The organism is Microcoleus sp. D3_18_C4, from assembly GCF_036702355.1.
Taxonomy (GTDB): Bacteria; Cyanobacteriota; Cyanobacteriia; order Cyanobacteriales; family Microcoleaceae; genus Microcoleus.
Genome location: NZ_JAUBTF010000017.1, coordinates 57,672 through 111,088, shown reverse-complemented (window position 1 = coordinate 111,088; position 53,417 = coordinate 57,672). Strand labels below are relative to the sequence as shown.

The following is a 53,417-nucleotide window of genomic DNA, read 5'->3' as shown; positions in this document are numbered from 1 at the left end:
CGTCCCCCCCGTCTTTTTTGGACGGGGGGGACGCCCATCCCACAAACTTGTGGAAGTTATTTAATTCTCATTCCTTACTTCCTTCCCCGTAGAAGATTATCTACTTCTGATTCTTCCTTCGCGTCCTTCGCGTCTTCGCGGTTCAATCATACTAATTTTTCCGACCCGCCAACAGTAATTAAACAACAAACAGATCGCCCAACGGTAAGGCGCATAGCTCGAAAGGCGTGATCGCTCCTATTGTCATTGGAACTGTTATGGGGCGATCGTCCCGTGCTTACAAAGACTCGCACCAAGCACGTTCTGCCGTCCAGTGTCTGTCTGAAGATTCATAAATCCTCAACCCATCCAACCCGGCATTCTGCATCATCTCCTCAACTTCATCCAGCGTAAATGCTGCTTGCAACGAATCGCTGAATAACTGTTTCTGATGCGCGTTGCAATCTCCCGCATACAGATTGACTAAATTATCCCTGATTTCCGCTTTTTCCGGTCGCAGCAAATCCCGCAAAAAAATTGCTCCCTGCGGCTTCAACACCCGTTTGACTTCCTGGAAAAACGGCAGCGGATCGGGCAAATGGTGGATAATGCTGTTAGAAATCACCATGTCAAAATAATTGTCAGGGTAAGGCATTTCCTTAGCATCGATTAATTCGAGACTAATTTGCGATCGCACGCCTGCCTTTTCCACATTTTGTGCCCCGACTTTTAGCATATTTGCCGACAAATCAATGCAAGTCAATTTCCATGCTGGCCGGAGTTGAGAAATTGCGATCGGAATTCTCGCCGTACCCGTCCCCGCATCCAAAACGTTTCCAAAAACCGGCCCCAACGCCGCAGCACTCTGAGCAAAAGCAGCATTAACCTCAGCAAAGTCCATCGAATCGTATTCGATCGCCTCTTCCAAGGAATCCATCACTTCCGGTTCCAAAACTCGCTGCATAAAATTTATCTCGTTATCTGGCATTTCTATATATGGGTTCAGTTTCGCCTGCAAAAGCTCGACTAACTCCGGTTCCATATATTTGTAATTGTCCGGGATTTGCAGACAAATAACTTTCTTGCCTTCGAGACTTTCGGGAAATTTGCTGCGAAGTCGATCGCCATGCTTCTTCTCCATCACAAATATCAAATCTGCCCAACTGACAAGACCCTCAGTTACTCTGATTCTTGCACCTTTTTCGGTTCCAGCCGATCGCACACTGTAGCCGCTAACATTCTCCCATATCTTCTCTGCAGTCAAACTTCTCCACTTATTCTGGCTGCACACAAACAATATCTTGATTTTATCCATTCAGACACAAATACAAAATTCTATGTTTATCGTGGCACGGGCGTCCCGCCTGTGCTTCCAAAGCGGTTAAAAATTTCCTTCTAATCTCCCCCCGCTGGCACCTTGCATACCACAAATCCTGTATTTTGTCAAACTTGACAAAATCTGCGTTACAATTATTAAACCATAAAATGCGGATTTTGCATAAACAATTGTACTTGTTACATTTGCAGAGTTCGCTAATTTTACGATTTTAAAAGCTTTCAGCGCTAAAATTTTAAATTAGTCATAATGCCCCTGGATTATGAAAATCGTACCACAAGCCTCAAAGCCAGTAAATAGGTAAAATAATTGAGAATGAAGTCAATAATTTTGCTCATCTTTAGATTTTCTTAAGATTTCAGCAGTCAAAATAGATCGAACATTTAAAACTAAATCGACTTTTAGATTGTTTTTGCTTATTAAATTAGCTGGAATTGCCCCGAAGATGGATCGACCCTCAAAAATAGATAGAGATGCTCGATCGCCCAATGGCATCCCACCAAACTCGATCGAACTCTGCTAGAATTAGTAAAACGAAGTCGTTATGAGTTTAAGTAAATAGCTATGACCAACGAAACCGTAGAAAACCTAGTAATTATCGGCTCCGGACCCGCAGGCTACACAGCAGCCATCTACGCCGGGAGGGCAAACCTGAAACCCGTAGTGTTTGAAGGCTACCAAGCCGGAGGTGTCCCCGGCGGTCAACTGATGACCACCACAGAAGTAGAAAACTTCCCCGGCTTTCCCGAAGGCATCACCGGGCCGGAACTCATGGATCGGATGAAAGCTCAAGCAGCGCGCTGGGGTGCGGAGTTATACACAGAAGATGTAATTTCGGTGGATTTGAGCCAGCGTCCGTTTACAGTGCGATCGGAAGACAGAGAAATCAAAACCCACACGATAGTAATAGCTACAGGCGCGACGGCGAAAAGGCTGGGGCTGCCTAGCGAACACGTATTTTGGAGTCACGGCATTTCTGCCTGTGCGATTTGCGACGGCGCTACCCCAATTTTTAAAGGAGTAGATTTAGCTGTAATCGGCGCGGGCGATACAGCAGCGGAAGAATCTATTTATTTGACAAAATACGGCTCTCACGTACATATGCTGGTGCGGCGCGATCAAATGCGCGCCAGCAAAGCCATGCAAGACAGAGTGCTGAGCAATCCCAAAATTACCGTGCACTGGAACACTGAAGCACTGGATATCTTGGGCGAAGCGGGCGGCAAAATGGACGGGGTGAGACTTAGAAATATCGTGACAGGTGCCGAGAGCGATTTGCTGGTGAAAGGATTGTTTTATGCGATCGGTCACACTCCCAACACTCAACTGTTCCAAGGTCAGTTAGAACTCGACGAAGTAGGTTATATCGTTACCAAACACGGTTCGGTAGAAACCAGCGTCGAGGGAGTTTACGCCGTCGGCGACGTACAAGACCACGAGTTTCGCCAAGCCATCACCGCCGCCGGCAGTGGTTGCATGGGGGCGATGCTGGCAGAAAGGTGGCTGTCGTCCAATGGTTTAGCTCAGGAATTCCGCCAAACCGAGGAATCCGAGCAACCCGTCGCAGCACCGGAGGCTCAAAAAGTACGCAAAACCAGCGCGAACTTTGATATCCAAGACACGCGCCACGAAGGAGGTTATGCTTTGCGGAAGTTGTTCCACGATAGCGATCGACTGATTGTGGTCAAATATGCCTCTCCGAGTTGTGGGCCTTGCCACAGCCTCAAGCCGATTTTGAACAAAGTAGTAGATGAGTTCGAGGGCAAAATCCACTACGTGGAAATTGACATCGAAGAAGATCCAGAAATTGCTGAAAATGCTGGCGTGATTGGTACGCCGACGATTCAGTATTTCAAAGACAAAGATTTGGTGGCTGAGCTCAAAGGAGTTAAGCCGAAAAGCCAGTACCGCGAGTTAATTGCCAGTAATTTGTAGAAAGGCAAATTAGCAAAGACTTTTTAACCGCTGATATCTGCGTTCATCTCCGGTTAAAAAGTCTTCCTATGGTTTTCGGTAAATATTGATATGCTGATGAAAACAAATCTGACGCACGAATTATCAATTATGGCTCAAAGCCGCCTCCGACTGCCGCGATTTCTCAACAGTGCCTCACCGTCAAGCCTGTCAATGAAAATGATGTGGGCAGGTTTGACAATAACTGCCGTGTTTATATTGGTAGCCACCTTGTCTCCAGCTATGCAAGCTTGGGGATGGCTGCAAAATCCTACGGAGGCTTTGATTAACCCCATCCACGAACCGCCGTCGGCGAATTATTGGTTTGGTACTAGCCGCAGCGGCTACGATGTGTTTTCCCGCACGCTGTTTGCTTCTCGGGCGGCTTGGCAAGTGGTGATTTTAGCCACATCTTTGAGTTTGTTTATCGGTGTGCCGCTGGGTTTGGTTAGCGGTTATTTGGGCGGTAAGCTCGATCGAGTGTTGTTATTTTTAATGGATACAATTTATACTTTGCCGGGGCTGCTACTTTCTTTGACGCTAGCGTTTGTAGTGGGAAAAGGAGTTTTGAATGCTGCGATCGCCCTGAGCATTTCCTACATCCCTCAATACTACCGCGTCGTCAGGAATCACACCGTCAGCGTCAAAACCGAATTATTTGTCGAAGCTGCGCGAGCAATGGGTGCTGACACTTGGACAGTGCTTTCGCGCTACCTGTTTCTAAATGTGATTCAGAGCGTACCTGTGCTGTTTGCGCTCAACGCTGCCGATGCGATTTTAACATTAGGAGGTTTGGGATTTCTCGGATTAGGACTTCCCGAAGCAACTCCCGAATGGGGACACGACTTGCGTTTAGCTTTAGATGCGCTACCTACTGGCATTTGGTGGACGGCTTTGTTTCCCGGTTTGGCGATGACTTTAATGGTGGTGGGACTGTCTTTGGTGGGGGAAGGATTAAACGAGTTTGTTAACCCCCGCCTGCGGAATCAGCAGTAATCTGTCTTGGGGTTAAATTAAGTTCGCAGTCAGGACTTTAGTGGTTATTCAGCAATATAACAAAAACTGAAGTCCTGACTACAAACACACGCTATAAAGAGATGGTAAGATCAGCCCGATTAATTAATTACTAAATCTTTCTCTCAATAAGGTTAATTCTTTCTAGTAAACCTTCGTTGGGTTGTCAATATAGACAGGGAGCGGAAATTTTTCTTGATAGCTTCATCCCCTAACGGTCAAGCCACATAATTTAAACCAGAGTAGAGGATAAAGCGAGACTCTGTGCTTTCGGAGGACACGCTGTAAATAATAACAAAATTTTGAGCATCGCACCAACGTCCTACCGTTCCATTGCTTTAAGTATCCTGAAGTTTAGGCCTTCTCTAACCATAGCAAGCACATCGCTAACTGGATAAATTTTTCTTCCCTGGCGGAGTTATCATCGGCAGGCAGTTGCAGCAACGTCGGCTGTGGCTTTTTTTCCGTCTGCTTGAAATTATCAAGACAATTCGGGAATCCTACCTACAATTGATGGAAGGAGTTTATTGAATCTTCACACTGTCACAATGTATTTAAAGGAATCGTGAAGTTATACTTCCGGGAGATGTCGAATTGTATTGTTTGTGAGACCCTGCGATCGCGCAAGTGCGAACCGAAAGCCAAAAATTTTAGAGAAGTCCGCAGCCCAGAGTTGCGCAGCGGGTTAACTCTCAGTAGAATTTATCCTGGTGGTTTTTGCCATGGACGCGACAAACTCGTGTCGAACTGCTTAAATAAGAATGTGACGTTAAGAACTTAATGTGATTTAACGTGAAAATTAAACCCAATTTCTGAGATTTGAGCTAACTTAACAATGAAAGCCCCTGTTGCATTACTCAACCCGCAACGCTTCATTGGGGGTCAGAGTCGGTCTCTAATCCAGAGTTACCGACTTAAAACTAAAGCTACGAGCTTTATTCAATCGCAGATTGCGTATGATTCAATTCAGGGAAACAGGGTAATGATGGGTGTATCTACACGGATTGTATTGGTTCCAATTTGGGCAACTCAAAAATTGTCTGCTAACTGTCTGGCCAACTACGCCGCAGCCGTTCACCCAGATATACGCAGAAAACAGGGCCGTTTGATCGTGCCAAAGTTTTTGCGGGCCGTTCTCAGGATTTAGCAGAGCCGGACATGAGTTAGTATTGTCAAGCTAAGCTGACAGAGTTTTCCTAGTTCTTGACCAACAATGGAAAACAACTTCCATTTTTTGTGAGAAAGGCTACAATCGGGAAGGTCTTTGCAAGATCCGATTCTCCCCGTTTGGTGCTTCAACCCTCTGCTGTTGCATTTGAGGCAGCAGACCGGCATCCAAGGTGGCGAAAACTTGCCGTGCAACTGTCATGTCTGACAACCAGAGTGAAAGCAAGGCGAATCAAAAGTTCGACACCTCCAATACAAAAGTTAGAGGGTTCCGTGCGGGAAAACTTGTACGGGTAAAAGCTCGAAGTACCGAGTAAAAAAGCCAGTATTTTTGGAAGTGTGATCGATCGCACTTCATGGTTTGCTTCTGGGGGCAAGGTATTGCAGATGATGTGGTAACTCGCTCCGAAAGAAAAAGCCGCTAGCTCAATTTAAGGTCGCGATGTTAAAATCTGCGATCAATTGAATGCGCTGACTGCTTCAAACCAGAACTCGAACCGTGACTCATAAAACAGGTGCAGTTTCGGTAACAAATTCAGCTAGCAGACCAAAAATCCCACTATTTCTTCCTGCGGGAATGTCAATCCTGGCTAACTTGTCTAAACTACAAACAGACACTATTCCACTGTTATTTATTCTTTAATTCAGGAGCATGAGGAAGACGGCATGATCCCAGCTAACACCGTACTCGCAACCACAATTACACCGGAAATGGAAACAATCGAGTTGCTTCGGGGCGCCGAAAGCGTTCTACCTGAGAGCGAGTTAGAACTCTTTATCGACGAAGAAGACGATCGAGAAGAATTCTTAGACTCTCAATCTGAGGAAGATCCTAAATCTGGCAAAGGCGCCAAAGCCCGCCGTCGGGCACAGGCAAAGAAAAAGCATTATACTGAAGACTCTATTCGTCTTTACCTGCAAGAAATCGGTCGGATTCGACTGCTGCGAGCTGACGAAGAGATTGAACTAGCACGCAAGATTGCAGATTTGCTGGAATTAGAGCGAGTTCGAGAACAACTGCTCGAAGAGTATAACCGCGAACCCAAAGACAGCGAATGGGCGAATGCTGTAGATATGGCACTTCCTGCATTCCGTCACCGACTCCACGTCGGTCGTCGGGCCAAGGAAAAAATGGTGCAATCAAACCTGCGTTTGGTGGTGTCGATCGCCAAAAAATACATGAATCGCGGTTTGTCTTTCCAAGATTTGATTCAGGAAGGCTCTTTGGGTCTGATCCGGGCCGCTGAAAAATTCGATCACGAAAAAGGCTACAAGTTTTCTACCTACGCAACTTGGTGGATACGTCAAGCCATCACCAGGGCAATCGCCGACCAATCCCGCACTATCCGCCTGCCTGTTCACCTTTACGAAACCATTTCGCGCATCAAGAAAACTACCAAACTCCTGTCTCAGGAAATGGGTCGCAAGCCTACGGAAGAAGAAATTGCTACCCGCATGGAGATGACGATCGAGAAGTTGCGGTTCATTGCTAAGTCCGCACAGTTGCCCATCTCTCTAGAAACTCCGATCGGCAAAGAGGAAGACTCACGTCTGGGAGATTTTATTGAATCTGACGGGGAAACACCAGAAGATCAAGTCTCGAAAAACTTGCTTAGGGAAGACTTGGAAAGCGTTTTGGATACTCTCAGCCCCCGAGAACGAGATGTACTGCGGCTGCGTTACGGCTTAGATGACGGACGGATGAAGACCTTGGAGGAAATTGGTCAAATCTTTAACGTCACTCGTGAGCGGATTCGCCAAATCGAGGCTAAAGCCCTGCGGAAGTTGCGCCATCCCAACCGGAACAGCATCTTAAAAGAATATATCCGCTAGAGTAATTTGCTAGCATCACCCAAAAGAGTGATTCGCAGTCTTTTGGGTGGGAGACCCCCCGCCCCGGTTTCAGCTATAGCTGTTAAATTTTGTGCGGCTAACAGCAGGGAGCAATTGGCTATTTGTGGCCCAAATCGTGCTGTCAAAATTTTGGGAGTCCGTTACGGAACTCCCAAGCTTTGCAGTGTCACAAAAGTCTTAACTAGAAAATTACATCACGCCCCAAAAGTGAAGCAGACCTTGACCGGAAACCAATTCGATGATGACAGCGGCAGAGAAACCAATCATCGCCAAACGACCGTTCCAATTTTCGGCTCCTTCGCTGAAGCCCCAGTTCCAAGCGTTGCGTTTTTGTTCTTGCATAGTGCGAACTCCTTTCGTTAACTTGTGTAAGGCTTATGTAAATAAATATAACATTCCTTGATAAAAATGCAAGCTTGTGATTAGTGACATCGGTCACAACGGTCGATCGACCTTGATGATTTTGCCTAACGAGGAAAAATAGCCAACTCGGTATCAGGGTCGAACAAGTGAATTTTGTCATGGGCGATGGCCAACCAAAGCTCCTCGCCAACTCGGATCGATCGCTCAGGAGGAACCCGCACTTGCATCCGCACGGCCGGGGCATCCGTCAAACAAACCCCCAAATAAGTTTCGTGTCCCAAAGCCTCTACAATTTCCACTTGTACTGAAATATTTTTCGTAGCCGGAGGGTTAATGCTCAGATGTTCCGGCCGAATGCCCAAAATTAGGCCTCGCCCGTCATATTGTTGTAGACTTTTAGCCCAAATATCGGGTAAAGTAAAGCGAAATTGCGGGTGAGAAATCAACAGCGGAGCACTAAATTCCACCGACAAGAAATTCATCGGCGGAGAACCGATAAACTCAGCAACAAACAGATTAGCCGGCTTGTTGTAAAGCTCTAGAGGTCGAGCTACTTGCTGAATCTGGCCGACCTTCATAATAGCAATCCGATCGCCCATAGTCATCGCCTCAGTTTGGTCGTGAGTCACATAAATAGTTGTAGTGCCCAACTGTCGCTGCAACTGCACAATTTGCGATCGAGTTTCCGCCCTCAATTTCGCATCCAGATTCGATAGCGGTTCGTCCATCAAAAACACTTCAGGATTCCTAGCCATCGCCCTACCCAAAGCTACGCGCTGCTTTTGCCCTCCCGAAAGTTGTTTTGGCAAGCGATTTAAAAGAGATTCTATTTGCAATAATTCAGCTACCTCTCGCACTCGTTTTCCTACAGCCTTTTCCCGTTCCGACCAATAGCGCAAACCCGGAGGCAACTTGCGAGTCGCTCCTCCTAAAAAGTCCTCAAACAAAAGATAAATAAGAGGATTTTTTAAAGAATTAGAAGCTAAATAATTAATAACCTCTTCTAGCTTATTCCTAATTTTTTCTATCTTCTGGCTGCTTCCTTCTTCTCCTTGTATCTTCCCCCTTATCCCTTCTTCCTTCTTCCCTCTTCCTTCTTCCTTCTTCCTTCTTCCTTCTTCCTTCTTCCTTCTTTCGTCTTTCTCCCTTTCCGAGCGACGCAATCCAAAGGCGATATTATCGTAAACTGTTAGGTGAGGATAGAGAGCATAATTTTGAAATACCATAGCGATATCTCGGTCTTTAGGAGGCAAATCGTTAAGGAGCCGAGCGCCAACCCAAATATTGCCGGCAGTCAAAACTTCCAAACCGGCGATCGATCGCAGCAAAGTGCTTTTTCCGCAGCCAGAAGGCCCCACCAACACCATGAATTCCCCGTCTTCGACCGTCAGGTTAATGCGCCGCAAAACGCTGTTAGACGCAGGGCGATCGGCTAGAGGTGAGACACTTTCTGCGACGGTGTTTGCTTCTTTTTCCTGTTCTCCTTGGCGGAGGGGAAAACTTTTGTAGATATTTTCTAATACAACTTGCGCCATTAAACAATTTTAGATTTGAGATTTTAGATTTTAGATTGGGCATGGGGCTTGCTCAATGCCCGATGCCCAAGGCCCAATGCCCAATGACTATTGACTGCTGATAACTTTGATGATTCTTTCACCCGGATTGAGGTCAAAAACTCGATCGCCCGCAGCATCTTTCCCCCAAAAAGCTATACCATCAATAGTCGATCGCAACAGGCGGCCAGAATTAGTAAAAAGTTTGACATCCGTACCCGGAACAGCCTGCAGCAACCCAACTAAAGCATCTTTAGGCTCTGAGAAACGAAAAGCTTGAGTGCCAATTTCCCCCCGGTTAGTAAGTCTGACAGAACCTGCGGGCATTCGTTTTGCCCAACCCAACTCAGAAAATAGCACCAGACTGTCGTTCGCGTCCAGAGTGATGCAACCCACCAACTCTTCCTGCTTCCGCAACCTGGTTACTTGAGATCCCTGGGCTGCGCGGCCCATTGGTGGCAATTGTTCATCATCAATCTCAAACCGGAGGACTCGGCCTCCTGAAGTTGCGATCGCCACTTGCTCGCCGACTTTACCCAGACTCGCACAGCGCAGCCGATCGTCCTCCTTGAGTTTAACAACAGTAACGCCACGATTAGTCAAATCAGCAAATTCCTGCATCGGCAAGCGCTTAATTTTCCCTTGCTGAGTCAGAGTTACTAAATCTGCCGCTTCCGAATTTTCCGGCAAAATAAAGTGTGCAACTGTGATTTCCGACAAAGCGCGACCGGCACTATCTTTAGTAGCACTCGGCGACAACAAACTAACGATCGGCGTTCCCCGGTCTTTGGCGCTACTACTAGGAATATCGGCCACTTTCAGTGGGTAAGCTTTGCCGTTAGGAGTTAAAACGACCAAAGTGCGATCGGTTTTCGTCAGATTTGCCGTCAAAATAAAATCTTCATTTTTTTCTAAAGCTGAAACCGATTTTTCGCGACTTTTCGAGCGTGGCTTTTCCCCAGTCGGCAAGCGTCGCACGTACTGCTTGTGCGAAAATTCAACAATAGTTTCCTCTGCCTCTATAACCGGCAATAAGCTAGGCTGAATCGTTGCCGGCGACAACTGCTTCACCGCAGAATTTTTCTTACCAGCAAATTGTGATTCGGCGTTTGCTGCGCGTCCGGTTCCATTGGCGAATTTAGTGCGGCGGGGGTCAGCGTACTTGCGTTTGAGCGAGCGAAATTCCTTCTTTAAAGCCTTCAAAAGTTCGCGCCTGTCGCTCAACAACCGCTGCAATTCTTGAATATTAGCCATCAACTCATCAAACTCAGACTGCAAATTTTGCCTTTCCAAACCAGTCAGCCTCCGCATAGGCATCGCCAAAATCGCATCAGCTTGACTTTCGCTCAAATTGAGGCGAACTTGCAAAGTTTGCTTAGCAGTAGAGCCGTCAGGAGAATTTCTGAGAATGTCGATCGCAGTATCGAGATTTGTCAAAGCCAACATTAAGCCTTGGACAATATGACAGCGGCGTTCTGCAGCTTGCAACTCGTAATTGTAGCGGCGGGTAAGAGTCACTTCCCGGAAATCCAGAAATTCCTGCAACAATTGTCTCAGCGTCAACTGTCGCGGTTGACCGTTGACAATTGCCAGCAAAATGGCCCCAAAATTTGTTTGCAGGTCAGTTTGTTGGTAAAGGCGAGCCAGAACCGCTTCTGGGGTAAATTCCCGCTTGAGTTCAATCACTACTCGAATCCCTTCGCGATCGCTCTCGTCACGCAAATCAGAAATACCGTCGAGGCGACCAGCATTTACCAACTCCGCCACCTTTTCAATCCAAGCCGCCTTATTTACCTGAAACGGAAACTCCGTCACCACGATCGCCGTTTTAGTACGCACCTTGCGATTACCTGGCACCTCTTCCACACCGGCCACACCCCTGACCGCAATGCTGCCTCGACCCTTAGTGTAGGCGTCAACAATGCCCTCTGTAGCGACAATTTCCCCTCCGGTTGGAAAATCCGGGCCCGGAATCAGTTCTATCAACTTCTCGTCGGATAGTTCCGGGTTTTCAATCAAAGCAATTAAACCGTCTACCACCTCTCCCAAATTGTGCGGCGGGATATTAGTTGCCATCCCCACAGCAATGCCCGTACAGCCATTGAGTAAAAGAAACGGCAACTGAGCAGGCAGCGCCGTCGGTTCCTGCTGCGAACTGTCAAAGTTAGCAGTAAAATCAACAGTTGCATCGCCGACTTGGGTTAGCATAGCTTCGTGGGCGATCGGTGCCAGCCTCGTTTCCGTATAGCGCATAGCAGCCGCCGGATCATTGTCCACCGAACCGAAATTGCCGTGACCCGCCAGTAAAGGATAGCGGCTCGAAAACTCCTGAACCATGCGTACCAGAGCGTCGTAAACCGATTGGTCGCCGTGGGGGTGATATTTTCCCAAAACATCTCCAACTACCCGGGCGCACTTACGGTAAGGTCGGTCTGGCGTCAGACCGAGTTCGTGCATCGCGTACAAAATTCGACGGTGAACTGGTTTTAAACCGTCGCGGACATCAGGCAAAGCTCGCCCGACGATCACACTCATGGCATATTCGAGGTACGATTGCTGCATCTCGGCGTGCAGAGGCGTAGAAATTACTTGCCCGGAAAGTAGGTTGAGTTGTTTAGCCATGAGTCCTTGTGTCCGTTAATTCCTGAGTGAAAACAGCCTCTGTCAATAATGCCGAGGTTCCCTGTCTCGATTTAAAAGTCTTTGCCGCAGGCGAACCGAAAGTTCGATCCAACCGCCCAGTTGAAGAATAAAAATAAACTTAACTTGTGAAAGCAGAATCAGAGTCCCGAAGACGGGCAACACTTGCCTCTTACTCTCCACTCTTACCCTAACCTCTATGTTGCCTTCATTTGTGCCTACCTGTCTATTTACCTTCTGCCGTGAGAAGGTTGATTCGCAGGAAAACACTGAAGGCCAGAAACTCAGAACCTAGTGAGGCTTTAGCTCTTCCTAGGAAAGCGTCACAAGGGACTTGAGTCCCCGTCAATCCATGATAGAATTTAATTGCAATTAGGAATAACCATCTACCCGAAGAAATATTCTATTCAGGAGAAACCCCAGATTGATCTCGTCTCAGTACAGCCGTAGCGTTGATCAAGCAGCAATGGTAGACGATCGAGCTTAGCGTATTGTGGCAAGCGTGATGGACTCCGAAAGTATTAAACAAGAAAAGTAAGCCCAATTGGAATACTTCTGGTAGTGGTACTTGTTCTGATCGTGTAGAGGCGACTGGACTATGAGTGAACTCCCAGTTTTGGGCTTATTCAACAATAGAGCGTTGCCATGACTCGCTGAGAGTGTCAAAAATGCCGATATTGATGAATTATCACTCAAAAGCTCTCCTGGCGATCTCTCCTAGTCTGACATCCCATTGATGAACGGAAGCGTCGATATTTTAAGCTGTTTTGAGGGGTTAAAACAGAGAATTAGGAATCTCCAACAATCCCCACCAATCCCCGCTAGATTCGCTACTCCGAATGCTGTGGCGACGGGAGTACGTGAATAAACATGGCTTGATTCTAATGAGGAAGAAGGAAAATAATTATCACACATTCCCGACTCTAATCCCAGTTCAAAAAATAATGCAACTGTAGGTCCGTGCTCCAAACTGATATCCAGTCAATCAGTTCCCATCTAAAATCTAAAATCTAAAATCTAAAATCTAAAATGGTAGAAGCCGGAGGCTTTACCGAAAGAGAGGATATTATAAGTCCAGGACGCACGGGTAGTCAGAAACCCGGTTTTTTCATAGCAATAGTTCGTTATAGCCGGCCGAAACGAGCAAAAACCGGGTTGCGCGGCGCCGTCCCGGCCTCCTAGATTGTACTAGAAACCTGCTACCTGAGAATCTTGAGGCTCTCACCAGTGCCAGGTCTAGTTATAAAAAACAACTAAACTGTCTGTGTGTAGTAGTCTAAATGATGGTACTGGATGCTTCTAGGCATCTGTAAACCCTCTCACAGCTAGTGGCTCAAGGATATACATACGGGTTTTGCAGGGTTCCCGGCTAATGGCGCTAAAAACTCTGCATTTTTGACGGGGAATGTACTCCCCGTGTCGTGTTCCTCTTTGGACTAAAGTCACAAAGTTTCTATACTTCCCATATTTATTTATGAAAACCGTTCTGATTGTAGAGGACGATTTGGTTAATGCTCGGGTTTTTTCCAAAATTCTGACTAAGCGGGGGGGCTTAGCCGTGAAGCACACGGAAAATGTTGAAGAGGTGATGCAGATTGCTGCCAACGGCGAAGCTGATTTGATTTTAATGGATGTGTCTCTTTCCCGCAGCGTGTACCAGGGCAAATCTGTTGACGGCATTAAGATTACTCAACTGCTCAAAGCTGACCCGCAAACGGCATCGCTGCCGATTATTTTGGTGACTGCTCACGCGATGGCTGGTGATAAAGAAACATTTCTGGATCAAAGCGGTGCCGACGGTTACATCTCTAAACCTGTGGTAGACCATCAAGAGTTTGTTAATCAAATCAAGGCTTTGCTGCCTGATTGAGTGAATCATACATGAAGAAGGAGTAAGAAGGAAGAAGGAAAAAGGAAGAAGGAAGAAAGAATTGTTTGTTTAAACCAACAAACAATTAAAACTCTAGAATTACAAAGTTTGCTTAAACTCTGAATCTTCCTTCTTCCTTCTTCCTTTCGATGTCAAGAAAGCACAATGCTATGAGTTCGGACTTGTAATTTGTGAGGCAAAATTTGAGATTTTTATGACGAGTGAAATCGAAGTGTGCGGCGCCCGTGGAACCAACTAATCCTCGTGCCTCGCGCAACGCTGTTCGCTCACTCATGCAATCTCAAAACTATGATTAGTCTTCGTCCTCATCGAAGTCAAAACCGATATCATCATCATCGTCAACATCTGATCCCAAGGCATCATCCTCAGTCTCAGCGACAAAATCGTCGTCATCAACCTCAACTTCCTCAAAATCCTCATCAGGCTCAAGATCAGACGGGCGCCCGATCTCAAAACCGCTCTCGATCGTATAAGCGCGGCGCGCAGTACGATCGTCAAGTACCACATCCTCCTGTAAATCGTGGATGTCGTCATCAAACACAGCACCATCAAAACCCGCATCCTGAACCCCAGCATCCTCATAGGCATTGAACCCAGTACCCGCAGGAATCAGGCGGCCGATAATCACATTTTCCTTAAGTCCGCGCAGCCAGTCAGACTTACCTTCGATCGCAGCCTCAGTCAACACCCGTGTAGTCTCCTGGAACGAAGCAGCGGAAATAAAGCTATCAGTATTCAGCGAAGCCTTAGTAATCCCCAGCAACACCGGAGTATAATCCGCCGGCGCTCCACCAGTAATTGACATCGCCTCATTCACCTGCTCAACCTGCCGCAATTCTACCAACTCACCGGGGAGCATAGTAGTATCGCCGCCATCTTCCATCCTGACTTTGTTGGTCATCTGGCGGACAATCACCTCAATGTGCTTGTCAGAAATATCCACGCCCTGAGACTGATAAACCGACTGCACCTCATTCACCAAAAACGTCTGTACCTGTTGGAAACTCTCCAAGGCAGCCTCAAAAGTAGACTGCCGCTCCTTGAGCACGTGGAAGAACACCTCCAGAATTTCGTGAGGGTTAGCAGGCCCGTCGGTCAAAGCTTCGGCGACGCCTACGCGCTGTCCGTCGGAAACGATCGGGTTTTGACCAGGCAACAAAGGATACTCCTCAATCCGGCCATCATCCTCAATCACCGCAAGTTCCACAACATCGTCATCCGTAACCACACGAGCCGTCCCCGGCCGCTTGGCTAAAATACAAGCTTCCTTCGGCTTCCGCCCTTCAAGAAGTTCCTCAATCCGTGGCAAACCCTGAATAATATCCCCAGTCTTTGCCCGCTCAAACACCAGAATCACCAAATTGTCACCCCGCTGCACCAAATCGCCATCGTCTACGTGCAGCACCGCACCAGCCGAAACCCGGTAAGGACGCGCCACTCTGAGCAAGAGTTTCGCTGGTTCTGTCTCCGACGCAGGTACAACCTTCACAACTTGGCCGGACTCTTCGAGAACAACCCCCGGAGCTATTTCGGTACCAGCTACCAGCAGTTGACCCGGACTCACATCCGGCGTACCTGCCACAGAGATCGAAATAGAATCCGCATCTCGCATCACCAACAGTCGGCGCACTGGTTCACCATGCCCCTCACGGATGCCTCGAACGATACCCGCTTCTTTGCAGAGAATCTCTGTGCGGGCGACTACTGCCCCAGGTGCGATCGACTGCCCATCTTCGACCAACAGCCGCGTGTGAGTGCTGCCTTGAGTCGGATCGGCAGACACGTCCCGCCGAATCACTAGCGATTCCAAAATCACTAGCTGCAAGCGGAAAGTCTTGGAAACTCGATCGCCCCCATCAGCCACAGCCATCGCCAACTCTTGCGACGCACTAGCGTCTTCAGGCGAACCCCAAGCCGGGCCCGAACCGTCCGCCCCAAAAGCCATAGCATCATCCTCATCCGGCAGCAGCTCGATATCCGCCGCCAGTTGCGGAGCTCCCGAACCTATTTCTAAAATAAGCTGAGTCCGCAGCAGTTCCAATCCCTCGACAGATTTGACGCGCTCCCCATCCTTATAAGGAAGTCGCTGCACCGCTTTCAAAGAGATTGACTCATTGAGCGCCGTTTGAGAAGGCACAGGTGGCTTATCCGGCACTGGAAACTCCACCACAGGCCGCAGCAGCAAAGCCGGGCCTTCGGGAGTTTCGATATACTCCGCATAGCCCAACTCTTCGGCAATCAAGCCAGGGAAAATCTCTTGACCTGCGTTGACGATTTGACCTTCCCCAAATGTTAGTGGCGGGCGGTCTACTACATGGAGTGTGCCCGGTTTGATCACAATTTCCCGGAGGATGTCATTTTTCTGAGTGATTTCCACTGCCCCGCTGGTTTGGCAGAAAATATCCTTAACGACTTCTGTACCGGCCTCAACGTACTGGCCGTCTTCCACCAGCAGCAATGAAATATCTTTATTTACCTCATGGCACTCTTCCGGTATCCAGAGCAGAGTGCCGCCTTTGACCACTTCGTAGCCAAGTTTAGCTTTGCCGCGCTTGTGGACTTCCACCCCGCCGTACTTGACAATGCCCCCTGTAGCTGTGCGGTAGCTGTCGTCGAGCAGTTCGGCGACGACTTCCCCGTTAATCACTTTGCTCCCAGGAGCCGTCTTCAGGGAAAACCGCTGCTTAGAAGATGTTTCTATCGTGTAGTGGTCGCGGCCGCCTGCACTTTCAGCTCGCACGACTGCTTGGTCGAGCAGGACTTGGGCGGTGATAATTTCAATTTCTCTGGGGTCAGCGATGCGGACTACGCCACCGTGTTCGGAGACGAGTTTAGTTTCGGCAATCACGCTTTCGGCCGGAATGCGATCGCCATTTTTCACTGCTGGTTCCGCGCCAGGGGGCAAGTTGTAGACCTCTCCTGAAAGAATCCAAATCAGCCCGCCTTTGCTGGCTGTGCGGGTGGTATTCCCTTGGCGGTCGGTTTTTTCTTCTGGCACCAAATCAGCAAATTTGGCTTCTCCGGCTAAGTCGGAAGCCACGTCTGTAGTCACTTTTTCCGTAGTTTTGCGGGCGGCGCGACCGACGATCGGCACTTCTGCCAAAACTTGACCGGGAATGGCACGCTGTCCGTCTTTGACCATCAGAGTAGAACCCTGGACGATCGCCAATTCAATTTTCAGCTTTTGATTTTTGGCGCCGGATTTCCCTTCTTCAAAACCGTCGCCCTCAAATACAAGTTTGCCGTTGTTTTCTGCCACCAGTGCTTCTTCGCCGTGTCTGGTGCGGAACGAGCGAGTACGCAAGTTCTTGAATTTCACTACACCGGGGAACGGTGCGCGTTCTTGTTTCGCGACTTCTCCAGTGAATACGCCGCCGGTGTGGAAGGTACGCATGGTGAGCTGGGTTCCCGGTTCCCCGATCGACTGAGCTGCAATAATCCCGATCGCTTCTCCCATGTCCACCATTTTCAAGTGGGCGAGACTCCAGCCATAGCAGTGCTGACAAACCGATCGGGTAGATTCACAAGTCAAGGGCGATCGTAAATACACCTCTGGCACCCCAGAATTACCAATTTCCGTCGCCAACTCCTCGGTAATTGGCTGATTTCGGACAGCTTTTTCGCTGCCGTAAGACACGATTTCCCCGGTTTTGGGGTGCACCACATCTCTGGCGAACACGCGCCCTAGCAGCCTGTCCTTGAGGGGAATCAGCACGGTTGCTCCGTCCGTCATCGGGCGCACTCGAATTCCCCGCTGGGTGCCGCAGTCCACTTCCCGCACAATTACGTCTTGGGACACATCCACCAACCGGCGAGTCAAATAGCCAGAGTCTGCCGTCCGCAACGCCGTATCTACCAAGCCTTTGCGCGCGCCGTAGGAAGAGATGATGTATTCCGTGACGGTGAGTCCTTCGCGGAAGTTGGTTTTAATTGGCAAGTCGATGATTTCTCCTTGGGGGTCAGCCATCAATCCGCGCATTCCGACTAGCTGCCGCACTTGAGAAATGTTTCCCCGCGCCCCGGAGAATGCCATCATGTAGACCGAGTTTAGGGGGTCTGTGGCTCGGAAGTTTTTGACTACTTCGTCTTTGAGGTCTTCTGATGTGCTGTTCCAGGTATCGATTACTTTTTGGAAGCGTTCGACTTCGGTGATTTCGCCTCTGGTGTATTTTTGTTCGGTGATGCGGATTTCTTCTTCGGCTGCATCGAGGAGCGATCGTTTTGACGGGGGCACTTGCAGGTCGTCTACGCTAATCGAAACTCCCGCTCGTGTCGCAAAGCGGAAACCCAAGTCTTTGAGTTTATCTGCCATTTGCGCTGTACGGGCCGTTCCGTAGTGCATGAAAGACCAAGAGATTAATTTTTTGAGCTGACCTTTGTCAACAACTCGATTGCGAAAAACAATTTCTTTATTTTCTGTCATTTTTCTGAGTAGTGGTAATTGGTAACTTTTACTGCCGTTCGACTTCGGCTCCCCTGAGCGAAGCCCAAGGTTTCAGAACGTAGCCGAAGTATTGGTAATTGGTAAGTGGTAAGTGGTAATTGATAAGTACAGCGACGGGAAAAAACAACGAGCCTTTTGTAGGGGCTGGTTTAGCGTATAAGGAACCGGAGCTTCGGCTAGGAGATGAATCGACTCACCTGCCCTTCCCATAATAAAGTTTATTTGCACCTACTTACTTAATTGGTAATTGGTAACTTTTACTGCCCTTAGACTTTGCTCAGTCACCGCGTCGCTGAAAGTATTTGTAAGTAGTAATGGGTGAATTTTCCGGTTGCAATCACTATTATTTGTTAGCGATTATTTCTCAGTTATTACCCATTACCTCTTATCAATTACCTCTTACCCCTTACCCCTTTCTAATTGTTAATTACCGATTCGATGGTTTGGTGATAGATAATCCGGCCCGGAGTAGTGCGAATGAACTGATTGAGAACCTTGCCCTCTCCGTCTTCCCGAACCCGGCGGAACTTGTATTCTTTCGTCACTATACCGTCGCTAGAGCGTTCCACCTTCAGCGGTTCTCCCTCTGGTTCTGCGTTTTCTATAGCACCTTGAAACCTCACCCACACATAAGAGTGCAAGTCAACGATTCCTTGTTCGTAAGCTACAACCGCGTCGGTAAGGTTGGAGAAATAGTGACCGGCTCCTTTTTGAGCGTCAGGATTCTCGGCTGTCAAGTAATAGCAACCGAGCACCATATCTTGAGAAGGAGTAACGATCGGTCTTCCGGTTGCCGGCGACATAATGTTGTTAGAAGCCAGCATCAGCAAGCGCGCTTCCGCCTGAGATTCCAGAGACAAAGGCACGTGCACTGCCATTTGGTCGCCGTCAAAGTCAGCGTTAAAAGCCGGACAGACTAGCGGGTGAAGCTGAATAGCCCTCCCGTCCACCAAAATTGGCTCAAAGGCTTGAATCCCCAAACGGTGCAGCGTCGGCGCCCGGTTTAGCATTACCGGGTGTCCTTCAATCACCTCCTGAAGCACGTCCCAAACACTGGGATCGTTGCGCTGGATCAGTTTTTTGGCAGCTTTGATGTTGTTGACCAATCCTTGGCGGATCAAGCGGTGGATTACGAAAGGCTGGAAAAGTTCGATCGCCATTTCCCTCGGCAAACCGCACTGATGAATTTTCAGTTTCGGCCCCACCACAATCACCGAACGCCCGGAGTAGTCAACCCGTTTCCCCAGCAAGTTTTGCCGGAAGCGACCTTGTTTCCCTTCAATGATGTCCGACAGCGACTTCAGCGGGCGGTTGTTTGCCCCCACCACTGTCCGGCCCCGGCGACCGTTGTCAATCAGCGCATCCACAGCTTCTTGCAGCATCCGCTTTTCGTTGCGGATGATAATCTCCGGTGCCAGAATTTCTTGCAGTCTCGCCAAGCGGTTATTGCGGTTGATGACTCTCCGATAAAGATCGTTGAGGTCGCTCGTTGCAAAACGCCCGCCGTCTAGCTGTACCATCGGCCGCAAGTCGGGGGGAATCACCGGAATCACATTGAGCACCATCCAATCGGGTTGAGAACCCGTAGCGATGAAGTTGTCAATTACCCGCAAGCGTTTAATTAACTTTGCCCGTTTTTGACCTTTAGCATTAGCAATATCTTCCCGCAACTTTTCCGCTTCACTTTCTAGCGGAATATTTTGCAGCAAAACTTGCAAAGCTTCAGCACCAATCCCCACTTCTACACCTGTGAGTGTGGAATCTTCGCTGTAAAGTTCGTCTTCTATTTCCAGCCAAGCATCTTCCGTGAGCAATTGCTTGTATTGCAGCTTCTCTGCATTACCTGCATTTAGGACAACGTAGGCATTGAAATAAACTATTTGTTCGACATCTCGCAGCGGCATATCTAACAGAATTGCCATGTAACTCGGGATGCCTTTGAGATACCAAACGTGAGCTACTGGAGCTGCTAATTTGATAAAGCCCATGCGATGGCGGCGGACGCGAGATTCAGTGACTTCAACACCGCATCTTTCGCAAACAATGCCTCTATGGCGAACTCGTTTGTACTTACCACAATGACATTCCCAATCTTTTGCAGGCCCAAAAATGCGCTCGCAAAACAAGCCATCCATTTCCGGTTTTAACGTGCGATAATTTATGGTCTCCGGTTTTGTCACCTCTCCAGTAATCTGACCGTTGGGTAAAGTTCTCTCTCCCCACTGTCGAATTCTTTCTGGTGAAGCTAACCCGATCTTGACGTAATCAAAGCGTTGTTCTATTTTAGCCATTCTTGACTCCAATTGATAATTTACAGTCGATTATTTGTGGTTGTTTATCTTTTTTGTTTGCTTTTTTTACGGCTTAAATCAATGTTATACTCCTCTATATGTGACGTGGTTTTTAATATCAGAGATGACACTTGACGATACTCCAAAGTCATCAGCGATTTTAGAGATTGATTCTCTACCTCTAATTCTTTTTCGTACCTCAAGAGCTTGCTCGAAAGTCAATTTGCGATCGAGATATCCACCCATGCGAGGAACTGGAACCTCTTCGCCTGATTCCTTCCAAGTGACGTGATACTTAATATCGTGTATGGTTTTGCGACCAACACTGTATTCGTGAGCTACATCCTTCACTCTCTCTCCTGCTACTAGTTTTTGCCGAATTTCTCGCACCTTTTCCCAATCTAATTTGGCATTTGAAAGGGGATGACTTTTGCCTTGAGTGCGTCCTTTCTTAGAAGCATCTAATAAATTTTGAGTGCGCGTTCCCCCCCAAAGGTGTTCTGGATTAATACAACTGGGAGTATCGCAGGTATGACAAGCATCTATTGAAGTCGGAACTGCACATCCTAATTTCTCTGCTAAAACAGCACGAGTAACTGATTGGGATTTCCCATTTTTAAAGTACCTGCCATAACCACCTTGACCATCCTTTGCACCTTGAAAAATTATGCAGCCGCTGTCTTGAATTTCTCCTACAAAACCGGGGGGAACTGTAGTGAAGTTATGGGGAATTTTTGCCTGAAGTATCTTAGTAATAGTGTCATACTGTACGCCATACTCTTTTATTAGGTGGCTTTTGGTGGTTCCAGCTAAATATTGACGCTGAATTTCCCGCAGTTGTTCGATCGATAGTTTACCAATACCGGGAATACTTTTGCGTCTGGGAGTTTTGCGATCGCGGCCCATCATATGCTGCGTATTCTCAGCCGCAGTTCCAGCTACGAGATGTGCTGGGTTGATGCAGCTTGGATTGTCGCAGAGGTGGCAAGCAAAATAACCGGAATCTATAAATCCTGGTATTTTTGATTCGAGCACTAATCGGTGGACTAATACCGTTTTGCCCTCAATCCACTTGCGCCCGTAACCATTTTTCAGCTTGCTCCCTTGCCAGTTAATACAGCCTGTCGCCCGGTCAAATTCTCCTTCTATTCCTGGGACAACTGTTACAATAGTCATGTCAGCGTCTCTCCTCTTAAGAGCGTTGATTCGCCTCAACAGTGTTCGTACCACTGCTGAGGCATTTTAATGTGAGATTGTCGATTAAAGATTAAAGAATTTAATGCTGTCAAAAAATCTTTAATCTTTAATCTTTAATGCCTAATCCTCGTCAAGTTCGTCACGAGAAAGCGATTCGTAAGTAGGCCGAGAGGGCGATCGCTTGCCCCCGGCATCTGCCATCAAATCCACCTCAACGTGCTCGCTGCCCTCGTCGGACGTATTTACCTTGTGCACAGCAATATCCAAGCACAAAGACTGCAACTCCCGCATCAGCACCTTGAAAGATTCCGGGGTACCGGGGCGCGGAATAGCTTTGCCTTTGACGATCGCATTCAGCGCTTCATTCCGTCCCTGCATATCGTCCGACTTGACAGTCAGCAACTCTTGCAAAGTATAAGCTGCACCGAACGCTTCCAGAGCCCAGACTTCCATTTCTCCGAACCGCTGACCCCCCTGCTGCGCTTTGCCGCCCAAAGGCTGCTGCGTTACCAGCGAGTAAGGGCCTGTGCTACGGGCGTGGATCTTATCGTCTACCAAGTGAACCAGCTTCAGCATATAGGCGATGCCGACTGTGATGGGGCGATCGAACGGTTCCCCAGTTCGGCCATCGTAGACAATCGTCTTGCCGGGGTGCTTTTCATTAAACACCCAAGGCTTGCCGGTTTTTTCCCTGGCTTCCTGCAGCTTGCCGTGTACGGTTTCCCGCGACTTTTCGGCGCCGTGCATTTCATCAAAAGGCACCATCTTGAACCGCATCGACAGATTTTCGCCCGCCCATCCCAGCAAGCACTCAAAAATCTGACCCACGTTCATCCGCGACGGCACGCCCAATGGGTTTAGCACTATGTCAACGGGAGTCCCGTCGGGCAAATAAGGCATATCCTCCATCGGCAGAATCCGGGACACAATACCCTTATTCCCGTGGCGGCCGGCCATTTTGTCGCCTACTTGAATCTTCCGCTTTTGAGCTACGTAGACGCGGACGACCATGTTGGCGCCAGGAGGCAGTTCGTCGCCCTGTTCGCGGGTAAACACCCGCACGTCCACCACGCGGCCTTTTTCGCCGTTAGGGACGCGGAGGGAATTGTCTCGCACATCGCGGGCTTTTTCGCCGAAGATTGCCCTCAGCAGTTTTTCTTCCGGCGGTTGGTCGGATTCGCCCTTGGGGGTGACTTTGCCGACTAGGATGTCGCTGGCTTCCACCCAAGCACCTTTGCGGATAATGCCCTGTTCGTCTAGCTGGCGCAGCGCGTCTTCGCCGACGTTAGGAATTTCGCGGGTGATTTCTTCGGGGCCGAGTTTGGTTTGGCGGGCTTCGATTTCGTATTTTTCAATGTGGATCGAAGTGTAGACATCTTCGTACACCAAACGCTCGCTAATTAGCATCGCGTCTTCGTAGTTGTAGCCTTCCCAAGGCATATAAGCTACGAGGATATTGTGACCCAGAGCGAGTTCTGCCCCTTCGGTGGAGGAACCATCAGCAAGAACTTGACCTGCTACGACTCGATCGCCCTCATAAATCAGCGGACGCTGGTTTAAACAAGTATCTTGGTTAGAACGCTGATATTTTTGCAGTTCGTGTTCGATGCAGCCAGCATATTTTTGCTTCCAAACCGAGGGCTGTTTGACTTTGAGATCGTCGTATTCCTTAATCAGGAAATGTTCTTCGCTGGAATTCGATTCGGCATCTACAGCCAGGGGTTTGACAATAATCCGGGTAGCGTCGATGTAAATCACCTCGCCGTCGATCCGGGAAACCACAACCATCCCGGAATCTCGCGCCGCCTGAGCTTCTAAGCCCGTACCGACGAGGGGCCGTTCTGGTTTCAGTAGCGGCACAGCTTGCCGCTGCATATTCGATCCCATCAGAGCTCGGTTGGCGTCGTCGTGTTCCAAGAACGGAATCAGCGATGTCGCTACGGAGACGATTTGCACGGGCGAAATCGCCATGTAGTCCACCTGCATCGGAGTGGTGGTAGTAAACTCTTGACGGTAGCGGACGGCTACGGTTTCGCCCAAGAGGTTGTTGTTTTCGTCGAGACTGATGTCTCCGGGGGCGACGCGCAAATCATCTTCTTCGTCGGCTGTCATGTAAACAGGGGCTTTGTCGCGCAGCACCCGTCCTTTTTCTACTGGATAAAAAGGAGTTTCAATGAAGCCGTAGGGGTTGACGCGGGCGTGGGTTGCCAAGGAACCGATCAGACCGGCGTTGGGGCCTTCTGGTGTTTCGATCGGGCAAATCCGGCCGTAGTGGGACGGGTGAATGTCCCGTACTGCAAACCCGGCGCGTTCCCGAGTCAGGCCTCCTGGGCCCAAGGCGGAAAGCCGACGTTTGTGCGTCAGTTCTGCCAGAGGGTTGGTTTGATCCATGAACTGCGATAGCTGGGAGGAACCGAAGAATTCCTTGATTGCTGCTACCAGCGGTTTGGGGTTGACCAGAGAGGCGGGGCTGAGGGAGTCGGCATCCGAGACGGTCATTCTTTCGCGGATGATCCGTTCTAAGCGGTTGAGTCCGACGCGCACTTGGTTTTGCAGCAGTTCTCCGACACTGCGGACGCGACGGTTGCCTAAGTGGTCGATGTCGTCGGTGGAGCCGATGTCGAATTCGAGGTTAATTAAGTAGTCGATCGCTGTCAAGATATCTTGCGATGTCAGCACCCGCATGGTATCGGGGACTGTCAAGCGCAATTTTTTGTTGAGTTTGTAGCGGCCCACTCGGCCCAAATCGTAGCGTTTGGGGTCGAAGAAGCGGGAGTGGAGGAGCTGTTCGCCCCCGGCTACGGTGGGGGGTTCGCCGGGACGGAGTTTGCGGTAGAGCTCCATCAAAGCTTCTTCTTCGCCGAATTGTCCTTCTTTCTCGATCGTTTTTTGGAAGTATTCCGGGTGCCGCAGGGAGTCGTAGATTTCGCCGTCTGTGAGTCCCAAAGCTTTGAGCAGCACCTGAGCCGATAGTTTGCGGGTTTTGTCGATTCTGACCCAGACTAAATCGTTTTTGTCTGTTTCAAATTTCAGCCAAGCGCCGCGGTTGGGGATCAGGCTGGCGTTATAGGAACGGCGACCGTTTTTGTCGGTTTCTGATTTGTAGTAGACGCCGGGGGAACGCACGATTTGGTTGACAATTACCCGTTCTGCGCCGTTGATGATGAATGTGCCGCGCTCGGTCATCAAGGGCAAGTCGCCGATGAAGACTTCTTGTTCTTTGATTTCCCCTGTTTCTTTGTTAATCAGGCGGGTGGGGACGTACATTTGCACCGAGTAGGTGCTGTCCCTGCGCTTGGCTTCGTCCACATCATATTTGGGGCGCTTGAGTTTGAAGTCTTTGCCCATGAAGTGGAGTTCCAGCTTTCCCGTGTAGTCTGTAATCGGGGAGAAGCTGTCGAGTTCTTCGATCAGTCCGGCTTCTAGGAACCAGCGAAAACTTGCCCGCTGGATTTCGATTAAATCGGGCAAGGTGAAGGCGAATTCTGTGTAATCTTTAGTGGTCATGGGGGTCCTTTTTCCGCAGTGGCTCTAGCTTTTTACATGGCGCCAAGGCTGGGCTTTTTTACCTTGTTGCGTTTTTTTGATTGATTGTGTGAGAGAATTTATATGATGTTTTCGATCGCCTGCCAACTGCTGCAACGGTTATTTTTGCTGGTGGCTCGCAGTATTTTTGTGCGGATTTTAGTTTCGATCGAGATGCTTTTAGCTCCGATCTCGTGGTATCCCAGGGTGAATTCCCTACACTTTTGACTCCTAAAATTGACTTGACAGCTATTGCCAAATTGCTGAGGTTCCAAGTTTCTTCTGATGTGTAAGTTTGAGGTATTGCGTGAAGTTTTGACCGATTCCGAAGGTTAGCGTACTCGCGTTGTGTTGGCCGGAACTGGGCGACATCGCAGTCGCGGATACTAAGCCAACGCCCGATCGGTTGGTTCTTTTTATTATAGGACGCAAATCCGATCGCAACAGGCAACGCCAAAAGAATCTCCAATAAAGGATGAATCCGGTTTTTCTGGCAGGATAGAAATGGGATTGTCCTGAGCGCTGGCTCCTAAATCGACCTGTTTTCCTCGTTTCTCTGTTCTGCTATAACTAAACTGAAAAGCCGAATAGCTGACAGGCATTTTCGGTTGTCTGCTGGGACAAAGTTAAGAGAGAAACTCCTCTCAATTTAGCAACTTGCTCGGCTACGTAGTAGACATAGGCTGGTTCGTTGCGTTTTCCCCGCTGGGGTACGGGGGCGAGAAAAGGGCAATCTGTCTCGACTAGGATGCGATCGCTATTTACCATACAAGCTGATTCTTGTATTTGCAAGGCTTTTTTAAAGGTGACTGTTCCGCTAAAACTAATGTAGAAACCTAGGTCTAAAAACCACTGGGTTTCTTCGGGTGTGCCTCCCCAGCAGTGCATAACTCCGCGCACTGGCCCGCGTGTTTGCCAAAAGTTTCTCAGCATTTGGGCCATTGGGGCGGCGGCGTCGCGACAGTGGATAATGACTGGTTTGTCAAGTTCCTGGGCGATTGCAAGCTGTGCCTCAAACACTTTAAACTGGTGTTCTCGATCGTCAGCTTTATAAAAGTCCAGTCCGGTTTCGCCGATCGCTACTACCCTAGAGTCCGAACTTGCTAATTCCCTAATCTGGCTCGCAGTCTCGTCTTTCCACTTGTCCGCATCTAGGGGGTGAAGTCCAACCGCAAACGAGACTTCTGAAAACTGATTGGCGATTGCTTGAATGCCGGCAAACTCTTCTGGCTCTACACAAGAATGAACCAGCCGAACTACACCAGCTTCGCGCCAGCGTTCTCGAATGGCTTCTAACTCAGATTTGTAGGTCTCAAAGTTGATATGAACGTGAGTGTCGATGAGCTGCATGGGGGAAGCAGATTAGAGGTGATACGGGAGAGTCCTGGTGGGATAGTGCGAGGGGGGAGTGAGAGAGTCTGGGAGTGGGAGTGGGAGAGAGTGTGTGGGAAAAATCTTCCGTTTTCTTTCTTCCTTCTTCCTGCTTCACGCTGGACTTCTTCACGCTTGACTTCTTCCCTCAACATCCATCCCTTCAATCTTGTACACTGCTTCGTTGCCGAACTTTCTGCTTCCTTAAGATGCTACCGATACTTCGTGCGGCTTGAGGGTTCTTGCCAAGCGGGACTTTTTGCGAGCGCCGTTGTTGCGGTGGAGTACACCTTTTTTGACAGCTTTGTCAATTTTGCTGTAGGCCTCGGACATTCGCTGCTGAACTTCTTGCATTAATTCCGGGCTCGGAGCTGCGGCGTACTTGTCTACGGCAGCGAAATATTTCTTCATCAAAGTTTTGACCGCTGACTTGTAAGATTTGTTGTACAAGCGGTTACGTTCGGCGATTTTGACTCGTTTGACGGCGGACTTAATATTTGCCATAGTTCAGTTGCTGGAAGTAGGTATTCATTGATACACCCTAGTCTCAAGACAGTCTCAAGACACGGGGATTTTGAAGGACAACCTTTTCGGGAGCAATCCGCAAAAAGCTTGATTTTTAAGGGCGGAGTGAGACAGCCACTCTCCATTTGCTCAGATTGAGCTGAGTCTGTGGCTACTTTTTGGCGACGCCCGCGCAATAATTTTTTATTGACTCATTTAACTGCCTGTTATTTACCCCTGACAATACCCAAAGGTATGACACGGATGTTAAGGAGGCGTTTTGCGGTGTTTCCACCGTCACGAGTTAAAGTCACGGTTTCTTGCGCGCAATTTTCAAGTATACAATAATTTGGCGTTTTTTTATAAAAAAATTATCAGGTGTGGGAAAAACTAATATAGCACCTATTTTGCTTAAAATCCAATTCTCTGAAAAATCCAAGTTAAGCTATAACAAAGAATACGGGTGATTTGGGCTTCGGCAAGAAGCACTTACCGAAGGTAGAAGGTAAAAAGCTGAAGGTAGAAGGTAGAAAGTAGAAGACAGCCGGATCTGAAGGTAGAAGGTAGAACGCAGAACCAAAATTCTCCCGCTCGAACACTCTCCCTCTCGGATATTATCGGGGTCGGACACTCTCCCCCTCTGCGTTCCCACCCTCTCCCTCCGCACCCGTTTCTCTGGCGGGCAATTCAAGAGAGAAGGTCGTGACTTGTCCTCAGTGTTGCAAAATCCTCGACAGAGATTTAAATGCTGCACTGAAGCCTTGGAAAATGCCGCAACTCTCGCGGTTTAAGCTTGTGGACTGGTGGTGGCCTACTTCTCTAGGAGAACCCCACAAAAATCCCCAATTGTCAAGCAAATGTTAGTGAAGTTATAGACGGCATTCCTAATCTCCATGCTGCGAATCATTACTCAGTGGGTTGAGGCACAAGCTGAACTGCGACGGATCTGCGATCGCACCCATGACGAACTTGTCGTTCACAAAGAAGCCACCGTGCGGGAGGTGCTGCAAGCTGTAAGGCGCAGAGGCGATCAGGCTGTGCTGCACTACACTGCTGAATTTGACCGCATGACCCTAAATGTGGAAGATTTACGGGTGAGTGGCGCCGAATTGGATGCTGCTTATCAGCAGGTGTCGAAAGAATTATTAAATGCCATCCGGCTGGCTTGCAAACAGGTAGAGGCGTTTCACCGACAGCGCGTACCCAAGTCTTGGGTGCAGTTTGGTGATGACGAGATTGTTTTGGGCAAACGCTACACGCCGGTTGATCGAGCGGGAATCTACATTCCTGGGGGTCAGGCGTCCTATCCAAGCTCGGTGATCATGAATGCGGTTCCTGCGAAGGTCGCCAAGGTGCCGAGACTGGTGATGTGTACTCCCCCCGGACAGGAAAAGAAAATGAATCCTGCGGTGCTGGTAGCGGCTCAGGAAGCGGGAGTTGATGAGATTTATCGGGTAGGCGGGGCGCAGGCGATCGCGGCTTTAGCTTACGGTACGGAAACTATTCCGAAGGTGGATTTAATTACTGGGCCGGGGAATATTTACGTCACCCTGGCTAAAAAGCTGGTTTACGGGACTGTGGGGATCGATTCTCTGGCTGGCCCGTCGGAAGTGCTGATTATTGCTGATGGTTCGGCGAATCCCGTGCACGTGGCTGCAGATATGTTGGCTCAAGCTGAGCACGATTCGATGGCGTCGGCAATTTTGCTGACGGCGGATTCGGTGCTGGCGAGGAAAGTGGTGGCTGAGGTAGACAGGCAGTTGGCAAATCACCCGCGCCGAACTTTAACAGAAAAGGCGATCGCCAACTATGGTTTAGTCGTAGTAGTTGACTCGCTCAAAGCGGCGGCGGAACTATCTAACGAGTTTGCGCCCGAACACTTGGAATTGCAAGTTGCAGATCCTTGGGCTTTGCTCGATCAAATTCGCCACGCTGGGGCGATTTTCTTGGGCTGCTCAACACCGGAAGCTGTAGGTGATTATTTGGCGGGCCCGAATCACACTTTGCCGACTTCTGGGGCTCCGCGCTATGCTTCGCCGCTGGGTGTCGAAACTTTTATGAAGCATTCGAGTTTGATTCAATATTCGCCGGCTGCACTTAAGAAGGTGAGTAGGGCGATTAATGTTTTGGCGGAAGCAGAGGGGCTTCCTTCTCACGCTGATTCGGTGCGGCTGCGGACTGAAAATGAGGGAAAGGGTGAGTTTTAGATGGTAGATTTAAGTAGATGATCGGCAAAATACATAGGTAGTCAAAAGCGAGTGAAATGCAATGAAAGGAAGCAATTCTCTGGTGAGTATGGTAGCTTTACTTTCTGTGACAAGCGGTCCAGTTTATTTGCACCTACCTAGTTACGCACTGCGGGCTTAAGAAAGCCGGTTTCTTCAAGTATCTTGCTTAAATGACGCAATTATGTTAAGAAGCCGGGTTTCTGGGTAGGTAAGAATGATGTTGGTGGGGAGCGGGAAATTGTCGAAAGTAGGCGACAATCAAGGAAAAATTTAAAGTCTAAATATCTGAGATTTAAAGGTGCATGGTATTGAATACTGTTTTGGTAGCGATCGACAATTCAGAGCTTGCAGAACGGGTTTTGCAAGTTGTAGGACAATTTCAACTAGAACCGACGGCAAAGGTGATTCTAGTTCATGTTGTGAGTTCTGGTACGTCGGATTTTGACGCGGTTGTCGATCGACCTCACGCTCAGGGAGATGAGATTGCTTATCGAGAGGTAGAGAAGTTGCTGCAATCTTATCAGGAAAAGTTGCCTTGCCAGAGCGAATTGGAGATTGTTTCGGGACAACCTGCAGAAGAAATTGTCCGTTTGGCTCATATCTATAAGGCCGATTTAATTGCGATCGGCTGTCGGGGTTTGACTGGTTTAAAGCGGATTTTGGAGGGCTCGGTGAGTGCTGAGGTTGTGGCTGAGGCTCCTTGTTCGGTGTTGGTGGTGCGGGCGAAGTAAGGGATAAAACCGCACAACCGCTGCAATGGGTAGAGTAGATATTAACCCAATTGCTGCAATCCCTTACTGTGCAAATTCTCCTCGATGTGCTGCATTTCCTTCATATCCTCACCCGCAATTATCCCGTAAATTTCCGTGTAGATTTTCCCGTATTTAACCTTCTCTAAAGCCGACAAGATTATCAAGTCCTTGCGATCGAGTTCTGGTTTCAGCGTGACAAGAATCGATTCCAAAGTCCCATCCATTCGCCAGTTACTGGAATATTGAGCCACCTCCTTTCCCAGCCCCAGTAAGGTATTGCGCTGTAAGCAAAGCGGAGTCGAGCCATTAACTCGGAAATTGGCATCAATGGCATACAACTGTCCCTCAGAGTCTTCCAGCACGTCGAAGCCAATAACGCCGAAATAACCCTGTTGGTGAGCATATTTACCAATAGCGGCAATCATCTCAAAAAACCTACTCATGTCGGTTTCGCGGTAGTGAATTAGTCCCCCTAAATAGCTGCCCTCTGGGGTGACAAGTTGGCTGGTAGTGCCGATAAGGGTGATATTTCCCGTTTTGCTTACATAGAACTGCACGCAATAGTTCTGCACTTCATTCTTGACGAATTCCGAGACAATAATCGTATCCAGCAACTTAATATCGAGATATTTCCTCACTTCCTGCAAGCAGTAGTTCAGATCGCTGGCGCTTTTGATAATATAAGTGCCTTCTCCAGAAAGTCCGTGGGATGTTTTAATCAAATAGGGGAATTGCTCTGGTAACTGAATGCTTTCGAGATTGACTTCGTGCAGATTGTAGGTTTGGTATTTCGGACATTGCACCCCTAATTCTGCTAGCGTTGCTTTGCTGAGTAAGTGGTAGTGGATGTCGGGATGGACGGCGTGTTTTTCGGGTTTGAGATTGTCGAAGGGAAATAGAGTCAGGAGTTTGTCAAAGCGAGCGCTTACGCTGAGATCATCGAGGTAAGTTGAGCAGTCTATCATCTCCATACTGCTGTAGCTGAAGCCAAAATGCTCCCGCCAATAGTCAATCAGCGAGTTCGGCGGCTCATTAATCACAATCCCTGGGATGGCATCGCCTAACACAGCCAGATTTTTCCAAGGTTCCTTCTGACCAATCTTGTCGAAAGAAGTTTTGGTGGCTTCACTGCTGCCGTCTTGAATAAAGTATTTTTTCCTGTTGGGGTAAGCAGCCCAACTGGCAGTTGCAGGGTAATTTAGGATGAACGCATAACGTGAATCTGTGATGTCTGGAGCAAACAAATCGGAAAGAGAATTACCCTGAAAGTAAGGAAAATCGTATGTGGAGTTCATAAGAAACCTTCAAGTCGAGTTTGAATTGAACTGTTTTCTCGGCCACTAAGTAGCTCGACATAATTAAACGTAGGGTGGGCAATGCCCGCCCTACAAATTGAAAAAATGTTTATTGATGTCCTGCTACTTAATACCTAAGAAACAAGATATTAGTTGCGGAATTTTAACCCTCTCCAACTAGAGAGAATGCAGCCTCAATAATTTCAATGATGGACGAGTTGTTTTTTCTTAGTGAACACAGCCACCTTGTCCATTTCTTCGGTTCTATAAGCACAAGCCATGTCGGTTGAGTTATGCGCCCAGCCAACCCGCCCTTGAGGGTCTATGAGGATACACCCAGCTTCTCCGGCCACCTTAGATGCCAGAGTCTCAATAGCCATCTGCGCTGCATCGTCTGGGTGCTTGCCGGACGCTAGAATGTCGATCGCCGTCTTAGCCAGAACTACTGGTATAATCGACTCGCCATCGCCTGTGGTCGAGCAACCGCCCTGTTGACTGTCAGCAAACAAACCTGAGCCGATAATGGCGCTGTCGCCGACCCGACCGGCGGGCTTATTCATAGTGCCGCCTGTTGAGGTACCGGCAACTAAGGTGCCGCTGCTGTCCAAAGCTACACAACCAACGGTATTGGGGCGGTCAATAACTTCTTTTTCCTCCTCCCACTCTTCCTGTTGCTCATCCGCGATTAAGTCTTCTTTTGTACACATCTCGGCTCCACTTTCTACCGCAAAATGTTCTGCGTGATCCGCTACTAAGAACATGGGTTTTTTATCCATAATCTTTCGCGCCACTGAGATGGGATGGCGCACGCCTTGAACATTTGCCAGGGCTCCCCAAGCTAATGAACGGCCTTCCATCATCGCTGCGTCTAGCTCTACCTCTCCCTGCTTGTTGAGAACCGATCCAAAGCCTGCGTTAAATGTCTGGTCAGCTTCCAGAACCCGGATAGCTGCCTCAACAGCTTCTGCTGCTGTACCTCCCCTTGTGAGCACTGCCCAACCAGCTTCTGCTGCTGCGGTACAGCCTGCATTGTTGGCTGCTACCTTGTCTTCGGTGATGGTTTTTGCTCCACCGTGAACAATAATACTCAGTACCATAAATTTCCTTGTTTTTATCTTAAGCTCTACTTAAAAATCCCTTATATTAATCAATTCTTAAGTAGTTTTTTCTGCCTCATAGTTTTATAGATTAGCGGTGTTTAATTTTGGGTTCTTCTATCTTCAGAGATAATTATTTTTGTCGAGTTTTGTGTTCCTTCAGACCTAGCTATTTACGAATTATTAATAGAGATTTGACCAAATTTATGTCAATAGTGTGAGGCAATTTGACTTCGAGTTAGTTAGGAAAATTGAAAGATTTAGGGAGTAAAGAGGGGTAAAACTTAAGGCGATGCACTACACATTAACAGGGAAAATGGGTAAACCTGAAGAATGAGACTTTGAGAGAAAATAAGTGCGATCGCGCTTCACATCACTCTGGATCTTTCTGTTTACCCGCAAAAGACTCCCGCAGTCGCAGTAAACTAGGCGTTTGCCCCAAAGTCAGCGCCAGCAGCGACACTCCCTCCAACGGAGACTGCACCCAACCGTCGCGCCAATACCACTCGTGAAAAATGAAAATGATCTCCCCCTCCAACAATGTAGCGATCGAGCTTTGGACTTTTATGATTAATCTAAATTGTGTGACCGGTCTTTGCTTTTTGTGCGATTTCTTAAAGTAGACTGACAGCGTTCCCAATAAATTTTAGCCACGCGATCGCCCTGATTCTGACGCCAACACTCGGCAAACAGCCGCGCCGCTTCAAATAACTTCCCTTCCGAGTAAATCGCCAAAGCTTTTGCAAACAATTGCAGCATAGCTAACTTGCCTGCTTTGATTTCTGGCGTGTCAGCATCAAAAACGCGATCGAGGTCACATAACAGCCATTCCATCAATCATAGCTGACGCAATAATTGTATAAGCCTGTACCCAAGCTTTTTCAGTTTCAGGTGTCCACTCTAAACCCATCTGTGCCTTCAGGGCTTGAATGAGTGCATTAGCGACAACAGGAAAATGTTCTACTACCACGCCATATTTGGCATGAGTTGCACCTAATCCTTTAGCAAAAACATTAATTAACTTAGGTTTCCGTAAATTTTCAATAATTATTTCTAAGCTTTGCCAAAGCTTTTCTTTTTGCTGTGCCATTCTTGTATTCATAAAAAGAGCTTTAATCTGAGAAGAACTATCAAAAAGTATTTCATAAAAGTGACTTACAAATTCATCTGATTGAGGTTTAACTAATGCTAAAGTTCTCTCTAATAGCTCGATATTTAAAGTGATAGTTTTTTGTTCACACCAGTCCCAATAAATTTGAGCAACCTGATCCGAAGGGCAAAGGTTTAAACATTGAGCAAATAATTCTGTGGCTTCGATAAACTTCTGTTGTCGATATAAGCTCAAACCTTGATCGAATAAATCTTTTGTGGCTAATTCACCTCGCTTTGTTTCCGGCAAGTCTGCCTCAAAAACTTCATAAATTGTGGATAACTGTACTTTTCCCTTAACAGTAATTTGAGCAATCATCCGCATAGCATAATTGCTAGGATTAGCTAATTTATTAAAAGTCTGCTGTGTAATCAGTAAAGCAACACCATAATTTTTTGTTAATCCTTCCACACGAGAAGCTAAATTCACTGCATCACTAATTACCGTTGTATCCATGCGATTTTGCCCGCCCACCGTGCCTAACATTAAATTCCCAGTATTAATGCCAATGCCAATCTTAATGGGGGCATAACCAGAATTAACCCGCTCTTGATTGTATACTTGAAGTTGATGCAGCATGGCAATACTGGCGTTTACTGCATTATCAGCATTACCGCTAAATAGCGCCATAATCGCATCACCAATATATTTATCAATAAAGCCATCATTTTCAATAATCGCCGATTCCATCCGAGATAAATAAGCATTAATAAACTGAAAATTTTCCTCGGGCGTCATACTTTCCGAAAGCGTGGTAAAGTCGCGAATATCTGAAAAGAGCACCGACATTTCTAACTGCACTTGGTCGCCCAATTCCACATCAAGGATGCTTGATTTTTCTAAAAAATGGAGGAATTGATTGGGGACGAAGCGCTCGTAAGCTTTGTTGAGTTGAAAAAGTTCATTGGTGAACCTGATCTGCTCTGTTTCGGCTTTTTTGCGCTCCGTTATATCTTGAAATGCTGCTAGTCCGTAGGCAATATTGCTCTGATTATCATAGATAGGCGTTCCCCAAACTTCGATGGGTACAACCTTGTCAGTCTGGTAGATTTCTATATCATTAACAGTAGAAATTTCACCATTTAATGCCCGTACTCCAGGCATTTTTTCAACAGGATAGGGTTCGGAAGTGTCAGCGGTATAGACTTGATAAACCTCTGCCAATTGTTCGCGCGTGGAATCAGGCGCAACTCCTTTTCCCAGAAGCTGCTGCGCCCTCTGATTAACGTAGTAAGGTGTACCACTGGGTTTGAGTACAAGTATCCCTACTGGCATCGCTTCTAGGAATTGAGTCAACCTCGTTTCATTTTCGCGGACTTCTGTATAAAGCTTAGAATTTTGAATCGAGATAGCTGCCTGTCCAGATAACACTTTTAATAATTCCACTCTTTCTGGCGTAAAAGCTCCCGCTGTCAGGTTGTTTTCTAGATAAACAATACTAATAATTTGAGATTGATTAATCAGCGGCACGCATAAAATTGATTTGGGCTGATTTTTTCGGATGTAGGGGTCGTTAGTAAATTGTCCCTCTCGGACAGCATCATCTAGTACCACGCTTTCTTGAGTGCGGGCCACATAATTGACAATTGCGGAGGAAAGCTTTTGACAAGTTTCAACGGGGATTGACTGCAACACGGTGACTTGTTCAGAATTTATTGTCCCTTCAGCTTCAATTAACAGCGTTCCCTGGCTGGATAAAATCAGATAACCCTTTTGCGCCCCTGCATTTTCCATCAAAATTTTCATCAAGCTAGACAGTAGTTTATCTAGCATTATTTCCCCTGAAATCGCCTGAGAAGCTTTCATCACCGTGGTGATATCTAAGTTGTTACCCGAACCAATGGCCGTCACTGAGGCTGTAGTTTTAGTGTTTTTTCTTCCCGATTGAATTGCCCCCAATAACTGGCGATATCGCGTTTCTAAATCTGTTACCTTCGCAGTAGCTCCCCATTGGACATAACAATAATATGCCTCAATCATGTGGATTTGGGCAAATTTTTCTTTGCCCCATTCTAGGTAAAATTTGGCGGCTAGTTCATTAGCTAGGGCTTCTTCGTTGAGGAATTGATTTTCTTTGGCTCCAGAAATGGCGCGATCGTACATTTCAATTGCCTCAGCTTTATTGCCCAAAACGCGATGTTTTTCTGCCTCAACCAAATACCATTTATGCAGATGATTCATGGGAGCATTTTGCGCCCACTGTTTCAGCGTAGTTTGATGAATTTCCACCTCAGCAATAATTTGAGCTTGCTCAATTGCTGGGCGGGTGGGAAAAAGTGCCAGGTGCGTCAGGGCTGCATAGAAATGGAAAATGGGAAGATGTAACAGTCCCGATGCTCCTATTAAATACTCCTTGGCTTGGGCGATGTAATCTAGGGCAGCGGTGTAATTCCCGAACAAGTAAGCAAGCAGTAGTTTGCAGATATAGGCAGTGGCGAGCCCAGAGAGTTCATTATTCTGCAGGTACTTGGGAATCATCACCGTTTCATCGTAGGCAGAGCCTATTAATAAATCCGGCCGGATACGGGTTTCCCTCAAGTTCTGCACTGTCTGCTGAGTCATATCCAAATAAACCCGACCTGAATATTGCTTCACCTGATCCAAGGCAGCACAGTAACCTGCTAGTTCGGGTTCCCAAGAGTCTAGTTCTACCCCACCAAAAAAGTGGGTATTAAAGTAAATACTGATGTTGTAGCCAGCGTATAGAAAATCGCCAGTTTCCATGCCCGCAGTATAGCCATCTTTCAGCGTTGGTATCACTGCCAAGAGAGCTTCTTGGCGATGCTGTATAAAACCTCCAAAAAAAATCAGAATTATAGACTTGAATTCCCGTGCATTGAACCGATCGAGCAATGAGAGTGCCAATTTACCAAAGCTATAGCCCGTTGTTGCCTCTCCCAAAAAGGCACTTAATACAAGCCCGTGAATCGCATAGCCCACTGTTGATGCGGGTGCATTCCCAAATTGGAGTGATAAACTTACCATCGTGGAGCTCAGTAGGGGTACTAAGTCTGGAATTCCCTGGAGAATGGGTGCAAATAACATTGCCAATATTGGCATAGCTGCCTGAGTCTGAGGATCACTCATCACAGGCAAATCGATTAGTTCCTCAATTTTTCTGCCGCTGAGTTGGCCCGCAAGGCTCTGTAGCGCTTTACCAATCAAGGCTTCGTCAGCTTCGGTAGGGAGTTCAACCCCCAATTGCCAGAGTGCATCTCTTGCTACTGCAATGGCTTCTAACGTCTTGCTCTGTGCTGTCTGTGCGACGATTTGAATTTCGTAAATTTTGATTTTGTCTAATATTGTCTGTGCATTCTCTAACACTTGTGCTGCCATCTCTTCCATGCCATCAAAGTCAGCATTCAAATAGGCGGCTTCGGCGGAGGCAACATAGAGGCTCAGGGTCAATTCATACTGACTTTGCCAACAGTTGACTGTTAGTAGATTAATGCCTGTTTGCAGATAGATATTAGCCGCAGCGTAGGCATTAGAATTTCTGGCTTTCTGTCCGACGTTGAAGTTAAGTTGAGCCAATGCTTCCCTTTCTATTGGTTGGCTGATTAACTCACTTCCTAAATTCAAATGCCCGACAATATCAAACAGTTTTTCCTCTGTTTGGATCTCGGAGGAATTTTGTAGGAGTAGCTCTCCTATTTTGAGATGAGTGGCTTGTTTTTGGTTTTCGGGAATTAATGAATAAGCTGCTTGCTGAACGCGATCGTGCAGAAACTTATAAGTTGGATTAGCAACAGACCCAGGAGGGAATTGAGCATCTGTTTGAAGGAAGCATTTATAGCCTTCATTAATGGGTAAAATGACTCCTTCTTGCAATGCTATCCAGAGTGATGATGCAGTTGGTTCTGGTAATTCTTCGCTGACTACTGCCAACGTCTCTAAATCAAACTGCGCCCCAATGCACGCGGCAAGTTTGAGAACCTCCTGAGTTTTGGCAGGCAACTTCTGCAATTGCACCGCCATAAACTCCACTACATCCGAGGCGTGGGCCAATGTAACTTGAGCAATATCGTATTGCCACCCCCCTTTACTTCCCCCCTTACTAAGGGGGGACACAGGGGGGTTAAAAATAATTTGACCATCTTCATACAACGCCTTGAGGAATTGAGTCGAGAAAAAGGGATTACCTTTGGTTTTTTGATAAACCAATTCTGTCAAAGGTTGAGAAGAGGATAAATCGCAAATCAGCGTATCTGCTACCAACTGATTGAGATCTGCTAAAATCAACGGTTGCAGGGTAATCGTATTCACCACTGCCCCAGACTTGACAATTTCATCCACCGTCAGCATAAACGGATGAGTAGGTGACACCTCATTATCCCGATAAGCACCCAATACTAACAGATGCCCCCTATCCTCCATTAAAAGTTGTAGCAATTTCAAAGATGCCGAATCCGCCCACTGCAAATCGTCCAAAAACATCACTAAGGGATGCTCGGCGGTGGTCAATACTTGCACAAATTTCTCCATAAGCAAATTAAAGCGATTTTGTGCTGCACTCCCAGACAGTTCTAGTGCAGGACTTTGAGCGCCAATGATGCGTTCTAATTCAGGAATTACCTCAATCAGCACTTGCCCACTGTCGCCCAATGCGGTCAGAAGCAGGGTTTTCCATGTTTGTAATTTATCGTCACTTTCTGATAATAATTGCCCCATCAATTCCCGAAATGCTTGCACAAATGCACTGAAAGGAATATTGCGCTGGAATTGGTCGTATTTGCCTTTGATAAAATAGCCACGCTGTCGGGCTATAGGCTTGTGGACTTCGTTCACTACTGCGGTTTTACCAATCCCAGATAAGCCAGCTACTAGCATCATTTCGGCGCTACCTGTACTGACTCGTTCAAATGCACCTAATAAATGAGAAATTTCAGTTTCTCTACCGTATAACTTTTCGGGAATCAGAAAATGGTCTGTAATATCTCGCCTTCCCAAGTCAAATTCTTCTATGCTATCGGTTTCTTGTAATTGAACCAGACACATTTCTAAATCATGCTTTATCCCCAAGGCAGTTTGATAGCGGTTTTCGGCATTCTTCGCCATCAGTTTACTGACAATTTGAGACACAATTAGGGGAATTTGTAGCTCAATTTCGTGCGTGGGTACTGGCTGTCTGGCAATATGGCAGTGAACTAGCTCTAAAGCGTCCTCTGTCTCAAAAGGCAGTTTTCCTGTGAGTAATTCATAAAAAGTAACGCCCAGCGAGTAAAAATCAGTTCGGTAATCGAGAGTACGATTCATCCTGCCAGTTTGTTCGGGCGAGATGTAAGCGAGGGTGCCTTCTAAAAAGTTGGGGTTTTTCAGTATCGGTGTTTCTCTGGTTAACTGAGTGGAAATGCCAAAATCAATAATTTTTAATTGTTCCGTTTGGGGGTTGTAAACAATATTTGAGGGGTTAATATCTTTGTGGATGATGTTGGCGCTGTGAATTTTGCCTAATGCTTCCGTGGTGGCAATAGCGAGGAGCAAAAATTCTTCAAGAGTAAACGAGCGCTGCTGCATCCAAATTGTCAAGGATGCGCCGCCAAAGTCCTCCACAAACATCACGAGGCTGTTTTGGTATTTTTGCAAATCATAAACCTGCACAACTCCCGGCTCTTTCAGCTCCTGGGTGATGCGGTATTCGGTGCGGTAGCGCACCAATTCTTGAGGTGTCGGGTAGCTTTCTTTGAGCAGTTTGAGGATAATCGGCTGGTTATCTGCTTCCCGAATGGCTCGGTAAACCAGAGAGTTGGCGCTTTCATAGAGAAGTGTCTGGACGGCAACGCCTGGAATAGAGAGCATATTGATTTTTATGGTAAAAATTAAAGCTAACTCAAAAAGCACCAGCTTTGTGTATAGAATAGCACCTTAAAAAGGAAAATTTTTTGTTTTTGTAACAAATGTTGAGTTTTTAATGTAGCGATCGAGTTTGGGACTGTTGCAATTAATGTAAATGGTGTAGCCTGTCTTTGATTTTTGTGCGAGTCACCAATGCAGACTCACAGCGTTCCCAGTAAATTTTAGCAACACGATCGCCCGGATTCTGACGCCAACACTCGGAAAACAGTCGCGCCGCTTCAAATAACTTCCCTTCCGAGTAAAGTGCCCTAGCTTCTGCAAACAATTCCAGCGTAGCTAACTTGGTCTGTTTAATTTCTGGCGGATCTGCATCAAACACCTCATAAATCGTCACAGCTTCGGATTTTCCCTTGACTTTTACCGTGTCTAGAGTGCGGATTGTGTACTGAGATGGATTTTTCAGGCGCGTATAAGTTGGCTGGGTAATTAACAGCGAAACCCCATAATTTTTTGTCAAACTTTCCACGCGAGAAGCTAAATTAACGGCATCACTAATTACTGTCCCGTCCATGCGATTTGGTCCTCCCACAGTTCCCAGCATCAAAGAACCCGTATTAATCCCAATCCCAATCTGAATCGGTGCACAGCCAGCGTTAGCGCAGTATTCATTGTATTCAGCGAGGCGGTGCAGCATCGCAATTCCCGCTTTCACCGCATTATCCGCCTCACCGCTAAACAGCGCCATAATCGCATCGCCAATATATTTATCAATAAACCCATGATTTTGATTAATAACAGGTTCCATACGAGAAAGATAGGAATTGATAAATTTGAAATTATCCTCCGGCGTCATAGTTTCCGAAAGCGTAGTGAAATCGCGAATGTCGGAAAACAACACGGACATTTCTAACTGCACTTGGTCGCCCAATTCCACATCAATGATGCTTGATTTCTCTAAAAACTGGAGGAATTGATGGGGAATAAATCGCTCGTAAGCTTTGTTGAGTTGAGCCAGCCTGCTTTCATTTTCGCGTACTTCTGTATAAAGCTTAGAATTTTGAATCGAGATAGCTGCTTGTCCAGATAACACTTTTAATATTTCCACTCTTTCAGGGGTAAAAGCACCCGCTGTCAGATTATTTTCTAAGTAAACAATACTAATGATTTGAGATTGGTTAATCAGCGGTACACATAAAATTGATTTGGGCTGATGCTTTCGGATGTGGGCGTCGTTGGTAAATTGTCCCGATCGCGCAGCATCATCTAGTACCACGCTTTCTTGAGTGCGACTCACATAATTGACAATTGCGGAAGCAAGTTCTGGACAGGTTTCAACGGGGATTGACTGCAACACGGTGACGAGTTCGTCATCGATTTTCCCTTCTGCTTCAATGAACAGTTGTCCCTGGCTTAACAAAATCAGATAGCCTCGTTGCGCCCCTGCATTTTCCATCAAAATTTTCATCAAGCTAGACAGTAGCTTATCTAGCATAATTTCTCCAGAAATCGCCTGAGAAGCCTTCATGACTGCGGTGATATCTAGGTGATTCCCCGAACCAGTCGTTGTCATTGCTACGGTAGTTTGACTATTTTTCCTTCCCGGTTGAGTTACGGCGAATAATTGGGGATATCGCGTTTCTAAATCCGTTACCTTAGCAGTGGCTCCCCATTCAACATAACAATAATACGCCTCAAATATGTAGGCTTGAGCAACTTTTGTTTTACCCCATTCCCAGTAGAATTTGGCTGCTAGTTCGTTGGCCAGGGCTTCGTCATTAACATATTTGTTTTCTTTGGCTCCAGAAATTGCGCGATCGTACATTTCAATCGCCTCGGCTTTATTGCCCAAAACTCGTTTTCGTTCTGCTTCCACTAAATACCATTTATGCAGATAATTCATCGGAGCATTTTGCGCCCACTGTTGCAGCGTGCTTTGATGGGTTTCCACTAAGGCAATAATTTCAGTTTGCTCAATTGCTGGCTGTGCGGGAAAAAGTGCCAGGTGCGTCAGGGCGGCATAAAAATGAAAAATGGGAACAAAAGCTGATCCAGATACTCCCATCAAATACTGTTTGACTTGGGAAATGTGGTCTAGGGCAGCCGTGTAATTGCCATAGCAGTAAGCAAGCAGCAGTTTGAAGATACAGGCACAGGCGATCGCCGTGAATTCATTATCCTGATAGTGCTTGGGAATCATCACCGTTTCATCGTAGGCGGAGCCTATTAACAAATCCGGCCGAGTATGGGTTTCCCTCAAGTTTTGCACCGTCTGCTGAATCATATCCAAATAAATCCGCGCAGAATATTGTTTCAACTGCGCCATTACCGCCCTATAACTTGCTATTTCTGGTTCCCAAGTGTCTAGTTCTACACCAGCGAATAAATGAGTATAAAAACAAATATATATGTTGTAGCCAGCGTCTACAAAGTCGCCGGTTTCCATACCAAACCTATAGCCATCTTTCAGCGTCGGTATCGTTGCCAAAAGAGATTCTTGGCGATGCTGAATCCAACCACCAAACAAAAGTAGAACTGTGGACTTGAATTCGGGTACATTCAACCGATCGAGCAATGAAAGTGCCAATTGCCCAAAGCCATAGCCCGTTTCCACCTCTTGTAAAAAGGCACATAACACCATCCCGTGCATCGCATAACCCACCGTCGATGCGGGCGCATTCCCAAAAGAGAGTGATAAACTCACCATCGTGGAACTCAACAGGGGCAGCAAACCGGGCATTCCCTGGAAAATGGGTGGAAACAACATACCAGACAGTTGCATAGCTGCCTGAGTCTGTGGATTTGTCATCACAGGTAAGTCAACCAATTCCTCAATCTTTCTGCCGCTTAGTTGGCCCGCGAGGGCTTGTAGCGCTTTGCCAATCTGGGGTTCATCAGGTTCGGCAGGGAGTTCAATCCCCAATTGTAAGAGTGCCTCTCTTGCTACTGCGATCGTTTCTAACACCTTGCTCTGGGCTGTCTGAGCGGCAATTTGAATTTCGTAAATTTTAACTCTATCTAAAATTGTTTGGGCTTCTTGCAAAACCAGTGCTGCCATCTGTTCCATACCATCGAAGTCACCATTTAAATAGGCAATTTCAGCAGCAGCAACATATAGATTTAGTGTCAATTCATATTGAGTTTGCCAGCAGTTGACTGTCAGTAGCTCAATTCCCGTTTGTAGATAGATATTTGCCGCTGCGTAGGCGGTAGAATTTCTAGCCTTACGTCCAGCTTCTAAGTTTAGTTGAGCTAAGGCTGAGCGTTCACTTAATTGATTGATCAACTCAATTCCTTGATTTAAATGCCCCACAAGATCAAAGATTTTTTCTTCTGTTTCTATCTCGGAAGAACTTTGTAGCAGTAACTGTCCTATTTTCAGATGAGTGGCTTGTTTTTGGTTGTCGGGAATCAATGAATAAGCCGCTTGCTGGACGCGATCGTGCAGGAACTTATAAGTAGGATTAGCAACAGACTGATTCGGGGATTGAGTATCTGCTTGAATGAAGTTATACCCTTCTGAAATCACTAAAATGAGTCCTTCTTGCAAAGCTTTCCACAGCGCTGATGCCGTTTGTTCTGGTAATTCTTCGCTGACTATTGCCAATGTCTCTAAATCAAACTGCGCCCCAATGCACGCGGCAAGTTTGAGAACATCCTGAGTTTCGGCAGGCAACTTCTGCAATTGCACCGCCATAAACTCCACCACATCCGAGGCGTCGGCAAATTTAACTTGATTAATATCGCACTGCCACCCCCCTTTACTGCCCCCCTTACTAATAGGGGATTGAGGGGGGTTAAAAATAATTTGACCATCTTCATACAAGGCCTTGAGGAATTGAGTCGAGAAAAAAGGATTACCTTGGGTTTTTTGGTAAACCAATTCTGTCAAAGGTGTAGCTAAAGATAAATCGCAAATCAGCGTATCTGCTACCAACTGATTGAGATCTGCTAAACTCAACGGTTGCAGGGTAATCGTATTCACCACTGCCCCAGACTTCACAATCTCATCCACAGTCAACATAAACGGATGAGCCGGTGATACCTCATTATCCCGATAAGCACCCAATACTAACAGATGCCCCGTATCCTCCATCAATAGTTGTAGCAATTTCAGCGATGCCGAATCTGCCCACTGCAAATCGTCCAGAAACATCACTAAGGGATGTTCTGCTTGGGTAAATACTTGCACAAATTTCTGCATTAGCAGATTGAAGCGATTTTGGGCGGCACTCCCCGACAATTCTAGTGCAGGATTTTGAGCGCCAATGATGTGTTCTAATTCAGGAATTACGTCAATCAAGACTTGCCCACTCTCGCCTACTGCGGTGAGAATCTGGGTTTGCCATCTGTGTAACTGAGCGTCACTTTCTGATAATAATTGTCCCATCAATTCCCGAAATGCTTGCACAAATGCACTGAAGGGAATATTTCGTTGAAATTGGTCGTATTTGCCTTTGATAAAATATCCACGCTGTCGGGCGATCGGCTTATGCACTTCATTCACTACTGCGGTTTTCCCAATCCCAGAAAAGCCACCTACAAGCATCATTTCTGCACTAGAATTACGAACTCTTTCAAAGGCATTTAATAGATGAAAAACTTCGGTTTCTCTGCCGTATAACTTTTCGGGAATCAGGAAATGGTCTGTAAGATCCAGCGTTCCCAAGTCAAATTCTTCTATCCTATCGGTTTCTTGTAATTGAACCAGACACATTTCTAAGTCCTGCTTAAGACCCAATGCAGTTTGATAGCGATTTTCCGCATTTTTTGCCATCAGCTTGCTGACAATTTGCGAGACAATTAAGGGAATTTCCGGCTTGATTTCGTGCGGGGGAACTGGCTGTCTGGCAATGTGGCAGTGAACTAGCTCTAAAGCGTCTTCTGTCTCAAAAGGTAGTTTTCCTGTCAGTAATTCGTAAAAGGTGACGCCGAGGGAGTAAAAGTCAGTGCGGTAATCGATAGAGCGATTCATCCTACCAGTTTGTTCGGGTGAAATATAGGCTAAGGTTCCTTCTAAAATGTTGGGGTTTTTCAGGGTTGGCATTTCTCGCGTTAGCTGAGTGGAAATGCCAAAGTCGATAATTTTGAGCTGCCCGGTCGCTGGATTAAATACTATATTAGAAGGGTTAATATCTTTGTGGATAATATTGGCGCTATGAATTTTCCCTAAAGTTTCAGTGGCAGCGATCGCAATTTGCAGAAATTCCTTGAGGCTAAACTTTCGCTGCTGCATCCATATTTTCAACGATTCCCCGCCAAAGTCCTCCACAAAAATCACGAGGCTGTTTTGGTATTTTTGCAAGTCATAAACTTGCACGACTCCCGCCTCTTTCAGCTCTCGGGTGATGCGGTATTCGGTACGGTAGCGTAGCAATTCTTGAGGTGTCGGGTAGCTCTCTTTGAGCAGTTTGAGGATGAGCGGTTGGTGATCCGCTTCCCGAATCGCCCGGTACACCAGAGAGTTAGCACTTTCGTAAAGCAGCTTCTGGACGGCAATGCCTGGAATGGACAGCATATTTATTTTTCTGGTAAAAATTAACGCGCCGTCAGAACACACCCGGTTCGTTGTGTAAAGAATAGCGCTTTAGAAAGGAACAAATTATGTTTTTATAACACACTCTTAGTTTTTCGGCAGCGAAGTGGCTTTCAGGTGGTCTGGCAGAGTAAGGATAAGGAGTTATCATGCGACGTACCTAAGCCTTGTTAATTCTCAACTCCATGAATTGTCCCCGTTTCGCTTCTCCAAACATGGTTAAAAATTGTGCCACCTCCAGCGCTAAGCAAAACTTTAAATGTATATATTGTCACAGGCAGTTTGTTTAAAACCCCAGACATCAAAGGATTTCAGAAGAAATAAAAAAATTGAGCGATCGGCTTTTATTAGAAAAAATATCTTGAGTCGCGATTGTCAAAGTCACGAGGGTGTCCCCCCGCTGGTTCCAATACTATGTGTTTTTCAACAATTAGTATCAGTCCTCCGGAAAGTTCAAGTAAAGTCAAAAAACCAAGGCAAGCTAACGATCCAAAGTGATGAAATGTGGTCGTTTGTAGGCAATAAGGGTAACAAGCAGTGGAAATAGCTGGCGATTGATGCCTTGACCAAAGAAATTCTAGGGGTTTATAGCAATCCTACATGAGTCGTAAGTTTTTCACCCCACCCCAACCCTCCCCTTAGTAAGGGGAGGGAGTAAGAAATTCACAAATGATGCGAGGATGGCTATATATAGGAAGTCTAGTTGAAATGGGTGCTAAAGGTTTTTGGGATTCCCTCCCAGGAGTTTACAGACAATGTGCCGTCTATTATACAGATTTTTTGGTCGCATATAAAAAAGTTTTGCCTCGCCAGCGACACAAATCTGTCGGGAAAGATACGGGCAAAACTTCTGATCTCTAAAGATGCAAGAACTCCCTGATGTACAGGATATCTCGCTATTGTTGTAAGAAAGAGTCTTTCCTAATCTAAAAAGCTCTCCAATCGTGTGGGAGCTTTGTGGTATTTTATTCATCATTACAACGCTTCTTTATCCCTAAAAGGATTAAGAATTTTTCGTTGCTATGCAGGACTACCAGGCTTTGTTCTGATGATTTTGGAGAGTGATTTATCTACTTCCTCTTACCCTTCCCCGCTACAAACTCCCGCAGCCGGAGTAAACTAGCCGTTTGCCCCAAATTCAGTGGCAGCAGCGACACTCCCTCCAACCGAGACTGCACCCAACCATCGCCCCAATACCACTCGTGAAATCCGTCAATTCCCTGACTCAATAACAGCCGCAGACAATTGTGCTCAACAATATCAACGTGATGCTGAACTGCCACGGGGCCCAGCCAACTTGTAAAGGTCAAACCTTGAGCAAATTCTTCCGGCAAACCGCTACACAACTGCTGCGGCCACAGCCATTGCTGCAATTGACTCGGACGCAACAAGCTGTCTCTAATCGCTGTTTCGGAAGCTTCAAGCTCAATCCGCAGGTTGCTTTGTTGAAAGTTACCGAGCATAAGAATTTTAGATATAAGTGCAAGTAACTTTAATGTAACTTATTGGACTGGTTCTAACCTCTTAGGGGCGGGCAAGATGCCCAACCCCTACTCCCCACAAAAACCAAATGCACTCTTTGTGGAACAGGCCGGAAAGCCTGTTCATGTCCGGGCGCGCTAGAAGCCCAACCCCTACTCCCCACAAGCAGAAAATTCATTCTTTGTGGAACAGGCATCTTGCCTGTTCTTAGAAAATAGGGCAAAATGTTCGATCGCACATCAACGTCCATAACTGTTCCAAAGCACTGAAAAATTTAAGATCTTCGATCGCACCTACTGCCCCAGACCCGATTTTCGTATCGAACTGTTAAGCTCTGTTTCATTTCATTGAAATCTCCCCTGCTTCACGCCACCGCATCCAAAGTCCGTGATACCATCACACCTGAGTAATGCCTATAGAAAAAAACTGGAGAGAAAAGCTTTGACACTAAGGGTTGCAGTAGTAGGTTCAGGCCCTGCGGGTTCTTCCGCCGCCGAAACATTGGTAAAAGCAGGCATCGAAACATACCTATTCGAGCGTAAATTAGACAACGCCAAACCCTGCGGTGGGGCGATTCCCCTGTGCATGGTCAGCGAATTCGACTTGCCGCAAAGTATTATTGACCGCCAAGTCAGAAAAATGAAAATGATCTCCCCCTCCAACGTCGAGGTGGACATCAATATTGAAAACGCACACGAATACATCGGTATGTGCCGCCGCGAAGTGCTCGACGGCTTCATGCGCGATCGCGCCGCTTCCTTGGGTGCAAAACTGATTAACGGCACCGTTCACAAATTAGAAATTCCCGGCAACAATACAGACCCCTATACTCTCCACTATGCCGACCACTCCGACGGCAGCGCAATGGGAATTCAGAAAACTCTGAAAGTGGATTTAGTAATCGGGGCTGACGGCGCTAACTCCCGCGTAGCAAAGGCGATCGACGCTGGCGACTACAATTATGCGATCGCCTTCCAAGAGCGCATCCGCCTGCCAGAAGATAAAATGGCTTACTACGAAGACTTAGCCGAAATGTACGTCGGCGACGACGTATCTACCGACTTCTACGCTTGGGTGTTCCCCAAATACGACCACGTAGCCGTCGGTACCGGCACGATGAAAGTCAATCAAGCCAGCATCAAAAAGCTGCAAGCAGGCGTCCGCGCCCGCGCTGCCAAAAAACTGATGGGCGGTGAGATTATTAAAGTGGAAGCTCACCCCATCCCGGAACACCCGCGTCCCCGCCGGGTTGTCGGCCGAGTTGCTCTCGTAGGTGACGCCGCAGGTTACGTTACCAAGTCTTCCGGCGAAGGTATCTATTTTGCCGCCAAGTCTGGCCGGATGTGCGCCGAAACTATTGTGGAGATTTCCAATAAAGGCGCGCGCATTCCGACTGAAGAGGAAATTAAGATTTACTTGAAGCGGTGGGATAAAGCCTACGGCATTACTTACAAAGTTCTCGACATTTTGCAGCGCGTGTTTTACCGTTCCGACGCTACTCGCGAAGCTTTTGTGGAAATGTGTGCCGATCGCGATGTGCAGAAACTCACATTCGATAGCTACTTGTATAAGACAGTAGTACCAGCTAATCCATTCATTCAGATGAAGATTACCGCCAAAACCATTGGTAGCTTGTTGCGCGGCAATGCTTTAGCGCCTTAATTCCCTGCGGCTCCAACGCACTTAGTATAAAAAAAGCGGGCAGTCATAAAACTGCCCGCTTTTTTTTCGATCTAAGATAACGAACCGCGAAGGCGGGAAGGAAGAGGAAGAAGAAGAATTGTTAGTTCAAGTTCAACTGCACTAAGGTATCGGGGGCGAGGAAGTGAGAAATGTGATAAGCCCGCTCTTCTGTTTTTAGCAGGATTTTTTCGTAGAGGTAGCGCGTAGCTCGATCGCCCAAACTTTCTGCTTGTCCTGCTTGACGCCGCAGCAAACCGAGGATAGCTTGCTCTGCTGCCAAATCGTGTTCCAGCATTTGGCGGCAGGAATATACGCCGTCGGCTTCCGGATCAAAACAGCACAGCTCGGCTAACTTGCTAAAGCTAGCTGCCGGTATGCCGCCCAACCCGTTTAACCGTTCGCCCAACTCGTGGACGCTATCTTGAGCTTCTCCGTAGCTTTCTTCAAAGAATTTGTGCAAGGAGTAAAATTCTGCCCCTTCCACCACAAAATGATGTTTTTGATATTGCAGGTATAGAGCCTGAAAACTGGCCAGCAGCGCGTTCATTCCTTCACAAATCGGTGCTGTGACTGAATGTTCCAGTAGAACTGGGTTTTCGGCTATGTGGCCAAACGGTCTCAATGCACTCTGAGTCTCAGCCATGTGTGTTCTCCTCTCAATAGGCAGTTTTGTTGCCAATAGAGTCAGTCTAGCACTGTAAATTTACCAGTCAAGCAGAGTCTGCCTCGATAGTGGAAGATTTTATAGAGTAGGAAATTTTTTTTGTAAACCTATTGAGAATTATTAGCAGTTGGGTTATGCTTGAACAAGATCCTCGTTATGAGCGCTTCCTGAAAGTGGGGCGAACCTTCTGAAGGCAGAAGGCAGAGGGCAAAAGGCAGAATTTTTCAGGAAGGGCTTTTGATCATCTTTGATGTTCTGCTGAAATCTGGCTTTTAACTTCTACCCGCTACCATTGAGGGTAAAAATTAATGCAAATTATTACTGTTGTTACAAAATGAATCCAGCAGATCCAGAATTAGAAGTTTGTGACATTGTGCAAGTTAGTTGGCTAGATAGGTGGCAAGTTTACAAACGCTTGCAAGAACTAGAAATTCCCTGCTGGTGTGCGGTTGACCAACCTTTGCGGGCAAAAGTCAATACTGTTAAACAAGCGGCTCAGTTAATGAGCGTGTTGAGGCAAGTCAGTGCCCCTCGATGCGAACTCGTGCAGTGGCTGGAATACTGCTGGCAAAGGGGCTAAAGGAAGCAGGAAGTTAGGGAAAGAGCAGCGTACAAGATGTAACGGATGTAACTGATTTAAAGGAGTTATAACAATGTATAAATCTGGCAAGCACGTTTCCGAATTCAACTTAGAGGGAGAAATCCTCGGCCTGATTATTGAAGATGGCTGTAAACTTAAATATTTGCGAATTAGTAGCGATCGCGGAGTAGAATATCTTGTTAAACTTGGCAAGGAATTGCGGGCATTTCTGTCGCCTATTTTGACACCGGGGTTGAGAGTTCAAGTTGTAGGTGAGAAAGAACTCAATTTGAAAAACGGTAAAATAAAACTTAAAGCTCGCAGCCTCAAGCTGGCTCAGGGTAACAACGATCAATCGCCAGAACTGCTCGACTCCACCAATGGGCCTGTTGCGGTATTGACATCGGACGATGGCGCGATCGGCAAAAGCGAATTCACCTCTCCCACTGTGGCTCAAACTGTAAAAGCTCCGGCAAAAACCCAAACCAAAATATTAGTATGTCAAAAATCCGACTGCCTGAAGCGGGGCGCTGGAGGAGTCTGTAAAGCTTTAGAAAATGCTTTGAATGCGCGCGGTTTAGAAGACAAAGTGACAGTACAGGGAACCGGATGTCTCAAACAGTGTAAAGCGGGCCCAAATATAGTTGTGATGCCGGACAAAACTCGCTACAGCCGCATTGCACCGGCAGAAGTTCCAGCAATCATTGACAAACATTGTGCAGTGGTTAAAGCTTAGGCGATCGCACGCATACCGAAACAGTGCGTTAGACATCAGGAAAAATTATTTTGATAGGACTCTGGACCAAAAACTCACTTAGGGGCTTCCTTCGGGAGAATATCTAAGGATAGACTGTATCTGAGACCCTGTGAGTATTGGGATAAAAAGCCATGTCAGAAGCTGATCTTCGAGCCCATCAGCACCAACCGTACCCTGCTGTTCCATCCGATACCGAACCATTTCAGTCAGATTTTGCTGCTGCTGGGGGTTTTGAGCCGATCGCCCCCGATGCGACAGACACTCCCGCAACGGTTCCCCAACAGCCAGAAGAAGACTGGCAAACAGTAGATTTTCCCAACGCCATCAGCGTAGATGCAATTCCCACAACACCTGAAACAAAAAATTTGCCATCTCTGACACAGCCGACTGAGGCGGGCTCGCCCCCGATTTCAGAGAATCTAAAAAATATGCTTGGGAATGCCGAACAGGCCAAGGGCAAAGGATCAACCCCAGTCACCCTCATGCAAGCGCTGCACGAATGCAACCGCGACCTTTTGCAGCGCATCGCCCAGCTAGAAACAGCTCTCGAAGAGTCCCAAAAAACCTTGCAGAATCGCGAAGCTTTGCTAGAACAGCGGACTGCAGAACTCGAAAATACTCAAGAACAATTGACGCGGCTGTTTGGCAAAGTGGAAGTTTCCCATCAAACCCTCCAAAGTCAAGAAATTTTAGTAGAAAATTTAAGAAGTCAGTTGGCAACCAGCCAAGTCAGGCTAGCGACTGTTGAGCGAGAATGTGCGTCTACTGTGCAGCGCTACAACGAACAGTTACAGCAGTTAGTAGCCACAGAAAATATTTGCAGGGAATTGCGAGCCCGCTTGCACCGCCAGCAGCGCCACACTCTGCAATTCAAAGCTGCCTTGGAAAGAAGTTTGGACAGGCCGCAGGTAAAGTCACCGAGGATTGAGCCGCCTGACAATAATCTGGACACCGCCAGCGCACAATTAGAATCTTTGCTCGCGGCGGTCAAAAGCTCTCAGATGCCTGTGCCGCCAGCCTTCAACGCTTCCCCTGTCCAACCTTGGTCGGAACCAGAAGAGCTTCCAGAGGTAGCCGCTGCTGTTGAGGCGATCGAGCCTGAATCCCCAGCCCCTCTAGAACTCAACAAATTAGCACAAGTATCCGCCATTCAATTACAGGAGACCGAAACCTACCAGCCTCATGAGCCGGCAACTGACTCGGCCGAACCGGTTGCGGAACCTGAACTGCCGATGGCTGAGTCTGAACCCGAAACTGCTACCAAAGTGGACGCCCAAGAATTGGCCAGGGCTTTTCAAATTTTGAACTCTGTTGAAACCTTTGGCATTCAAGAAGTGCGATCGAGTGTGGCAAAACCTACAGCAGTCCCCCAACCAGACTGGCTGAGCTTGATTGCCAGTCCGCTGCGGGCTTCTAAAAAACGCCGATCGCTAGCTGAAATTGAATTGCCGAGTTTTCGATAGCGAACAGAAGTTGCTAGTTTTGAGTCCACACTCAAAACTCAACACTCTTTTCTCCCCTTTCCCATGCCATAGGTGAGAGCATAGCTGGTAGCCAACAGCCACAGCCAAACAGCCGGATACCGGGGTTCCAACCAAGGCTGTACCCTGCGGGCGAAGCTGGGAAGCCATCCGAACAGCAAACTGGCCAAAGCCAGCAGAGTAAAATTCAAGTAACTTCCCAGCCAGCGCCAAATATCCCCCAACGTGACAAAATCTAAAATCCACAAGAGGAGAGAAGGGTTTTTTCCGGCTGCTTCGATCGCCAGTCGATTGAAAGTTAGCCAGTCGGTTCTGTCTTTAATAAAAGTTTCAGCTACAGCGAGTTTTTGTGCTGCCAAAATACCGAAAAAGGTATTGAGAATTGAATTAATTCTTTGGGGTGGCAAACTGCTCCCGGTAGGAACCATCATGCCTTTAGAAAATAGCCATGTTACTGAAACATTGCTCTGGTAGGCGCGAATTTGGTTTAAGTGATTTGCCGTCAGCAAATTGTGCTTTAAAGCAGTATCCAAAAGGTCTGTTAAGCGGAAAAGATTGCGGACAAGGGAGCCGAAGCCTGTGAAAACGAGGGGAGATTGCAGAGATGCTGCGTCGCCGATCGAGACTAGGCGATCGATCGCCACGGAGCGATCGCCGCTGTTGCTGCTAAAATGCCCCGGAATATAACCAAAGGTCGGTTTTTTCCACACCAATTTATCGACATCGCAGCGACGGTATTCCGGCAAAATTGCGAAAAAATCCTCGTACATTTCCAGCAAAGAACCGGGGTTCTCTGGATGTACTTGGTGGTAGTGAAATAGATAAACTGTCAGTTCTGTGCCGGCGCCAGGAAACAACTCCCAAATGAGCTGGCGTCCGCGGGAAACGTCCCCGTGAGTGTGGAGTACATCCCCGTACTCGGAATCCCATACTCCCGGCTCAAATCCTCCGTCGATGACTGCTCCCACTGTCGGACAAACGCTGTCAAAAGTCCGCCCTTCGTTCAATTGCCAAGCGATGGGAGAAGCCGAACCCATTGCATCCACCAGCAGCCTTCCTAATGCAGTGCGATCGGCTTTTGTCGGCAAGTGGTGGCCTTGAACTACTACTTTTTCCGCTGCAACATCGGCTCTAACAAAGTCAGTTTCATCCCAGATTTCTCCACCAGCTTCTGTTAGCTTAACTCCCGCTAAATTCAGCAATTTCTCCCCGTCCAAAGCTACATTGAGTACCTTTGGTGTGTGCAGAACTGGCGCTTGAGCCACGGGCGGATTGTTAGCATCAAAAAACTTGTTGTAGCCATCTTTATATTCTCTGGCAATCAAAGTTTCTATTTCTGCCGCAGTAAATAAACCCAAATCAATTAAGCTTTGAATTTCGTCCCGTGAAATATTCCACTCGCGATTCATTCGCCCGAAAGGCATTCGTTCAACTAGCAGCACCCGGTAGCCCAATCTCGCCATGACTGCGGCGTGAATCACTCCCAAGGCCCCGCCAATATAAATTAAGTCATAAAAAGTATCGCCAGAATCAGACACCGAAATCGTGTCTTCTGCCTTCTCCCCTCTTCCCTCTTCCCTGTTCCCTCTTCCTTCTTCCTTCTTCCCTGTTCCTTCTTCCTTCTTCCCTCTTCCCTCTTCCTTCAAAAACACTACTTGTTTTGGCGTTTGAGGATTGCGAGTGCCTTCGCGCCAACGCTGTTCCCACCAGTAGACGCGCTTGAGGTCGTATTCGCCTTGAGGCATTTTTTGGAAGTATTTGACGGTGAGGGGGTAATAGGGGGCAAGAGCCTCAAAAATTGACTGTTTGGAGAGGTCTATGACAGGGGGTTCCCGGT

At 47.3% G+C, this 53,417-nt stretch carries 29 protein-coding genes and 1 pseudogene (1 of these 30 only partly in view); 12 read left to right on the top strand and 18 right to left on the bottom strand.

The window, feature by feature from the left end; genetic code table 11:
* Positions 1–277: 277 nt before the first annotated feature.
* Positions 278–1,243: a methyltransferase domain-containing protein gene (locus QUA90_RS11490; RefSeq protein ID WP_333445542.1), complete on the bottom strand. Its 966-nt coding sequence runs from the start codon at positions 1,241–1,243 to the stop codon at positions 278–280.
* Positions 1,244–1,879: 636 nt separating this feature from the next.
* Between QUA90_RS11490 and trxB the strand changes: the two genes are divergently transcribed.
* The 3 genes from trxB to rpoD all read left to right on the top strand — a co-directional run bounded on the left by trxB (position 1,880) and on the right by rpoD (position 7,282).
* A complete protein-coding gene (gene trxB / locus QUA90_RS11485; protein WP_333389047.1) occupies positions 1,880–3,250 on the top strand; it encodes a thioredoxin-disulfide reductase in 1,371 nt (456 codons plus the stop codon).
* 129 nt (positions 3,251–3,379) lie between these two features.
* Positions 3,380–4,264, top strand: coding sequence for an ABC transporter permease (locus QUA90_RS11480; protein WP_006632901.1), 885 nt, complete (start codon positions 3,380–3,382; stop codon positions 4,262–4,264).
* Positions 4,265–6,115: 1,851 nt separating this feature from the next.
* Entirely contained in the window at positions 6,116–7,282 is a 1,167-nt protein-coding gene (gene rpoD / locus QUA90_RS11475; protein ID WP_333389046.1) for an RNA polymerase sigma factor RpoD, read from the top strand.
* 210 nt (positions 7,283–7,492) lie between these two features.
* Here rpoD and QUA90_RS11470 read toward each other — a convergent pair whose 3' ends face one another.
* The 3 genes from QUA90_RS11470 to QUA90_RS11460 all read right to left on the bottom strand — a co-directional run bounded on the left by QUA90_RS11470 (position 7,493) and on the right by QUA90_RS11460 (position 11,841).
* Complete coding sequence (locus QUA90_RS11470) at positions 7,493–7,645, bottom strand: high light inducible protein (protein ID WP_015179166.1); 153 nt, start codon at positions 7,643–7,645, stop codon at positions 7,493–7,495.
* A 125-nt stretch (positions 7,646–7,770) separates the two neighbouring features.
* Positions 7,771–9,033 (bottom strand): ATP-binding cassette domain-containing protein, encoded by a 1,263-nt coding sequence (locus tag QUA90_RS11465; protein ID WP_445300103.1) that lies wholly within the window; start codon positions 9,031–9,033, stop codon positions 7,771–7,773.
* Between the two features lie 255 nt (positions 9,034–9,288).
* A complete protein-coding gene (locus QUA90_RS11460; protein ID WP_333389044.1) occupies positions 9,289–11,841 on the bottom strand; it encodes a DNA topoisomerase (ATP-hydrolyzing) in 2,553 nt (850 codons plus the stop codon).
* 1,492 nt (positions 11,842–13,333) lie between these two features.
* Here QUA90_RS11460 and QUA90_RS11455 point away from each other — a divergent pair.
* Positions 13,334–13,729 (top strand): response regulator, encoded by a 396-nt coding sequence (locus QUA90_RS11455; RefSeq protein WP_006632892.1) that lies wholly within the window; start codon positions 13,334–13,336, stop codon positions 13,727–13,729.
* Positions 13,730–14,042: 313 nt separating this feature from the next.
* Here QUA90_RS11455 and QUA90_RS11450 read toward each other — a convergent pair whose 3' ends face one another.
* The 4 genes from QUA90_RS11450 to rpoB form a co-directional block, all read right to left on the bottom strand.
* A complete protein-coding gene (locus QUA90_RS11450) occupies positions 14,043–18,173 on the bottom strand; it encodes a DNA-directed RNA polymerase subunit beta'' (protein ID WP_333445540.1) in 4,131 nt (1,376 codons plus the stop codon).
* Between the two features lie 437 nt (positions 18,174–18,610).
* Positions 18,611–20,485, bottom strand: coding sequence for a DNA-directed RNA polymerase subunit gamma (locus tag QUA90_RS11445; RefSeq protein ID WP_333445538.1), 1,875 nt, complete (start codon positions 20,483–20,485; stop codon positions 18,611–18,613).
* 84 nt (positions 20,486–20,569) lie between these two features.
* A complete protein-coding gene (locus QUA90_RS11440; RefSeq protein WP_333445536.1) occupies positions 20,570–21,661 on the bottom strand; it encodes an HNH endonuclease in 1,092 nt (363 codons plus the stop codon).
* 141 nt (positions 21,662–21,802) lie between these two features.
* Positions 21,803–25,189, bottom strand: coding sequence for a DNA-directed RNA polymerase subunit beta (rpoB, locus tag QUA90_RS11435; protein ID WP_333082827.1), 3,387 nt, complete (start codon positions 25,187–25,189; stop codon positions 21,803–21,805).
* A 102-nt stretch (positions 25,190–25,291) separates the two neighbouring features.
* On the opposite strand from rpoB, the gene QUA90_RS11430 reads away from it, so the two are divergent.
* Entirely contained in the window at positions 25,292–25,435 is a 144-nt protein-coding gene (locus QUA90_RS11430) for a hypothetical protein (RefSeq protein WP_333445534.1), read from the top strand.
* Positions 25,436–25,777: 342 nt separating this feature from the next.
* Here QUA90_RS11430 and QUA90_RS11425 read toward each other — a convergent pair whose 3' ends face one another.
* Positions 25,778–26,557, bottom strand: coding sequence for a TatD family hydrolase (locus tag QUA90_RS11425; protein ID WP_333445532.1), 780 nt, complete (start codon positions 26,555–26,557; stop codon positions 25,778–25,780).
* 225 nt (positions 26,558–26,782) lie between these two features.
* On the bottom strand, positions 26,783–27,082 hold the full coding sequence (rpsT, locus tag QUA90_RS11420) for a 30S ribosomal protein S20 (RefSeq protein ID WP_006632886.1): 300 nt from the start codon (positions 27,080–27,082) through the stop codon (positions 26,783–26,785).
* Positions 27,083–27,975: 893 nt separating this feature from the next.
* Between rpsT and hisD the strand changes: the two genes are divergently transcribed.
* Positions 27,976–29,289 (top strand): histidinol dehydrogenase, encoded by a 1,314-nt coding sequence (gene hisD / locus QUA90_RS11415; RefSeq protein WP_333041543.1) that lies wholly within the window; start codon positions 27,976–27,978, stop codon positions 29,287–29,289.
* A gap of 323 nt (positions 29,290–29,612) precedes the next feature.
* Complete coding sequence (locus QUA90_RS11410; RefSeq protein WP_333445530.1) at positions 29,613–30,041, top strand: universal stress protein; 429 nt, start codon at positions 29,613–29,615, stop codon at positions 30,039–30,041.
* A 41-nt stretch (positions 30,042–30,082) separates the two neighbouring features.
* On the opposite strand, the gene QUA90_RS11405 is transcribed toward QUA90_RS11410, so the two are convergent.
* The 5 genes from QUA90_RS11405 to QUA90_RS11385 form a co-directional block, all read right to left on the bottom strand.
* Positions 30,083–31,357 carry a carbamoylphosphate synthase large subunit gene (locus tag QUA90_RS11405; protein ID WP_333445528.1) on the bottom strand — a complete coding sequence of 425 codons (1,275 nt, stop codon included), beginning with the start codon at positions 31,355–31,357 and terminating at the stop codon, positions 30,083–30,085.
* Positions 31,358–31,560: 203 nt separating this feature from the next.
* A complete protein-coding gene (locus QUA90_RS11400) occupies positions 31,561–32,454 on the bottom strand; it encodes an isoaspartyl peptidase/L-asparaginase family protein (RefSeq protein WP_333445526.1) in 894 nt (297 codons plus the stop codon).
* 570 nt (positions 32,455–33,024) lie between these two features.
* Entirely contained in the window at positions 33,025–33,288 is a 264-nt protein-coding gene (locus QUA90_RS11395) for a hypothetical protein (protein WP_333445524.1), read from the bottom strand.
* Positions 33,269–39,403, bottom strand: coding sequence for an AAA family ATPase (locus QUA90_RS11390; protein WP_333445522.1), 6,135 nt, complete (start codon positions 39,401–39,403; stop codon positions 33,269–33,271). Before QUA90_RS11390 ends, QUA90_RS11395 begins: the two co-directional genes overlap by 20 nt.
* Positions 39,404–39,545: 142 nt before the next feature.
* A complete protein-coding gene (locus tag QUA90_RS11385) occupies positions 39,546–44,915 on the bottom strand; it encodes an AAA family ATPase (RefSeq protein ID WP_333445520.1) in 5,370 nt (1,789 codons plus the stop codon).
* Between the two features lie 203 nt (positions 44,916–45,118).
* Here QUA90_RS11385 and QUA90_RS11380 point away from each other — a divergent pair.
* Positions 45,119–45,924: pseudogene (locus tag QUA90_RS11380) on the top strand (hypothetical protein); the annotation flags it as partial.
* 79 nt (positions 45,925–46,003) lie between these two features.
* Here QUA90_RS11380 and QUA90_RS11375 read toward each other — a convergent pair.
* Entirely contained in the window at positions 46,004–46,396 is a 393-nt protein-coding gene (locus tag QUA90_RS11375) for a hypothetical protein (RefSeq protein WP_333445518.1), read from the bottom strand.
* A 460-nt stretch (positions 46,397–46,856) separates the two neighbouring features.
* Between QUA90_RS11375 and chlP the strand changes: the two genes are divergently transcribed.
* Positions 46,857–48,077 carry a geranylgeranyl reductase gene (chlP, locus tag QUA90_RS11370; protein ID WP_242723505.1) on the top strand — a complete coding sequence of 407 codons (1,221 nt, stop codon included), beginning with the start codon at positions 46,857–46,859 and terminating at the stop codon, positions 48,075–48,077.
* A gap of 121 nt (positions 48,078–48,198) precedes the next feature.
* Here the strand turns inward: chlP and QUA90_RS11365 are convergent, their stop codons facing one another.
* The gene (locus QUA90_RS11365; protein WP_333085490.1) at positions 48,199–48,741 is read right to left on the bottom strand and encodes a Dps family protein; all 543 of its coding nucleotides are present in this window, start codon (positions 48,739–48,741) and stop codon (positions 48,199–48,201) included.
* A gap of 355 nt (positions 48,742–49,096) precedes the next feature.
* Between QUA90_RS11365 and QUA90_RS11360 the strand changes: the two genes are divergently transcribed.
* The 3 genes from QUA90_RS11360 to QUA90_RS11350 all read left to right on the top strand — a co-directional run bounded on the left by QUA90_RS11360 (position 49,097) and on the right by QUA90_RS11350 (position 51,562).
* Positions 49,097–49,342 (top strand): Asr1405/Asl0597 family protein, encoded by a 246-nt coding sequence (locus tag QUA90_RS11360; RefSeq protein ID WP_333085491.1) that lies wholly within the window; start codon positions 49,097–49,099, stop codon positions 49,340–49,342.
* A gap of 73 nt (positions 49,343–49,415) precedes the next feature.
* A complete protein-coding gene (locus tag QUA90_RS11355) occupies positions 49,416–50,078 on the top strand; it encodes a (2Fe-2S) ferredoxin domain-containing protein (protein ID WP_333445516.1) in 663 nt (220 codons plus the stop codon).
* A 152-nt stretch (positions 50,079–50,230) separates the two neighbouring features.
* The gene (locus QUA90_RS11350; protein ID WP_333445514.1) at positions 50,231–51,562 is read left to right on the top strand and encodes a hypothetical protein; all 1,332 of its coding nucleotides are present in this window, start codon (positions 50,231–50,233) and stop codon (positions 51,560–51,562) included.
* 38 nt (positions 51,563–51,600) lie between these two features.
* On the opposite strand, the gene QUA90_RS11345 is transcribed toward QUA90_RS11350, so the two are convergent.
* Positions 51,601–53,417 carry the 3' portion of a flavin-dependent dehydrogenase gene (locus QUA90_RS11345; RefSeq protein ID WP_333445512.1) on the bottom strand. It continues 367 nt past the right edge of the window, so the window shows 1,817 of its 2,184 coding nt (coding positions 368–2,184); the start codon falls outside the window, past its right edge — the gene reads right to left on this strand; the stop codon is at positions 51,601–51,603.

What these genes read in the sequence shown, in the direction of transcription:
- QUA90_RS11470 (WP_015179166.1), bottom strand. Translation starts at nt 7,645, where the DNA reads ATGCAAGAACAAAAACGCAACGCTTGGAACTGGGGCTTCAGCGAAGGA.
- QUA90_RS11385 (WP_333445520.1), bottom strand. Translation starts at nt 44,915, where the DNA reads ATGCTGTCCATTCCAGGCATTGCCGTCCAGAAGCTGCTTTACGAAAGT.
- QUA90_RS11355 (WP_333445516.1), top strand. Translation starts at nt 49,416, where the DNA reads ATGTATAAATCTGGCAAGCACGTTTCCGAATTCAACTTAGAGGGAGAA.
- QUA90_RS11425 (WP_333445532.1), bottom strand. Translation starts at nt 26,557, where the DNA reads ATGCAGCTCATCGACACTCACGTTCATATCAACTTTGAGACCTACAAA.
- QUA90_RS11395 (WP_333445524.1), bottom strand. Translation starts at nt 33,288, where the DNA reads ATGGAATGGCTGTTATGTGACCTCGATCGCGTTTTTGATGCTGACACG.
- QUA90_RS11445 (WP_333445538.1), bottom strand. Translation starts at nt 20,485, where the DNA reads ATGGCTAAAATAGAACAACGCTTTGATTACGTCAAGATCGGGTTAGCT.
- QUA90_RS11460 (WP_333389044.1), bottom strand. Translation starts at nt 11,841, where the DNA reads ATGGCTAAACAACTCAACCTACTTTCCGGGCAAGTAATTTCTACGCCT.
- QUA90_RS11450 (WP_333445540.1), bottom strand. Translation starts at nt 18,173, where the DNA reads ATGACAGAAAATAAAGAAATTGTTTTTCGCAATCGAGTTGTTGACAAA.
- QUA90_RS11400 (WP_333445526.1), bottom strand. Translation starts at nt 32,454, where the DNA reads ATGGTACTGAGTATTATTGTTCACGGTGGAGCAAAAACCATCACCGAA.
- rpoD (WP_333389046.1), top strand. Translation starts at nt 6,116, where the DNA reads ATGATCCCAGCTAACACCGTACTCGCAACCACAATTACACCGGAAATG.
- QUA90_RS11365 (WP_333085490.1), bottom strand. Translation starts at nt 48,741, where the DNA reads ATGGCTGAGACTCAGAGTGCATTGAGACCGTTTGGCCACATAGCCGAA.
- QUA90_RS11480 (WP_006632901.1), top strand. Translation starts at nt 3,380, where the DNA reads ATGGCTCAAAGCCGCCTCCGACTGCCGCGATTTCTCAACAGTGCCTCA.
- QUA90_RS11440 (WP_333445536.1), bottom strand. Translation starts at nt 21,661, where the DNA reads ATGACTATTGTAACAGTTGTCCCAGGAATAGAAGGAGAATTTGACCGG.
- hisD (WP_333041543.1), top strand. Translation starts at nt 27,976, where the DNA reads ATGCTGCGAATCATTACTCAGTGGGTTGAGGCACAAGCTGAACTGCGA.
- rpoB (WP_333082827.1), bottom strand. Translation starts at nt 25,189, where the DNA reads ATGACCACTAAAGATTACACAGAATTCGCCTTCACCTTGCCCGATTTA.
- QUA90_RS11350 (WP_333445514.1), top strand. Translation starts at nt 50,231, where the DNA reads ATGTCAGAAGCTGATCTTCGAGCCCATCAGCACCAACCGTACCCTGCT.
- QUA90_RS11455 (WP_006632892.1), top strand. Translation starts at nt 13,334, where the DNA reads ATGAAAACCGTTCTGATTGTAGAGGACGATTTGGTTAATGCTCGGGTT.
- QUA90_RS11465 (WP_445300103.1), bottom strand. Translation starts at nt 9,033, where the DNA reads ATGGTGTTGGTGGGGCCTTCTGGCTGCGGAAAAAGCACTTTGCTGCGA.
- QUA90_RS11410 (WP_333445530.1), top strand. Translation starts at nt 29,613, where the DNA reads ATGGTATTGAATACTGTTTTGGTAGCGATCGACAATTCAGAGCTTGCA.
- QUA90_RS11375 (WP_333445518.1), bottom strand. Translation starts at nt 46,396, where the DNA reads ATGCTCGGTAACTTTCAACAAAGCAACCTGCGGATTGAGCTTGAAGCT.
- QUA90_RS11390 (WP_333445522.1), bottom strand. Translation starts at nt 39,403, where the DNA reads ATGCTCTCTATTCCAGGCGTTGCCGTCCAGACACTTCTCTATGAAAGC.
- trxB (WP_333389047.1), top strand. Translation starts at nt 1,880, where the DNA reads ATGACCAACGAAACCGTAGAAAACCTAGTAATTATCGGCTCCGGACCC.
- QUA90_RS11405 (WP_333445528.1), bottom strand. Translation starts at nt 31,357, where the DNA reads ATGAACTCCACATACGATTTTCCTTACTTTCAGGGTAATTCTCTTTCC.
- QUA90_RS11360 (WP_333085491.1), top strand. Translation starts at nt 49,097, where the DNA reads ATGAATCCAGCAGATCCAGAATTAGAAGTTTGTGACATTGTGCAAGTT.
- rpsT (WP_006632886.1), bottom strand. Translation starts at nt 27,082, where the DNA reads ATGGCAAATATTAAGTCCGCCGTCAAACGAGTCAAAATCGCCGAACGT.
- QUA90_RS11430 (WP_333445534.1), top strand. Translation starts at nt 25,292, where the DNA reads ATGATGTTTTCGATCGCCTGCCAACTGCTGCAACGGTTATTTTTGCTG.